This window comes from Desulfobotulus sapovorans DSM 2055, from assembly GCF_059569355.1.
Map to the genome: position 1 here is coordinate 1 of NZ_JCANVJ010000030.1, position 43,376 is coordinate 43,376.

53 protein-coding genes and 1 tRNA gene are annotated in these 43,376 nt (G+C 52.0%); 25 read left to right on the forward strand and 29 right to left on the reverse strand.

The window, feature by feature from the left end; all coding sequences use genetic code 11:
* Window positions 1-282 precede the first annotated feature (282 nt).
* From BR04_RS15160 to BR04_RS15185, 6 genes are all read left to right on the forward strand, one after another.
* Window positions 283-498 carry a hypothetical protein gene (locus BR04_RS15160; RefSeq protein WP_496356868.1) on the forward strand — a complete coding sequence of 72 codons (216 nt, stop codon included), beginning with the start codon at window positions 283-285 and terminating at the stop codon, window positions 496-498.
* Between the two features lie 815 nt (window positions 499-1,313).
* Window positions 1,314-2,093, forward strand: a complete 780-nt coding sequence (locus BR04_RS15165) for a hypothetical protein (RefSeq protein WP_496356869.1) — start codon at window positions 1,314-1,316, stop codon at window positions 2,091-2,093.
* Window positions 2,094-2,181: 88 nt separating this feature from the next.
* Complete coding sequence (locus BR04_RS15170; RefSeq protein WP_496356870.1) at window positions 2,182-3,153, forward strand: DUF2157 domain-containing protein; 972 nt, start codon at window positions 2,182-2,184, stop codon at window positions 3,151-3,153.
* A complete protein-coding gene (locus BR04_RS15175) occupies window positions 3,150-4,208 on the forward strand; it encodes a DUF4401 domain-containing protein (RefSeq protein ID WP_496356871.1) in 1,059 nt (352 codons plus the stop codon). The genes BR04_RS15170 and BR04_RS15175 overlap by 4 nt, the downstream gene beginning before the upstream one ends.
* Window positions 4,201-4,728 (forward strand): GDYXXLXY domain-containing protein, encoded by a 528-nt coding sequence (locus BR04_RS15180; RefSeq protein WP_496356872.1) that lies wholly within the window; start codon window positions 4,201-4,203, stop codon window positions 4,726-4,728. Before BR04_RS15175 ends, BR04_RS15180 begins: the two co-directional genes overlap by 8 nt.
* 87 nt (window positions 4,729-4,815) lie before the next feature.
* The gene (locus BR04_RS15185) at window positions 4,816-5,154 is read left to right on the forward strand and encodes a zinc ribbon domain-containing protein YjdM (protein WP_496356873.1); all 339 of its coding nucleotides are present in this window, start codon (window positions 4,816-4,818) and stop codon (window positions 5,152-5,154) included.
* Between the two features lie 209 nt (window positions 5,155-5,363).
* On the opposite strand, the gene BR04_RS15190 is transcribed toward BR04_RS15185, so the two are convergent.
* On the reverse strand, window positions 5,364-5,972 hold the full coding sequence (locus BR04_RS15190) for a BRO-N domain-containing protein (RefSeq protein WP_496356874.1): 609 nt from the start codon (window positions 5,970-5,972) through the stop codon (window positions 5,364-5,366).
* A 483-nt stretch (window positions 5,973-6,455) separates the two neighbouring features.
* Here BR04_RS15190 and BR04_RS15195 point away from each other — a divergent pair, with 483 nt between their 5' ends.
* On the forward strand, window positions 6,456-6,917 hold the full coding sequence (locus BR04_RS15195; RefSeq protein ID WP_496356875.1) for a DUF6932 family protein: 462 nt from the start codon (window positions 6,456-6,458) through the stop codon (window positions 6,915-6,917).
* The gene (locus BR04_RS15200; RefSeq protein ID WP_496356876.1) at window positions 6,914-7,846 is read left to right on the forward strand and encodes a hypothetical protein; all 933 of its coding nucleotides are present in this window, start codon (window positions 6,914-6,916) and stop codon (window positions 7,844-7,846) included. Before BR04_RS15195 ends, BR04_RS15200 begins: the two co-directional genes overlap by 4 nt.
* 20 nt (window positions 7,847-7,866) lie before the next feature.
* Here the strand turns inward: BR04_RS15200 and BR04_RS15205 are convergent, their stop codons facing one another.
* The 11 genes from BR04_RS15205 to BR04_RS15255 form a co-directional block, all read right to left on the reverse strand.
* Window positions 7,867-8,307 carry a hypothetical protein gene (locus tag BR04_RS15205; RefSeq protein ID WP_496356877.1) on the reverse strand — a complete coding sequence of 147 codons (441 nt, stop codon included), beginning with the start codon at window positions 8,305-8,307 and terminating at the stop codon, window positions 7,867-7,869.
* Between the two features lie 28 nt (window positions 8,308-8,335).
* Complete coding sequence (locus tag BR04_RS15210) at window positions 8,336-8,530, reverse strand: hypothetical protein (protein ID WP_496355189.1); 195 nt, start codon at window positions 8,528-8,530, stop codon at window positions 8,336-8,338.
* A gap of 41 nt (window positions 8,531-8,571) precedes the next feature.
* Window positions 8,572-10,578 carry a terminase gpA endonuclease subunit gene (locus BR04_RS15215; protein WP_496356878.1) on the reverse strand — a complete coding sequence of 669 codons (2,007 nt, stop codon included), beginning with the start codon at window positions 10,576-10,578 and terminating at the stop codon, window positions 8,572-8,574.
* Between the two features lie 4 nt (window positions 10,579-10,582).
* Window positions 10,583-11,164, reverse strand: coding sequence for a hypothetical protein (locus BR04_RS15220; protein WP_496356879.1), 582 nt, complete (start codon window positions 11,162-11,164; stop codon window positions 10,583-10,585).
* A gap of 456 nt (window positions 11,165-11,620) precedes the next feature.
* Complete coding sequence (locus tag BR04_RS15225; protein ID WP_496356880.1) at window positions 11,621-12,061, reverse strand: hypothetical protein; 441 nt, start codon at window positions 12,059-12,061, stop codon at window positions 11,621-11,623.
* 360 nt (window positions 12,062-12,421) lie between these two features.
* Complete coding sequence (locus tag BR04_RS15230; protein WP_496356881.1) at window positions 12,422-14,731, reverse strand: phage/plasmid primase, P4 family; 2,310 nt, start codon at window positions 14,729-14,731, stop codon at window positions 12,422-12,424.
* A 26-nt stretch (window positions 14,732-14,757) separates the two neighbouring features.
* Window positions 14,758-14,928 carry a hypothetical protein gene (locus BR04_RS15235; RefSeq protein WP_496356882.1) on the reverse strand — a complete coding sequence of 57 codons (171 nt, stop codon included), beginning with the start codon at window positions 14,926-14,928 and terminating at the stop codon, window positions 14,758-14,760.
* Window positions 14,929-14,937: 9 nt separating this feature from the next.
* Entirely contained in the window at window positions 14,938-15,444 is a 507-nt protein-coding gene (locus BR04_RS15240) for an AAA family ATPase (protein WP_496356883.1), read from the reverse strand.
* On the reverse strand, window positions 15,432-15,890 hold the full coding sequence (locus BR04_RS15245; RefSeq protein ID WP_496356884.1) for a hypothetical protein: 459 nt from the start codon (window positions 15,888-15,890) through the stop codon (window positions 15,432-15,434). Before BR04_RS15245 ends, BR04_RS15240 begins: the two co-directional genes overlap by 13 nt.
* Before the next feature lie 68 nt (window positions 15,891-15,958).
* Window positions 15,959-16,165, reverse strand: coding sequence for a hypothetical protein (locus tag BR04_RS15250; RefSeq protein WP_496356885.1), 207 nt, complete (start codon window positions 16,163-16,165; stop codon window positions 15,959-15,961).
* Window positions 16,166-16,285: 120 nt separating this feature from the next.
* Complete coding sequence (locus BR04_RS15255; RefSeq protein WP_496356886.1) at window positions 16,286-16,573, reverse strand: hypothetical protein; 288 nt, start codon at window positions 16,571-16,573, stop codon at window positions 16,286-16,288.
* 128 nt (window positions 16,574-16,701) lie between these two features.
* Here BR04_RS15255 and BR04_RS15260 point away from each other — a divergent pair, with 128 nt between their 5' ends.
* Window positions 16,702-17,229, forward strand: coding sequence for a helix-turn-helix domain-containing protein (locus tag BR04_RS15260; protein WP_496356887.1), 528 nt, complete (start codon window positions 16,702-16,704; stop codon window positions 17,227-17,229).
* Between the two features lie 74 nt (window positions 17,230-17,303).
* Window positions 17,304-17,708, forward strand: a complete 405-nt coding sequence (locus tag BR04_RS15265) for a hypothetical protein (RefSeq protein ID WP_496356888.1) — start codon at window positions 17,304-17,306, stop codon at window positions 17,706-17,708.
* A gap of 14 nt (window positions 17,709-17,722) precedes the next feature.
* Here the strand turns inward: BR04_RS15265 and BR04_RS15270 are convergent, their stop codons facing one another.
* Together BR04_RS15270 and BR04_RS15275 are read right to left on the reverse strand one after the other, a co-directional pair.
* Window positions 17,723-18,139, reverse strand: a complete 417-nt coding sequence (locus tag BR04_RS15270; RefSeq protein ID WP_496356889.1) for a type II toxin-antitoxin system VapC family toxin — start codon at window positions 18,137-18,139, stop codon at window positions 17,723-17,725.
* Entirely contained in the window at window positions 18,139-18,405 is a 267-nt protein-coding gene (locus BR04_RS15275; RefSeq protein WP_496356890.1) for a hypothetical protein, read from the reverse strand. Before BR04_RS15275 ends, BR04_RS15270 begins: the two co-directional genes overlap by 1 nt.
* 671 nt (window positions 18,406-19,076) lie before the next feature.
* Here BR04_RS15275 and BR04_RS15280 point away from each other — a divergent pair.
* From BR04_RS15280 to BR04_RS15335, 12 genes are all read left to right on the forward strand, one after another.
* Window positions 19,077-19,628 carry a hypothetical protein gene (locus tag BR04_RS15280; RefSeq protein WP_496356891.1) on the forward strand — a complete coding sequence of 184 codons (552 nt, stop codon included), beginning with the start codon at window positions 19,077-19,079 and terminating at the stop codon, window positions 19,626-19,628.
* 71 nt (window positions 19,629-19,699) lie between these two features.
* Window positions 19,700-19,885: a hypothetical protein gene (locus BR04_RS15285; RefSeq protein ID WP_496356892.1), complete on the forward strand. Its 186-nt coding sequence runs from the start codon at window positions 19,700-19,702 to the stop codon at window positions 19,883-19,885.
* The gene (locus BR04_RS15290; RefSeq protein ID WP_496356893.1) at window positions 19,882-20,121 is read left to right on the forward strand and encodes a hypothetical protein; all 240 of its coding nucleotides are present in this window, start codon (window positions 19,882-19,884) and stop codon (window positions 20,119-20,121) included. Before BR04_RS15285 ends, BR04_RS15290 begins: the two co-directional genes overlap by 4 nt.
* Entirely contained in the window at window positions 20,118-20,264 is a 147-nt protein-coding gene (locus tag BR04_RS15295) for a hypothetical protein (protein ID WP_496356894.1), read from the forward strand. Before BR04_RS15290 ends, BR04_RS15295 begins: the two co-directional genes overlap by 4 nt.
* 9 nt (window positions 20,265-20,273) lie before the next feature.
* Window positions 20,274-20,408: a hypothetical protein gene (locus BR04_RS15300; protein ID WP_496356401.1), complete on the forward strand. Its 135-nt coding sequence runs from the start codon at window positions 20,274-20,276 to the stop codon at window positions 20,406-20,408.
* A 13-nt stretch (window positions 20,409-20,421) separates the two neighbouring features.
* Window positions 20,422-21,036 (forward strand): DUF5906 domain-containing protein, encoded by a 615-nt coding sequence (locus BR04_RS15305; protein WP_496356895.1) that lies wholly within the window; start codon window positions 20,422-20,424, stop codon window positions 21,034-21,036.
* A 37-nt stretch (window positions 21,037-21,073) separates the two neighbouring features.
* Window positions 21,074-21,325 (forward strand): hypothetical protein, encoded by a 252-nt coding sequence (locus BR04_RS15310; RefSeq protein WP_496356896.1) that lies wholly within the window; start codon window positions 21,074-21,076, stop codon window positions 21,323-21,325.
* Window positions 21,326-21,379: 54 nt separating this feature from the next.
* Window positions 21,380-21,562, forward strand: a complete 183-nt coding sequence (locus tag BR04_RS15315) for a hypothetical protein (protein ID WP_496356897.1) — start codon at window positions 21,380-21,382, stop codon at window positions 21,560-21,562.
* Window positions 21,563-21,603: 41 nt separating this feature from the next.
* A complete protein-coding gene (locus BR04_RS15320; protein WP_496356898.1) occupies window positions 21,604-21,945 on the forward strand; it encodes a DUF4258 domain-containing protein in 342 nt (113 codons plus the stop codon).
* A gap of 9 nt (window positions 21,946-21,954) precedes the next feature.
* Window positions 21,955-22,296, forward strand: a complete 342-nt coding sequence (locus tag BR04_RS15325; RefSeq protein WP_496356899.1) for a MerR family transcriptional regulator — start codon at window positions 21,955-21,957, stop codon at window positions 22,294-22,296.
* Between the two features lie 15 nt (window positions 22,297-22,311).
* The gene (locus tag BR04_RS15330) at window positions 22,312-22,665 is read left to right on the forward strand and encodes a DUF4326 domain-containing protein (RefSeq protein ID WP_496356918.1); all 354 of its coding nucleotides are present in this window, start codon (window positions 22,312-22,314) and stop codon (window positions 22,663-22,665) included.
* Between the two features lie 11 nt (window positions 22,666-22,676).
* Window positions 22,677-22,919, forward strand: coding sequence for a helix-turn-helix transcriptional regulator (locus tag BR04_RS15335; protein ID WP_496356900.1), 243 nt, complete (start codon window positions 22,677-22,679; stop codon window positions 22,917-22,919).
* Here the strand turns inward: BR04_RS15335 and BR04_RS15340 are convergent.
* The 6 genes from BR04_RS15340 to hisB form a co-directional block, all read right to left on the reverse strand.
* On the reverse strand, window positions 22,904-24,157 hold the full coding sequence (locus BR04_RS15340) for a tyrosine-type recombinase/integrase (protein ID WP_496356901.1): 1,254 nt from the start codon (window positions 24,155-24,157) through the stop codon (window positions 22,904-22,906). The two genes, BR04_RS15335 and BR04_RS15340, sit on opposite strands and share 16 nt — an antisense overlap.
* 224 nt (window positions 24,158-24,381) lie before the next feature.
* Window positions 24,382-24,458, reverse strand: a tRNA-Ile gene (locus BR04_RS15345).
* 84 nt (window positions 24,459-24,542) lie between these two features.
* Window positions 24,543-26,414, reverse strand: a complete 1,872-nt coding sequence (gene rpoD / locus BR04_RS15350) for an RNA polymerase sigma factor RpoD (RefSeq protein WP_496356902.1) — start codon at window positions 26,412-26,414, stop codon at window positions 24,543-24,545.
* A complete protein-coding gene (dnaG, locus tag BR04_RS15355) occupies window positions 26,411-28,195 on the reverse strand; it encodes a DNA primase (protein WP_496356903.1) in 1,785 nt (594 codons plus the stop codon). Before dnaG ends, rpoD begins: the two co-directional genes overlap by 4 nt.
* 227 nt (window positions 28,196-28,422) lie before the next feature.
* Complete coding sequence (gene hisA / locus BR04_RS15360) at window positions 28,423-29,160, reverse strand: 1-(5-phosphoribosyl)-5-[(5-phosphoribosylamino)methylideneamino]imidazole-4-carboxamide isomerase (RefSeq protein ID WP_496356904.1); 738 nt, start codon at window positions 29,158-29,160, stop codon at window positions 28,423-28,425.
* Window positions 29,161-29,261: 101 nt separating this feature from the next.
* Window positions 29,262-29,849 carry an imidazoleglycerol-phosphate dehydratase HisB gene (gene hisB, locus BR04_RS15365; RefSeq protein WP_496356905.1) on the reverse strand — a complete coding sequence of 196 codons (588 nt, stop codon included), beginning with the start codon at window positions 29,847-29,849 and terminating at the stop codon, window positions 29,262-29,264.
* 200 nt (window positions 29,850-30,049) lie between these two features.
* Between hisB and BR04_RS15370 the strand changes: the two genes are divergently transcribed.
* Entirely contained in the window at window positions 30,050-30,667 is a 618-nt protein-coding gene (locus BR04_RS15370; protein WP_496356906.1) for a putative metalloprotease CJM1_0395 family protein, read from the forward strand.
* A 24-nt stretch (window positions 30,668-30,691) separates the two neighbouring features.
* Here the strand turns inward: BR04_RS15370 and BR04_RS15375 are convergent, their stop codons facing one another.
* The 3 genes from BR04_RS15375 to BR04_RS15385 all read right to left on the reverse strand — a co-directional run bounded on the left by BR04_RS15375 (window position 30,692) and on the right by BR04_RS15385 (window position 35,471).
* Complete coding sequence (locus tag BR04_RS15375) at window positions 30,692-32,983, reverse strand: dynamin family protein (protein WP_496356907.1); 2,292 nt, start codon at window positions 32,981-32,983, stop codon at window positions 30,692-30,694.
* Between the two features lie 188 nt (window positions 32,984-33,171).
* Window positions 33,172-33,732 carry a YqgE/AlgH family protein gene (locus BR04_RS15380; protein ID WP_496356908.1) on the reverse strand — a complete coding sequence of 187 codons (561 nt, stop codon included), beginning with the start codon at window positions 33,730-33,732 and terminating at the stop codon, window positions 33,172-33,174.
* A 20-nt stretch (window positions 33,733-33,752) separates the two neighbouring features.
* Complete coding sequence (locus BR04_RS15385) at window positions 33,753-35,471, reverse strand: methyl-accepting chemotaxis protein (protein WP_496356909.1); 1,719 nt, start codon at window positions 35,469-35,471, stop codon at window positions 33,753-33,755.
* A 239-nt stretch (window positions 35,472-35,710) separates the two neighbouring features.
* Here BR04_RS15385 and gspF point away from each other — a divergent pair, with 239 nt between their 5' ends.
* Window positions 35,711-36,931 carry a type II secretion system inner membrane protein GspF gene (gene gspF, locus BR04_RS15390; RefSeq protein WP_496356910.1) on the forward strand — a complete coding sequence of 407 codons (1,221 nt, stop codon included), beginning with the start codon at window positions 35,711-35,713 and terminating at the stop codon, window positions 36,929-36,931.
* A gap of 40 nt (window positions 36,932-36,971) precedes the next feature.
* Here the strand turns inward: gspF and BR04_RS15395 are convergent, their stop codons facing one another.
* Both BR04_RS15395 and BR04_RS15400 read right to left on the reverse strand, forming a co-directional pair.
* Window positions 36,972-37,634 (reverse strand): potassium channel family protein, encoded by a 663-nt coding sequence (locus BR04_RS15395; protein WP_496356911.1) that lies wholly within the window; start codon window positions 37,632-37,634, stop codon window positions 36,972-36,974.
* A gap of 7 nt (window positions 37,635-37,641) precedes the next feature.
* Window positions 37,642-39,036: a TrkH family potassium uptake protein gene (locus BR04_RS15400; RefSeq protein ID WP_496356912.1), complete on the reverse strand. Its 1,395-nt coding sequence runs from the start codon at window positions 39,034-39,036 to the stop codon at window positions 37,642-37,644.
* A gap of 297 nt (window positions 39,037-39,333) precedes the next feature.
* Between BR04_RS15400 and BR04_RS15405 the strand changes: the two genes are divergently transcribed.
* Window positions 39,334-39,606 (forward strand): hypothetical protein, encoded by a 273-nt coding sequence (locus BR04_RS15405; protein WP_496356913.1) that lies wholly within the window; start codon window positions 39,334-39,336, stop codon window positions 39,604-39,606.
* A 74-nt stretch (window positions 39,607-39,680) separates the two neighbouring features.
* Here BR04_RS15405 and BR04_RS15410 read toward each other — a convergent pair whose 3' ends face one another.
* From BR04_RS15410 to BR04_RS15425, 4 genes are all read right to left on the reverse strand, one after another.
* Complete coding sequence (locus BR04_RS15410) at window positions 39,681-39,983, reverse strand: Dabb family protein (protein WP_496356914.1); 303 nt, start codon at window positions 39,981-39,983, stop codon at window positions 39,681-39,683.
* A 406-nt stretch (window positions 39,984-40,389) separates the two neighbouring features.
* Entirely contained in the window at window positions 40,390-41,844 is a 1,455-nt protein-coding gene (locus BR04_RS15415) for a sigma-54-dependent transcriptional regulator (protein ID WP_496356915.1), read from the reverse strand.
* Between the two features lie 37 nt (window positions 41,845-41,881).
* Window positions 41,882-42,955: an RNA-guided endonuclease InsQ/TnpB family protein gene (locus BR04_RS15420; RefSeq protein ID WP_496356916.1), complete on the reverse strand. Its 1,074-nt coding sequence runs from the start codon at window positions 42,953-42,955 to the stop codon at window positions 41,882-41,884.
* Window positions 42,867-43,376: IS607 family transposase (locus tag BR04_RS15425; protein WP_496356917.1), on the reverse strand; the 510-nt coding region annotated here is incomplete at its 5' end. The genes BR04_RS15425 and BR04_RS15420, both read right to left, overlap by 89 nt.

The window sequence follows — 43,376 nt, forward strand, 5'->3', positions numbered from 1 at the left end:
CCCTTCAGTCGGGCAATTTCATCTTTGAGCCGGGAGATTTCTTCCTGCTGATTGCGAATGATCTCGATCAAAAGCATGATCGTGGGGTTTTCGAGATCAGAGGCCGATAGTGATTTGATTATGGCGTCGTGTGTTAACATGCTTCTTGCTTTATCAGATCAGGCTGAGAATGTTTAGCTTCTTTTACCAATGCCCGGACTTTTGGAGTAGTTACAGTTTCTTGAAGATCCCAAGAACAATATAAAAACAATAACTTCCAACAGCCATGAATCCGCATTTCAAATGCTGCAGGCAGGGCGAGCTCCTTTCATTCTGAATTATAGTGATCCTGCAAGTGAGACTATTTCAAAGCTAAATATCCAAGGCATCAAAAAAGCGACCTTAAAAAATATTGATCTTTATCTCCACATCAGCAAGAAAGTCACAGATGGACAGGAAATAATGAAAAGACTTATGAAAGCTCATGATGAGCTTAAGTCTGAAGGTAAAATAAAATAAGCCAGAGTAAGATGAACTAAGTTAAGACTAAAAGTCCATAAATTTAAGCTACATACTTGATTTCATCCGCGACAGGAAAGGGCTGCCCATCCTTCCCGCCATTTTTTTTATTCTTTGAGGAAGTTCATATTGTATCGATAGGGGCAGTCCTTATTTGAAGTAAAGTCGTTGCGGTAATTCAGGAAACGGGATCAAGCAATAGCAGTCCTCCAGAAAAAATACGCCTGCATTTCTTCTATAGGTGGCCGCTGAACGCGGATAGGGGGGATATGAAAAAGGATCGTTTTTTGAGGGTGCTGTGGGCTGTATAATGTTTTGTCAGCCCTTAGTAAAGATAAATAAAAATGAAAAGTTCAATGAAAACAATGAAGATATCGTGCATATTCGGTTTTATTCTAAGTATTTCATTCTTGCTTTTCTTTCTAACATATTGGCCTGAAACATCAAATACTATTACTACAAAACAACTTTCTAAAGCTATCGAAGAACATACAATCGATGACGATTTAAAAAAAATTGCAGCAAAAGCATATCGGTCAATGAATTATACAAATATTGCAAATATAAGCGTAGCTAAATACGTAATATCCTATACTGTAATAATGAATGTCTTATGGATTTTATGCTATTTTAGGATACGCAAAAGCAAAGATACAAATGGCTAACAATGCCCTTTCACAGCCGACCGGGCTTACGGCGCGACTTTTTTAAAGGATTTTACTTTAACAAACATTTTCGTCCTTTCAGCTTTTTTCGGGCTTTCCGCCCGCCGGGTGAAGGGCGGCGTTATGCAAATGATCAAACAGGAGAATTTAATGAATTTTAGAGATATTGCAAAGATAGATCCAAATTACTGTGAAATTAATAGAGAGGAAAGAAATTATACCGCTATATTGTTTACAGTTCTCTGCAAAGTAGAAAATACCATCAAATTTCTTAATCGATGTGGATTTAATGTTCATACACTTGGCCCAGATTTCGGAATATACTTTGAATATTCATTTCTCAGGGACTTGTGGTTTCAGATTTCTGATAACGAGACTAAAAAGGCAATAATCAGAAACCTTCTTCCAATCAAAGATATTGACGTCATTCTAAACAAACCAATCGTTGATATAAACCGAATTTTTGGAACAAGTGGGAAGCCTTCTACCGAATATATTGAAAGCCCGAGTAACTGGGCAATAACAAAATATTCTGATAACTTTGACGATGAAGATTTCATAAAAGTATGTATGTTCAAATGGTCTTTCAATATAAAGCCGGATATTGTCATTCACATTGATAAAAACACTGCATTATGTATTGAGGCCAAGTATGAATCAGGTGAAGGACAGTATCCTTCATCACAAAAAGATCAAATAATATTTACTGAAAGAAAAATAAACCGGGTTGGGCAAACAAAATTACAAAAGTACATGATGGAAGAGCTATTGGGTATTAAAACAAAATTCATGTTTCTTGTTTCAAAAAGCACCAATAGTGCTTCTCATGAAATTATCAACTGGCGGGAGACATTTGAGATTTTGGATACATCTGGATTACCACCATTTGCAAAGCAGATGATACAAAAAATTTCTGAAACAGTTACATAACAACAACATGAACGCGGACTGGGAAAAGCTGCACCGCTGAACTCCACGTTCGGCTGACAAACAATAACAAAGAGAAAAGGCTCAATTTATGGGTACACCTCGCAGGCAATTCATCGAATTGATAGAGCAGGGAGTCATACCAGAAGAGAAAATCGACATTGCCCTTTCCGTCGTAAAACTCACACCCGAAGGCAAAAACTGGCGGACTTTTATCGATCATCTCCTGCTTTGGCTTGGTGGCCTCGCGCTGGTCTTTGCGGTCATGTTCTTTATCGCATACAACTGGAAAGACTTAGGGCATTTTTCCAAATTCGGTATGGTGGAGGGGGTTATTGTTTTGGCCGTTGTCGCATACTGTAAACTGGCTGAAGACTCCATCGCCAGCAAGGTTTCGATTCTTGTGGCAACACTTTCCCTGGGTGTTTTGTTGGCGTTATATGGTCAGACCTATCAGACCGGTGCCGACCCGTGGCAGCTGTTCTTCAGTTGGGCTCTGCTGATGTTGCCATGGGCTGTTGTCGGGCGCTTTCCTGCGATCTGGATCGTCTGGGTCGCACTCATGAATGTATCCATCATCTTGTATTACCTGACCTTCCGGGGGATATTCGGTTTTGTTTTCAGCTCCGAGTCAGCCATGATGTGGATAGCATTTCTTTTTAACACCCTTGCATTTGTCTCATGGCAGTTATTGGCAACAACCTGGCAATGGCTATCGGAACGGTGGGCCATTCGGCTACTGGCTGTCGGTTCCGGTACCCCCTTGACTTGGCTGGTTTTATTATCAATTTTTGACCATCAGGAGGTAGTCGGTTATCCCGGTCTGGTATGGGTGCTATGGCTGTTTGCAATGTACTATATTTATAGAAAGATAAAACCAGATCTCTTTATGCTTGCTGGCTGCTGTTTATCCACAATAACAGTAACAGTTTCATTCCTGGGTAAACATATGCTGCACCATGGTGACGCAGGGGCTTTTCTGTTTCTTGCTTTCATCGTTATCGGCATGGGCGGTGGTGCGGCATTATGGCTTAAAAATGTTCATCGGGAGTGTCGGTCATGAGCAATCGAATATGGGATCTCCTGCACGAACAAGGGATCGTTCAGGGTGAGCAACCTGAAAATAAAGTTTTAGGATCTCCCTGGTACGTGAAAGTTCTTCTGGCTTTCTCCGGTTGGCTGGCGGCAATCTTTATTCTTGGGTTTATCGGCGCCGCTTTCGAGTTTGTTTTTAGAAATGCTGATGTAGCTGGCATAGTCGGGATGTTAATGATAGCTGGTGCTTTTTACGTGTTACGTATTCCAGCCAATGAATTCTTTGAACATTTGGGCCTGGCGACAAGTCTGGCAGGGCAGGCTCTAATTATCTACGCTATATTCGACCTTGCCGATCATAATGAAGTCCTGACATGGATCCTGATTGCTATGCTGCAAACCGCGCTGGTTGCGTTGATGCCCAGCTTTGTTCATAGCGTAGTTTCTGCTCTGGTTGCGCCAATAGCTTTGTCAATGGCACTCACTGAAATGCATATCCCTTATATTATTGGCGGTATCGTTATGTTTGGTACTTCGTACTGCTGGCTCAACGAATTCCGCTACCCACAACAGATGAAAAAGATAAGAGCCATCGGATACGGACTTGTTCTCGCTCTTATTGCATTGAAAGGGACAACCCTTCTTGGTTATAGCACATCTGGCCGGATCCTCTCTCAAAGACATGAGTTCTTTACCCAGCCATGGCTTGGTGAGCTCATGATCGGCGTTGTTACTCTATACGTTGTCTGGAATTTATTGCAGCGGTATGGACAACCGCTAAAAGGCCGTTTGTCAATCACAACCTTATTGGCCACCCTTCTAATTTGCGTGTTATCCATGAATGTTCAAGGGATAACCGTGGGGATGGTGATCATCTGCCTCGGTTTTTTCTGTGCAAATCGCGTTCTCCTTGGTTTGGGAATTGTATCTCTCCTGTTTTATATCTCTTCGTACTATTACCTGCTTGATACGACATTAATGGAGAAATCCCTGTCTTTACTCATGGTCGGGTTAATTTTGCTCTTTGTTCGGTGGTTACTGATCAGGATTTTCCCAGCACAAAAAGAGGTGCTCCATGCATAAGAAAATCGCTATCGCTTCTCTTCTTGTTATTTTGGCTCTTGTGAACTGGTCTATTGCCGGGAAGGAAAAACATTTATCAGAAGGTAAAGAGGTATATCTTGAACTGGCACCTGTAGATCCTCGCTCACTGATGCAGGGTGACTATATGGCTCTGCGCTTTCGTCTAGCCGATGAAGTTTATAAGATTCTTCCAAAAACAAAAGATCGCCGACGATGGCGGCATGATGTTGCAGCGTCGGACGGTTTCGTGGTGGCCAGCCAGGATGAACGAAACATCGGTACTTTCAAAAGCCTTTATAAAGATCAGCCCCTTTCAGACAATGAAGTCCTTTTACGCTACCGTGTTCGTAACGGTACCGTGAAATTTGCCACCAACGCCTACTTTTTCCAGGAAGGTCATGGCAAATACTATCAGCCTGCAGAGTACGGACAGTTCCGTGTGGATGGCAAAGGAGAGTTATTGCTGGTGGCAATGTACGATAAGGATCTGAACAAACTCGGCCCAAAAGAAAAAGAGTAAAAAGCAGGCCGAACAAGACTACTGCACAGCCGACACAAAAAACCGCGCGGCTGATTTAAACGTTCGCCAAATAAAGGAAAGTAAAAGATGAGTGAATATCCAAATTGCCCAAAATGCAATTCTGCCTATACATATGATGATGGAAATTTATATGTTTGTCCTGAGTGTGGCCATGAATGGTCAAAATCGAACATAGATACAGATGCAGAGGGTATCATAGTTAAAGATGCGCACGGCAATGTTCTGACTGATGGTGATTCTGTAACAGTTATTAAAGACCTGAAGGTTAAAGGCTCTTCATCTGCGGTTAAAGTAGGTACAAAGGTAAAGAATATTCGCATAGTTGAGGGGGATCACAATATTGACTGCAAAATTGATGGCATTGGTGCCATGAAACTAAAATCAGAGTTCGTTAAAAAAACTTAAAATGCAAAACTGATTCATTGCCATCGGTTCGAAAGCAGAAAAGGTCAGGATATCGATCTCCGCCTCAATACCGGAATCAAGAAACCAGACTACAATGTACAGCATAATTTGTGTCCGCTATTGCCAACAGGGGTCAGCCCCAAAGCATTGCTGAACCCCGGACGCAAAAGCCCCCGCACCGAAAAGGATGCAGGGGCTTTGTTGATGGATCAGGGCCGGAGCCGTGCTGCGGAGTCATAATCCCGTAGGGACTGGAGATAGGCTTCGTGGTGGATGTCCGGGCTGAGGACGCAGAGGGTGCGGAGGACATCGTTCATGGAAACCCCCAGATCCTGATACAGGCGGCTGAGGGCAGGCAGATCCCCGAGGATGGCGTTCACCTGCGTCACGAGCTTCCGGGCAAGGCGGATCTGGTCTTCCCTGTCCGGGGCTTCCGTGGCAAGGGCCGGAGGCGTTACGGAAAAGCGGCCTGTTCTGCGGATGGCGGGAAGCACTTCCGAGGCCACCCAGTTGGTGAAATCTTCGGCGGCGGGTTTGTTGGAGCGGAAGGCCAGCTTGTACAGGGCGGGTTCGTTGATGGTGACGAACTCCTGATCCTGTTCGCCGTACACCCCGTGCTGGTTCTGGAGGGGGGTGCGGAAACTCCGCATCCCCCTCCAGTTTTCCGGAATGCTGTCCAGTGTGTTACCCCTCCACGAAATACCCAGGGCATCGCAAACATCTCTGGCAACAAACCAGAGGCTTCCGTCTTCTTCGGTGAGGGTTCTTACAGTGTGATTCTGAAAAGTGAAATCAGTGGTGGGCAGGTTCTGTGTCATGACGGTCTCCTTTGCTGGTGATAGCTGGGAATCCGCCGCCCTTGTGCGAAAAGGGAGACGGAGCTGAGCGGGTTCGCACTACCGGGCAAAGGAGAACCGGCGCTTCCGAAGAAGCCCCGCACAGCTCCGCCATAAGGGTGAGCAAGGGCGCAAAAAATGCGCCTGCATTTCTTTCATGGTGGAGGGCGCTAGCTCCTCTGCTTTCGGGGGTGCGAATCCCGACTGCGGTTTTTTGCCGCAGCATGAAAACTGTACCCAGACCGGAATGGAATGTCAAGACGCTGTTGCGGATGGGGGAAAATGGAAGAAAATTACGGAAAACGAACGCGGGGGCTTGTCAGGGGCGGAGAGGTGGGGTATGGAAAAGGATCGTTTTTTAGAGGGTGCTGTGGGGTTTGTGGAGTGTATTACTTCTTACTCTGCATGTTGTACAAGTCTGTATGATGTTTTTTAGGCAGGCCTTTAGAACCGAGGAGAGAAAAGTTGAAAAAAGAGTATGAGCCCTTGCTTCCAGCAGGGATACATGAAGTGACTTTAGATCAGTTAAGATCAGATTTTGTTGAAAGCTTTCCAATGTCGAATAGAAGAAAAGAAATTTATAATCGATTTCTGGACTTTCTTCGTTTGATAATAATGATAGATGTTATTGAAGAGATTTGGATAGATGGTTCCTGTGTAACAAAAAAAAATGAGCCGGATGATATTGATGCAGTAGCTTTTGCTTCAGCTACCACTGTAAATTCATTATCTAATGATAAACAGAATACTATGGAAATGATATTTAACGATCCCATTACAACAAAAATTAGGTTTATGACCGATATTAGATTTTGTACTATTGAAGATCAAAATTTGCGTAGTTATTGGCGTGGGTGGTATTGTTTTACGCGAGATGAAAAGCCAAAGGGTGCTATTGCTTTGAAAGTCAGAGGGCTAACGCTATGACAAAAAGCATAAAAGAAAAAATATATCTCATAAATAAACACATCATCACTTTAGAACAATCAGAAAACAAAGATACCTTCTCAACAAAATTGATGATTAAAAGCTTAAGTGCTGAAGTGTTACAATTGACAGATCAATTAACAGAGTACCGAAATTTAAGAGGTTGTGAAATATTAGAAGCACGCGTAAAAGGATCTAAGGCAACATTCGGAAAGATGCCACTGCGTCTAGTAAATAGTACTTTGACAACAATTTACAATGCTTTGATTAACGCATCATCACGAATAAATTATGGAATAGAAAAAAGAAGAAAACCAAAAGAGATTGATAATATCATACAATATTCAATGGGTGCATACACTGGTGGTTCAACACGATTTTATTTCACCGCAAACGCTCCTCAGGCTGATATCTTTAATGAAAACCTAGCAGATATGACCCTGAATAGTATATTCGAAACACTTTCGACTGATTCGGTTGAATCTCTGATGGAAAAATATGAAAATATTGGAATAAAAAGCTTGAAGAATTTTCATGATCTTTTTTCAATGATGATTAATAATGGTCTTTCTATTGATTTTAGTTGGACAGATGAAGAAGGCATAAATCATAAATGGGAATCTAATAACGACATTTTGGTATCTTGGAAAAATAGAATAGAGCAAATTAAAACACAAAAATTAAGCCCTCTAAAAATTACCGGCATTATAAGTATGGTCAGTCTTTATAATAAGATTGATATAATAACTAAAGATGGTATTAATATTAAAGCAATTTATCCGGTATCTCTTTTTGAAGAAGTCAGAAAACATACAGTAGGAAGTAGTGTAACGGCTTATTTTTTAAGAAACAAAGTAATCAACATTGCTCGTGGCACAGAACGAACTAATTATTTTTTAGATTGTTTTATTGATAATGATGATGAGTAAAATGGATCAGATCCATATCTTTATACCCTTGAACCACCCCCCAAAGGCACTGTCCAGCGTATACTTTCAAGTTTTTTGAGAAAAAGTTCATCCTCTTTTTCCGAGTTCTCAAAATCAGGAATTTTTGACCCCATAAATATCAGACGGAATCTGGGCGTGAAACTTTTCCCGCTCCCATCCTTCGTTTCTGCTGAATCCACAGCATCCCCTTTCACTTCCACAGGCGCATCCTCCCCAAAAAGCTTCCCCTCATCCAGCGTTTTACCGTAAGCCTCCATCTCAAACTCCCTCACCGCCTCACAGGCGCTTTTATAGTGCGGCATATCCACCACCCGGCTTTTCCTGTCCCCGCACCAGATCACGGGGGTGGCATTCGGCTGCATGGCGATAAAATCCCTGAAATGCACAGCCGCCCAGTACAGCTTTTCGATCATTTCCTCTGAAATATTTTCCGTTTTCATGGTCTTCTCCTTTTTTTCCTGTTTTCCCTCACGCTGCACCCCTTCCAATCCTCTCCCGCCGCCATTCATCCACCAGCTGCATGTCCGACTGCCACTCCGTTCCGATGAGCTGCTTGGCAGGAAAGCCATGTACCTGAATGGCAATCTTCAGCCTCGGCGCACTCATACGCGCATAGGCACAAATTTCTTTTAAGCCCACAAGGGCCGTAGGGCTGGGTTTCATGCTGCCTCCTTTATGTTGTCCGTTGTAAAAAATTCCATGGTTCACATCCTGTCCCGCCATCCGGGAAGCTTGCGCCCCTTCTCCGGCCTTTCCCCCTTCGGTCTCCGGGGCGGAGGCGGCGGGGCGGCTTCTTCCACCACATTCACCCGATCCTGAAGAAGGTTCACGCCGCCGCCGGGCCATTCCCACAGGGCCTGAGCCAGAGCGATGCACTCACAATCCAGAAAATGATTGTCCTTTCGAAGCTGCACCCAGACCTGCCGCCCCGCCTCTTCCCGAAGCTCTTCCGCCGTGATCTGGCGCAGATAGTCCGATCCTTCGGCCACACCCTCATGGAGATAGCCCGCATGGCCACGGCCCTGAATGGCGTTTTCCAGACGCTCGAAAAAGGAGGTCTTGAGCCGGTTGGGGTCCAGCAGCATGAGGCGCGCGCCGGAGCGCAGCTTCTTGCCGGATCGGGTCTGGCGCAGGGGGTTTCCCAGCTTGCTGAAGCTGGGAAGGCTGGTGGATGCGCCCTTGGTCACCCAGACCTGACACCCACGGCAGAGGCCCCAGCGGCTGTCCAACCAGAGATAAGCCTCGTCCCGCATGGTCTGGCCCGTATCGTAGGCGTTGCCCCCGGAATCTCGGGCCGCCCGCCAGATCTTCATCCGTAAGCCCGGTTCTCCGTCGATGGGCCAGCTCCGCTCATACAAAAGATGATCCAGATCCGCCTCGTCCGGCGAGAATCCGCTTTCCACCAGCCAGGAGTTGAAGTGCCTGTCCCAGCCGCGAACCACCCAGAAAAAGCCCCCGTGCTGCTGATCGATGCCGCAGGTGAGGGCCACGGCCCCGTTTGCCACCATGCCGGGGGCAAGGGAGCAGCGGGCCTTGAGGGCTTCGGCCTCGGAGGTGGATTCCAGAACAATCTTCCAGGGTTCGGCCGCGTAGTTGTTCCAGAAATCCCGTAAGGCGGATTTGCTGGTAAGCCCCCGGAGAAAGGAGGCCGCACATTCCGAAAGGGTCACAAAAAGGGAATTCCATCCGGGAAAATGCACGCCCACACGGCTGGGGCGGCAAGATTGCAGGGCAGCGGAAATGGAAAGGCCCTTATCCCGTGAGCGCCATCTGCCGTGGCGCACGGCCATGTCCCGCTTTTCATCGTCCCAGTGGGAGGGGCAGTGGCTGCACTCGTACCATGCCAGATGCTGGGATTCCACACGGGAGGCGTCCGCAGCGCTGCCTTCGGGCCATCGGATGCGGCTGAAGGCCATCTTCTGCTCCCTGCCGCAGTCCGGGCAGCGGACGTGCCAGTCAAAGATCAGCTCCGCCTCCTCTTCCATGAACTTCCAGATGGGGCCGTTCTCCGTGGTGGGCGTGGAGAGCATGAAGATCTTCGCCCGCCCCAGACGGCGGAAGGTGGTGGTGCGCTTTTCCGCAAGCTCGATGGGCCCGGCCTCGGCTTTGTTGGAGGTGAAGGGCATGTACTTGTCCACCTCGTCCAGCACCACGGTGTCTGCCGGATCCGAGGCAAGGCTTGCCGGAGACCCCGACCAGCCGATTTTGATCCAGGTGTGGGCCAGCTGCACCGAAAGCCCCTGCACATCATCCACATACCCCGTGAGGTGCCGGGACAGCTGCCGGGTATGGCGGATCATGGGCACGATGCGCTTTTTCATGACATTGCGGCCCGTGTCCTTGTCCGGATACACAAAAATCACCTTCGCACTCTGCTGATCGATGCGGGAGCCGACCATGTTCAGGGCGGTTTCCGTTCCTGCGGACTGCACGGACTTGCACAGCCCCACCTTCACCACAGAGGGAAAATCCAGAATCTCCATGATGCCCTCGGCCCAGGGCGCGTTCTCGTGCCGCCACGGGCCTTCGATGGCCGAAAGGGAGACGTAGCGGTAGCGTTCCGACCAGTCTGCAATGGACATGGGCGCAGGTCTCCGCATCACCCGCCGTACCCCCGGAAGGGGCTGAAAGCGGATGCTGTGGCCTGAATGGCGGATGACGCTGCGGTAGGTCTCCGGCATCCAGCAGGGGATGGGCTGCTGCATTTCCATGGGGCTATCCTTCTTCCAGAAACTCTTTTTCTTCGTCCGCGTACTTCAGCTCAAAGGCTTCCGTGCGGGACAGCCGGTGCATCATGGCATCCCACTCCTGACGGAGCAGATCCCGGCCAAGGTTGGCTTTTGCGCCGTCTCCGCCCACCATGCGGGCGATGTCCGGCATCAGGCGATCCATGAGCTGCTTGGCCGAGGTGTCGAGGATCTGAAGCAGGCCCACCAGCATCTGATCCACCTCGTTTCTGTCCACCAGCTTTTTTCTTTCCCGTGCCAGCTGAAGGGCCACCATCTCCCTTTTCTGGGCCATCAGCTCCAGCGCCAGAGCACGCTTGGCGGCGTTGTCCTTTTCCAGCTGACGGGCGGCGGTGACAGGGCTGCCGCCATCGGTCTTTTCCAGCTCGGATCTGGCCACATAGGCCAGAACCTCCGTTTCCGTAATGGGCTGGCCCTTTTTGTAGCGGATCAGCCCGGTTTTCTGATCCTGATAGAGCTTGGTCTTTTCGATGGAAAAGCCCTCTCCCTGCAAAAAGCGCAGGACGTCCATCAGGGTCTTGAACTCCCTTTCAGGCGGGGTCTCCTCCATCCCTTCTCCTTCCATGAATCCTCAAGCCAAAACCTGCGCGAGGCCCCTTTAAGCGGGAACCTTTGTGCGCTCCTTCCGGCCTCTTCAGCCGGGTATCCGCCAGCCCGATGGCCGGACTTTTTTTTGCGAACGACAGGCCCCTCCAGCGGGTACCTTTGCGTTCCCGACCGACCCCGATGGGCCGGGGACTGCCAGCCCAATGGCCGGACTTTTTTCTTTGCGAACGACAGGCCCCTTTAAGCGGGTACCTTTGCGTTCCCGACCGACCCCGATGGGCCGGGTACTGACGCCAGCCCGGTGGCTGGACTTTTCTTTGCGAACGACAGGCCCCTCCAGCGGGTACCTTTTTTGCGCACTTTCCGGCGGGTTTTAAGGGTTTGAGCTGCTGGCCCCTAAGGCGGGAACTCTTTTTGCAGCGTCAGTTCCATGACGGAATTCCCCAAAAAACCTCCGGAATTACAGACTTTTCCGTTTTCCGTTCCGTTTTCGGTTTTCACTGTGCATGAAGCTCGCGCCTCCGCGCCCCGTGCAGGGCTGGGGGCCAGGGAGTACCTTGGCCGCTTCGAAGACAGCCACATCGCTGACCGGCAGGGCAAAAGCCCCGTTCTCCAGCAGGGATTCCAGGTCCGGACGCGCCATTGTGACCAGTGCCACGGCGTTCCGGAAAAACTCCCAGCGGGTCGTCTCTATGGGCGAGACGCCTGGCCGGGCCTGGATGCAGAGATTGCCGGAGCTGTCCTGAACCAGTCGGATGCCGGATTCCGGCCAGCTCCGAAGATGGGAGGAAAGGGCCACCACAGGCGGGCTGTCCTGCCAGCGCAGCAACTGGGGTGTTTGAATTTCCCTTTCATGGATTCTCATCTCCGGGAACTTTTCAAGAAGACTGGGTCGCGTCATTTTTCAGCAATCTCCGGTGTTTCTTCTCTTTTGGGTCGCATGGGGGTCGCATAAAATCCATAACTGCTTTTTTTTAAACCAAGTTAAATCAGTAAATTAAGCCAAGTGGGTCGCATGGGCCGCATGGATTTCCATTGAAACAGCTCCGGCGGCTAAACGATACCCGTCCCCACCCTGTCCGCATGCGCGCGTACGCGTAAGGACTTGGATTCCATGCGACCCACGCGACCCACCCCAGATAACATGCTGATTCCCATGCTTTTTCTTGGAGGCCCAAAGTGACCACCATGCGACCCGCACGCGACCCACATGTGACCCATTGGAAGGGTCGTCCTTTTTTCTGAAGGGGGTGCGGGGGAATCAGTTCGGGTCATGGACCACCCCTTTGTACACTCTTTCCCGACTCAGGCCCGATCGGCGGCGTGACACCATGGCAGATGGCACTACTATTTTGAGTTCACGGGTAAAGTGATTGAGATTCATAGGTCCAAAACCGCACTTGCCGCAGAAGTCCCTGTACTTTTCGTAAAGGACACTCTGGCTGACTTCCATGCTTTCCCCTTCGTAAACCGGCACTACCCTGCAACAGTCCGAGACAAAGCCTAAAACGGGGTTGTTCTCGTAGCTGTATTCCATGAGGGTGCGCCGCATGTCCGCAGAATCCGTAAAATCCTTTTGCCTTCGCAAGCGGTCCAGCCCGACAAGCGACCAGGCGAAGATCCCCGGAAGTTCGGCCATGAGTTTTTCCTGCAAGTGTAAATCTCTGTCTGCGCCTTTAAACTGCTTTTTGAACGCGATGGTCAGAAGGCGGCGGATAAAACCATCGGTATTGTCCAAAACCCGTGGCCAGCGGTTACAGGCGAACACCAGCTTGCAGCGGGGTTTGAATTCAAAGGGGTCTTTGTTCTTGAATGCGGCGGAGATCATGTCACCGCTCACAATGGCCTTGAAAGAGCTGGAGGCAAAGGCCTTGCCCTCGGTCTCCGTGGAGGTGTTCAGCAGCTTGCCAAAGAGGGAGGCGCGGTAGAACTGATCTTCCAGATCCGCCATGTTGACGGCGGAGCAGTTTTTCTCCCCCACCAACGCCTGAAGAATGGAGATGAACTTGGATTTTCCGTCCGAGCCCCGGCCATAGAGCAGCAGGGCCTTTTCCATAAAAACTTCCTGAGTCAGGCAATACCCCGCCCACTCCTGGGCCACGCGGATGCTGTGTTCATCCTGAATGGTTTCTTCGAGAAAACGCAGCCAGCGGTCACAGGTGGCTTTGGGGAGAAAGGGCACGCCCAGCATGTGGGTGGCGTAGAACTCCCGCTTGTGGGGCATAAGCTCATAAGTGTTCAGATCCAGCATGCCGTTTTGCAGGCAGAGCACATGGGGAAAGGGGTCCATACCGCTGCCCTGGGGCAGGGTGGAGAGATCCCGGATCTGGGAGACCACGTCCGTCACCCGGCTGGTGGTGGCTTCTTCCCCCAGCAGCAGAAGCGCCCTGCGGCGGATGTAGGCCATATTGATTTCTTCCCAGAACTGGCCGTTCCACTTATAGATGAGGCCGGACAAAGGATCGGAGATCAGCTCCATTTCCTCCATCATTTCACGGGCCAGAAGGGCGGATTTGAAATTGCCGTCCGTACCCATGAAGCGTTCCAGAGACTCCAGCCTGCCCCGTGTGGATTTGACCCGGGTGGCTTCGATGAGCAGCTCTTCCAGCTCCTGAAGACCCCGGCGGTGCTTTGCAAACCAGTCTGTCAGATCCTGACCATGATCTTCCGGCCATGATCCGTTCTGCCTGCCCATGAAATCCGGCCAGCGCAGAATACGAACGGATTTGGCTACTTTAGAAAGATGTCCCGCCACCATCTCGGCACCCCGGATGCCCTTGCCATCGGCATCGTAGGCCACCACCACGTCCCGGTCTTCGAAAAACCTGGAAAAGCTCCGCTTCCAGAAACCCGCTCCTGCGGTCTGGGTCACGGCATTCAGACCATGGGCCCAGCCGCAGACCACGTCCGGCTCGCCTTCCAAAAGCCAGACAGGCCCTTCCTTCCATTTGCTGGGTTCGGGCCACAAACGGCTCTGGCCCAGCCCCCGCGCAGCGGAGATGAGCTTGAATTCTCTGGCACCGGGAAGATAGGAACGGATGTTGCGGATCTGGCCTTTCGCATCCCGCACCACCATGGCGATGCGGCAGGGAGTGCTTTCGGGCATGAAGGCCCCGACACGGCGGTTCCAGCGCAAAGTCTGGAGGCGCAGATCCAGACTGCGGATGGCATCCTCCGACCAGCTTCGCTCCCGGATCAGCCTGTCCACCATGTTTTGGGGAAGGGCGGGAAAGCGATCCCAGGCCTCTTCCAGTTCGCCCGATGTGGGAAGGGCTTCGGTTTCGGTCTCATCGGGTTTGAATTTTTTGCAGAAGGCGCTGAAGCCTTCCTTGCTGTCCGTTATGCCCTGGGCATTGGCCCAGAGTCTGATGAGATCGCCGGACTCTCCGCAGGCAAGGCAGTGGAAAAGGTCTTTTTCAGGGGCATAGGAAAAGGAGGGGTTCTTTTCATTGTGAAAAGGACAAAGCCCCCGGATTTCACCGGGAGACGAGGCCCTGCGATCCACGGCAAAGCATTCGGAGGCAATGCGGCCCCGCTCTTCGGGATTTAAGAATTCAACGGCTTTTCCCATAGCGTTCTCCCAGCTTTGCTAAAAAGTCAAACCGGCGTCCCGTATCTTTTCTCAAGCCTGTCTGCATCCAGATCTGCCAGTCTGGCCCTGAGGTGCATCACGCGCTTTTCAGGGCCTTCAAGGTTCAGGGCTTTTCGTTTCATAAGCTGAGACAAAAGCCTTTTTCTCTTTATTGTCAAAGCAATGAAATCTTCCATGTTTCCCCCTTACTCCAGCACAAAGCCCGGAGATCCCTTACCAAGTCCCAGACGGGCATAAATGTCCAGCATGGTGCGCTCCACCCGCAGCCGAAAATCGCGGCACCCGTCCCGAACCCCATCGGCAAAGTGAAAGTCATTTTTGCCGCTCATGCGGAAGTGAATGCGCTCGTACAGGGGCAGATGGCTTTCCACCAGGCCCATCATGCCCTTGGCCAGCCGAAAAAAACCTGCGGCATGGGTGTAGGCAATGGCATCCACCGCGCTGCGGTCCGAGATCACCAGATCATAGCGGCAGAGCATTTCCAGCTCCTGGGCAAGCTGGGTGGCAAAAATCCAGCGCTGGGCCTCGGGCGTTGTGTGCTGGTTCACGGGCATGGGGCAGCAGGCGGCCAGCTCCTGAATGAGGCCCACCGCAGCGCCGGGATGCTGCATCTTCATTTCTTCGGCCAGCTCCAGAACGCGGACAGACTTGCCCACGCCGTGGGTGCCGGATACGGCGATCAGCTTTCCCATGTTCCCCCCTTTCGGATGAGGTCTTCAAAAAGCCTGCGGACTTCCATCACCTCCCGCTCCAGATTGCCGATGAGCCGCGAGGTTTTCATCACGGTGGCGGTTTCTCTGGACATCAGCCCGTCCCGGAGGTGCTGCATGAGCGCACCGGTCTGGATGACCACATCTTCGATTTCATGGCTGAGGCTGTTCGTTCCGGGTGTGGCCAGATCAGAAACCGGCATCAGCCGCCATCCCGGCGGTTCCAGCAGCATTTTGATGGTGGGGCTGCCGGTCACGGCAAAGGCCGCACGGATGGCCCGGATGTCCGGAGTGCGGCGGGGGTCGGAGCAGTATTCGTAGACGGTTCGTGCCGCCATGCCTGCCATGGTGGCCACCTGCGGCACCAGCACCTGATCTTCACGGTTCTGGATCAGGGCTTCATACAAAATGGCGTTGATGTCGTTCATGGATGCTCCTTTGGGCAGACCTGTCGCTGAAAAAGGGCGAAAGGGAATCTCCTCCCGCCCGTCTGGGATCAGGCAAAGGCGGCCACGGTTTCCGGCGGCGCTGTCTGCACAAGCTGCGGAGATCCCATCCAGACCACTTCCTGGATCTTGCCGTCCTTCAGCTCCTTTGGAAGAATTTTGTATTGTACACCCCCGTCGTGGTGTTCCATCCGGGCTACGACAAACCCTTCAAAACCTGTGAACCTGTCCTTTACCATGCTTCCGAGTTCAATCATGATTTCACCTCATCAGAAGAATATTGAAAATGCCGGAACCTTTCCGGCTGGAACCGCCAGTGGCTACTGTATCCGCAAAAACCCGATGAATTTTTGCGTTTAATCTGTTCAGGGTCGCGCTTATTCTGTCTCCGGCTGATGACCAAAGGTCGCGAGGCAGCGGGGAAGATCCGGGCTTTCTCCGGAAATACGGGCCTTGAGATAGGCTTCCACTTCCGGCCAGTGGGCCTCGATGACGGGCCAGGGATTGCCGTAGCGTTCGGGCCACATGAAATGAAAGGGCTGTATCCCCAGAGAATCCGCAAGCAACAGGGCCTTGTCCGGCCTTGGGAGGCATACGCCAATTCTCAGGCGGCGAATATGGAGGGGATGCTGTCCCAGGATTTCTGCCAATAATGTGTTGTTCATTCTCTTTTTCATGGACACACTATATTTTGCATTAAAAGCATCGTCAAGAAGTTATATTGCATTTAAAGCTTTTTTTACGGATTGTAAAGAACAAGATTTTTTTTTACGTTTTTTGTATATTGGGGACTATGAATACGAGAGACCACATATGCGGCATCATTAACAGGCAAATGCAGAAGTTGAATGTTTCCCCTCAGGAACTTGCAGCTGTCACAGGGGACACCCCCACATCTGCATACAGGTGGAGCCGCAATGCTCTTCCGAGGCCCGATAAGATTCCTGCTATCTGTGATTTCTTGAAAATATCCCCCAATGAACTTTTCGGATTTCAAGAGAGCGCCGACACAATACCCGTGCAGGAACAGCAGCAGACATGCAAAGATGTTGTGGCGGCGGGGGGGATAATGGACGAATCTATCAAGCAGATGTATGAAGAGAGAATAGAAGATTTACGCAGGCAGGTTGAGCTTCTTGCAAAAACCGTAGAGCGGGAAACCCTTCGATCAGAAAAACAGGAACTCCAGATTGAAAAACTCCAGCTCATGCTGGAAAAGCAACAGGAAAAAGTTTCGTTTCTCCTTCAGGAAAACACACTTCTCAAAGCCAATGCCCTTCAAATAGAATCTGACTCCAGGAAAAAAGCCTCGGGGGAATAGTAGCGGCTCGCAGAGGCCTTACGCTCTCTCTGGAACGCCGAAGTGGTCTCGACCGCAGGCAGTCTCAGGAGGATGTGGGCACGGAGCGCCGCTCCGGTGAGGATCGCAGACAGGTTCAGAGGGAAATCTCTGTCCTCGTTTTTGCGAGCCGCAATATCCGGCGGGCCTTCGAGGACTGGGTATTGGAGCACGGCAGTACAGACGTGATCCGCCTGGTCTCGGACAGGTACCGCATCCTTGCCTGTCAATGGGAGCTGTGGTCGGCATTGTTGGATTACAATCTTAAAGATATTGATTTTGCAAGAGATATTTATCTGAAGCCTGAGCAGAGGGATGAAGTTTTCGAGGAGGTGGAAAAGGTGGGGTATGCCCGCCGCATTGTCCATATTACCCGTTCGGATGGGCGCGTGGTGGATATGGACATTATCTATTACAGGCATGACAACGGGTATTACTATACGTTTGTAAAAATACTCTGAAGCAGAGGAGGAAATCAGATTCTGGTTTCCTCTTCTGCTTTGGGGCAGGGATATGGGAGCAGGTTCAGCCCTGGAATAAATCGGTAATCTTTCTGGTTTTTGGTAATGAAGGGAAGATTGGCAGCCAGGGCCGTGGCTCTAATCAGGGCATCCGGAATCATAAGGCCATGACTGAGGCGGTATTTCTTCAGGAGATCCAGGGCTGTATTGCAAACAGAGACATCCAGAGGAAATACCTTGAATTTTTTCATAAAACGGTCTGTTTTTCGTAATTCTGTCTTGTCTCTACACCCAACAACCAGCTCCATGAATGTCACGATACTGATACCAATACCTGTCTTTTTTTCAAAAAAAAGCAAGCACTGCACTGCGTCCTCAACTCCCTTTGCAGCATCAATGAGAATATCTGTATCCAGAATCGTTGTTTCCATTAAGAATCCCCCCATTCCTTCCGCCGCATGCTCCGAACCCATTCTGAGCTGTCCTGCATATCCTTTCTGTCCTGCCACATCCCAATAAATGATTCTTTTTCCATGCAAAAAACTGTCTTCTTATTTTTTTTCTGTTCTTCCGGGTATCGGGTTTTAAGAAAAGCAACAAAATCCACTACCTGACGCAGTGCTTCCGGCGGCAAGGATACAATTTCACGAAACAGTGCCGAATCTTTCATGTTTCCCCCTATCCTTAAAAATTCCAACAGTCTTTTCTTGTTCACAAAATACCATACAGCGCCAATCAACTGGAAGAGTCGGAAAAAAATTTCAGAGAAGACGGATAGAAAATTTTTACATAAAACGCAATTTAGTTCTTGACAATGTTAAATTTAAACCTCAAAGTCTAATAAAATTTCTTTTAAAGCATTAACCCCTGCACGGCGGCCACCGTACAAGGGCTGAAAACAGCACAAAGCGAGAGGTATTGATCCATGATAAAATTCCCCTATGACGATGAATTTCCGTGTCTCTCTGGTTGGGTTACAGTCTTCTTTTTTTGGGGATTGGTTGGCTTTATCAAAAAACTGTATCTTGTTTTTTTCGGTTAAAATTCAAAAGCATACCAGACATCTTAATGTATTTGCGGCAGGATTTTCCGGATTCTCAGCAGGAAGCCTTACGAAATCAATCCGTTCCGATAAACGGACAAAGCCCCTGCACGGCGGCCACCGTACAAGGGCTGAAAACAGCACAAAGCGAGAGGTATTGATCCATGATTAAATTTCCCTATGACAATCAACATCCATGTTTCTCTGGCCTGCTTACCGGCCTTGTTCTTTACGAAGTGCTTAGCTTGCTGAGGAAGTTGTATCTTGCCTTTTTTGGTTAAAATTCAATAGCAAATAGAAATACTCATTAAGGAGCTGAATCCACCATGCATATCCCCCTGCTTATCTGTTCAATGACTGCTTTTTTCGTGCTCATCGCTTGCATTGCGGTTGTCATCATCCGCAACCGCTATTTCCGGGCCTTCCGCGCTGAACAAAGCGCAGACATCCTGCATCGGCCCTACAACATCGAAAACATGGCCTTGTCCAGAGATCCCGTGGTGCTGCATCTTCAGAAGCACACCCATTACGCCATCTGCCACATGGGAATCCAGGCTTTTACCCAAGTCTGGGAGAAAGGCATGGTTCCTGTTCCGGAGGATTTTTTCACGGAGCTTGTCCGGCAGCACGACAGTCAGGCCCTTGTCATACCAGTGGCAGACAGAGGAAAGCTTCCGGCCAGCATGACAGCGACCCAGATTCGCAAAACCGGGGATCTTGCCACAGCAATCCTGGGCAGGGATGTCGTGGAAGGCCTTAAACGTAAAAATATCACCATTGTATCCAGAATTTTTTTCCTTGAGCTTCTGAAAAAACGGCACAGCAGGGCCTTCCGGATTCTCAGCAGGAAGCCTTACGAAATCAATCCGCTCCGATAAACGGGCAAAGCCCCTGCACGGCGGCCACCGTACAAGGGCTGAAAACAACACAAAGCGAAGGGAGTATAGCCATGATGAAAGAAGAGTGCAATTCCCAAAACATCCGCCTGGGCTTCACGGGCAGGGGCAACCGACAGCAGACCCGCGCCCTCCTCAGCCGTGCGGCGAAAGAGCATCGCACCGTGGGCGACCTTGCCCGGCATCTGGCCAATGTGAAAGCCATGGAGCAGACGCTTCTGGAAGGAGGCAAACCATGAGGATCTATTACGAACAGAGAGACTGCTTCCTGGAGGCCACGCCCCAGGCCCTTATTCTCCGGGAGGCCCGCATGGGCCTCACCATCCACGCCTTTCCGCCAACATGGACACCGGATCTCGTCTGGGAAGCCCTGTCCCTCGCAAATCAGGCATATGACCATGGCTTTAACGTCGGCCAGAGAGCGCTGGCTCTGCATATAAAATCTGAGGAACAGAGACAAAGGGAGACATCATGAACGAACTGACGCAACAGGAGATCCGGGCCATTGATATGTTTCTGGCCGAAAACTGGGAGAGCTTTGAGGAAACCGCCAGTCAGTATCTCTCCCCCGGTGAGATTGAAGCCCTGGGGGAAAAACTACAAAAACTGACAGAGTGAGGGGGAGGTATGAAAACAGACGCGCTTGAAATGCTGTCCCGCAGCTATGAGCAGTGTGGCAAGGCCCTGGAGAGGGCCAGACAGGATGCTGAAAAGAGAAAACTGATCCGGGAGCAGGTTTTCCGGAAAACACACCAGAAATAAGGAGGCCATCATCATGATTCAACAGGCTCAGACCGCACCCCAGACCGCCCTTTTCCCTCCAGAAACCGGATGCCCCACATGGCTGCGTTTTCTCGAAGACGGCATTCAGGATGCCGCCGTCATTCAAACCCTTCGGGAATGGATGTCCGCATGTCTGGGAAATGGCCCCAATGGAAAAGCCCTGTACCTCCATGGCCCTTCACGCAGCGGCAAAAGCACTCTGATTTCCATACTGATGGAACTCGCCGGAACCGAAAATGCCGTATTCATAGATTTTCATCGCATCCACAGCCGGTTTGAGCGCACCCGTATCCGGGGCAAAAAGCTGGCCATCAGTATCGGCGGACTGTCTTTTTTGGGCACCTTTTATTTTAAGTCCATTCTGAACGGAGAAACCATTTTCGGAGCTTTCAAACATCAGAAGCCCTTTGAGTTCAGGCCGATATGCAGTCTGGTTTTTTGCCACGACAAAGAACCGAATTTTGAAAGACTCGGCGAGGGCTGCCGCAGGCGGATGCTGGTCGTGCCGTTCCGGGGATCCTTCACCGGAGACCGGAAAGAGACACACCTCAAAAACGCTCTGATGAAAGAACTTCCTGCAATCCGGGCCTGGGTGGAAACGGCTTAGGGCAAAAGTTCACAATCATCACAGAGGAGAAGTGCACATGAGTCCGATATCCGATGTCTATCTTTCAGCCACCTGGAGAAATACAACCACTTTCAACTCCGAAACCGGGCATATCGGGCTTGGCTTTGATCTGGCTGACGGCGATGTTTTCAGAATTTCCATCGATGAAAACCATGCCCGCCATTTGGTTAAAACAATTCTGGATCAACTGCCACTCCCATCTGTCGATGTTCTTCGGGAGGCCCTCACTGAAATCCGGGCTTTATGGATGGAGATCCCAGAAAGATAAATCCCCTGGAACGGAGAATTTCTTCTGACTGTCCCATCCAGGATAACCCGTTGAATGACAGAACACATCATCCGCAGCCAGTTCAGGCCGATGATAAAAACCCAGCCTGTTATTGCCCAGCCACAGAGAAAAACCGTCTCTGTCCGGTTTGATGTAAAAAATGCCAATGCGGGTTTTACAGCTCCAGTACATGGCAGGCACCTTTGTTGTGATGGTTATTGTTTGCTGCAAAAATAAAAATACAGCTTCATAAAAAAACCAAGCCCGAAGGAGGTCCCATGCTCGTCTCCCTCACCGAACACGCCGAACGCCGTATGCGGGAACGCAACCTCGGCCTGCCCCATCTCCTGGCCGTCCTGTCCTCAGGCGTGACCATGCCCAACCGGGAAGGCCGGATACTGCACAGGCTGGATGATTTCTGCGTAATCTCCTGCCCCGGCAGCCGCGCCCTGCACATCATCACCTTTTACCAGCTGCGGAACCGCAAGGCAGAAAAACCCCGGCGAGCCATGGCCATGGCCCGCACCAAAACGGAGGCCAGAAAAAGCGGACTCCGGGATCCCAATCTGAAACGCCGCCTTAAAGCCGGACACATCGACAGCCTCTGGCGGGCGGCATAGGAGGCACTCATGCAAAGCATCAGGGAGGTGTCCCGCAGCCTTAAAATCGCGGCAGAGGATGCGGCGGATATCCACGAGGCCACAACCCTTACGGGATGGCATCCGGCCACGCTGAACAAAAAAGCGGCCCGGAAAGAACTTCAGAGCTGCCGGACAGCCGGAGGCCACAGACTTTTTTCACGCAAGGAACTTCTGAAGATCAAAGAGACGAACGACAGGGCCAGATTCCGGACAACAGTCCGGCGCCAGGGCCGGAAAAAATGCGCCTGCTGCGGCAGACAACCCGTGGGGCCGGGCCTCAGAATGCTGTGCCTTAGCTGCTATACGGGGGCAGATGACAGAAAGGAGTGAGGTGTGAAATGTGGAATGGGATGGAATCATGGAAACTCTGGACTGGATGCGCCTCGCCGTATCCAGCGGCAAAGATCAAAAGGATGGAGAATGCCACCAAATACAGTGAGTGTCTGCCGTCCTGGGAAATTCGGCAACCCCTTTAAGGTGACAGAAAACCGCAGCCATGCCCAGGCCGTGGCCGCTTTCCGAACCTGGCTGACTATTGAGAACTGTACGGCTGGCATGTCTGAACAAAAGCAGCGTATCCTGGAAAGCCTGCACGAACTGCGTGGGAAGAACCTGGCATGCTATTGCAAGGAAGGCTCGCCATGCCATGCGGATGTGCTGCTTGAACTGGCAAACGACCAGACCGATAACCGCTATTAAGGAGAGGAAGCATGTACCTGACAAAAAAAGAACTGGCTTCCCGGCTGGGTGTATCCATCGGCACAATATATACCATGCGCAAAAAGGGAATCCTCCCCCAGCCAGTCCAGTGGGGCCCCAACACCCTCCGATGGTCGGAGAAGGAGATAGAGCAGTTTGAGGAACAGATGCTGGCAGCCCGGCCCAAAGTCATCCCTCAGCCCTGCCTCCCTCCGGGAAGACCCCGGAAAGACAGGCTTCAGGCCCTCCACTGACTCCAGGGATCGTCCGCCCCCTGCTCCGGAGCGGATGCCGCCACAGGCGCATCCAGCTTCCGGAGGCCCTCCAGCCAGTCTGCCCACGCCTGCATCATCTCCCGCCGCTGATCCATAAAGGTCGTCCGGTTGTAAGCCCTGCCCAGCGCATCCTTTACCCGATGCCCCAGCTGCATTTCCACAATCTCCACAGGATAATTCAGCGTCTCCACAAGATGGGTTCGTGCCACAGCCCGCCACCCGTGGGATGTCATCCGCCCCCTGTACCCAAGGGAATCCAGCGCCCCCTTGATGGCAGTATTGGACAGGCTCCTGCCCTTCCCCCTCAGACCCGGAAACACATATTCACTCTCATCCGTGAGCGGCCGGACCTCGGCCAGAATCTGCATGGCCTGCCTGGAAAGCGGCGTGATCATCTGGGTTTCCGTCTTGCTGGATGTCCAGACCCACTGCGCCCGCACCGGGTCGATATCAGACCAGCGCATCCCCAGCATCTCACCGGGCCGACTGAATATCAGAGGCAGCAGCAGGGCTGCGGATCTCACAATCACTGTGCCGGAGTACCCGTCCAGCGACCGCAGCAGCGCCCCCAGCTCGTGCATATCTATGATGGCGGGAAAATGCTCTGTCCTGTATGCCGGGAGCATGCCGGATAAATCCCGGGTGGGATCACGCTCCGCCCTGCCCAGGGATATCCCGTACCTGAAAATCAGAGAAATAACGGATTTAACCCGGTGGCCGGTTTCCACATTCCCCATGTCACATATTTTTTTAAGGAGATCCAGAATGACAGGCGGTGTGATGTCATCGGGCCTGAGCCTGCCGATATGGGGAAAAACCATCCGCTTCAGGCGGGAGAGGTTCCGGGCGGCATGGGCCTCCACCACCTGAGCGGCATGCACTCCGTTGTACCAGTCCATGGCCAGCGCCTCAAAGGTCTGCCTGCTGCCCACGGTACCTCCGGGTGTTTTTTTATGATCGACAGGGAGTGTGCCTCTGGCCACCTGTCCCCTCACCTCACCCGCCATCAGCCGGGCATCTTTCAGAGACAGAACCGGAAACCGCCCAAGGGTGTGCATGAGCTGCTTCCCCTGATATGTATACCGCAGCTTCCATGCCTTCACGCCGCTGGGTTCCACCTGAAGAAACAATCCGTCACCGTCGGACAGGCGGTACCGCTTCTGCTCCGGCGCAGCCTTCTCGCAGTCCAGTGTGCTCAGTCGCTTTTTTACGGCCATGGCAGCCTCCGGCTTAATTTAGTACCCGAGTTGGATTTGAATTAGTACCAGTACCCGAGATGAAATTCGGATACTAACTGGGTACTAAAAAAAACCCTGCTTTGCAATGTTTGCCCTTGTTTTGCTTTGTACGGGTTTAAACACCATTTTTTGCCGAAAGCCGCTTCGTTACTGGAAAATCAGGCACAAAAAAAGCTCCCTTTCGGGAGCTTTTTCTTAAATTCTGGTGGGCCCACCTGGATTCGAACCAGGGACCGACCGGTTATGAGCCGGTGGCTCTACCAAGCTGAGCTATAGGCCCTCAAAAACAACCTGTACTTCCTAGCCCCTTGCCCTTTTTTTGTCAAGAAAAGGCTTTATAGAAAATCATAAAACAGATCTTCAATCAATATTCAATAAAACTTTTAAGCTTTTTACTACGGGTGGGATGCCGGAGTTTCCGCAAAGCCTTGGCTTCGATCTGCCGAATACGCTCACGGGTAACCGCAAAGTCCTTCCCCACTTCCTCCAGGGTATGATCCGCCTTTTCTCCGATGCCAAAACGCATCCGAAGCACCTTTTCTTCTCTGGGAGTCAGAGTGGCGAGAACCTTTCTTGTCTGCTCTGAAAGGTTGAGGTTAATCGCTGCATCCGAAGGCAGCATAAATTTTTTGTCCTCAATAAAATCACCAAGATGACTATCTTCCTCTTCACCAATGGGCGTTTCAAGGGAAATAGGCTCCCTTGCAATTTTCAATACACGCCGCACCTTGTCCAGAGGGATCTCCATCTTCTCTGCTATCTCTTCAGGACTGGGTTCACGACCCAGCTCCTGTACCAGATAGCGGGAAGTCCGGATCAGCTTGTTGATGGTCTCAATCATATGCACAGGAATACGGATGGTTCTTGCCTGATCGGCAATGGCCCGGGTAATGGCCTGACGGATCCACCAGGTGGCATAGGTGCTGAATTTATACCCTCTGCGATATTCAAATTTGTCCACAGCCTTCATGAGGCCGATATTGCCTTCCTGAATCAGATCCAGGAACTGCAACCCCCGGTTGGTATATTTTTTGGCAATACTCACCACAAGACGCAGGTTGGCACGAACCAGCTCACTTTTGGCTTTCTTGGCACACTCCCGGCCTTCGTCCACACTGGCAATCACCTTTTTCAGGGAACGAATATTGGCCTTCAGATCGTATTCACGGGACTCGATCTGTTCCTGAAGATGCCTCAAATCCGCAAAAACCCGCTTCATGGTTGCCAGAGGATAGTCCGTACGTTCACGAAACCAGGCCAGAAACACCTCTTCATCCTGAAGACGCGCCCGCAGATCCGTGATGGTGGTATCAAAGGTCTCCGCACTTTGTACCATGAGTTTACCCATAACCTCAAACCAACTGATATGATAGCGTATTTTCTTTTCGATACGATCTGTGACACTGCTCTCCAGACGCCAATCCTTGATATATTCAAAAATTTTTTCATTGCGTTTGGCAATAACCCTGCGGTGTTTTCTTTTTTCCTCATAATCCATGGCAGGATCAAAAATTCGTTCCCGAAGCTCGGCATTCTCCGCATGAAGAACTTTCATTTCCTGTACGACAGACAAAAATTCACTGATCTGTCGATTTTCATCCATGAGGGTATCCCCCTCATCAATATCCCGCAGCACATGCTTGGGCCTTAAATTGCCCGCAGCAATACTGTCCGCAAGATCAATCAGGGTATCTACGGCGATCCCCATCTCCAGCATAGCCTTGAGAATTTCCTGCTCGCCATGCTCAATTTTTTTAGCAATGTCAATCTCTCCCTCCCGACTCAGGAGGGTTACCATCCCCATCTCCCGCAGATACATTTTCACAGGATCGGTTACGGAACCAAAATCAACCTCCGACTCTTCCGAATTAAAGGCCTTGACAGGACTTTTGCTTTCCCCTTCAGTCTCTTCTTCGGAAACAATCTCATCCTCATCTCCCGGCTCATCCTCTTCTTCCTCATCATCCGGACGATCCAGAAGATCCTCGGCGTCTGCGGCGTCTTCTTCCCTGACCTTGACCTTGGGAAGCTCCGAAGCCTTCACCATCCTGACGCCCAATTCCCCCAGCGTCACAAAAACCGCATCCATCTGCTCGCCTGTCACGGTATCGGACAAGACATCATGTACTTCCTCATAGGTAAGATAGCCTCGCACCTTACCCAGCTCAAGGAGAGCCTTGAACTCTTTTTTCTGTGCAGCACGGTTTTTTTTATCGCCATTGGACGATTGGGTCATTGGGTATGCCTCCTAGGGGTCGCCAAGCGGGACAGCCCGATTTTTGCCGCTTCCCGGGCTTGCTCTTGTTTCTGTTCAAGCAAAGCCATGAGGCGGGCCTGATCCTTACCCGCTTCCGCAGCTTTGATGCGGTCCATAAGACCGGAATTTCCCTGGGCCTGCTGCCGCAGGCGCAGAAATTGTGATATCAGAAGATCCGCGTTCTCCGCATTCCATGCGGATTCCTGAAAACGAAGTCCGGAAAGCCTGCGCTGCACCTCCAGATCTTCCAGAATATCCGGATCATTGAGACAAAAATCCTTTGCATTTCCATGTTTAAAAATCGACTGGACAATGCGTTTTAAAACAGGATCGGAAAAAAACTCTTCCGGATTCAAAGCTCCCAGCGGCTCCCGGCTTTGGGGGACGGACAGCAGCAGGGATACAAGGGCTTCCTCCATACGGAGATTTTCCGGAACGCTCACCACGCCTCCCCTGCTTTCCTTCTGGGGTAGAGGACGCTTTTCCAAACGATCCCGCACAGCCTTTGCATCCATATCCAGACCATCGGCCAGCTCCCGCAGATAGACATCCCGGGTAATAGCGTCTCCCATGCCATCGAAAAGGGGAAGAAGGGATTCCAGGGTTTTAATCCGACCCGCAGGATCCCTTCCCCAGCGTTGCAGGGAAGCACGGATAAGAAAGGAAAAAAGAGGTTCCGCCTGTGAAACCCCTTCCAGAAAAAATTCCCGGCCTGAACTCCGTACCAGGGTATCCGGATCCTCTCCCTGAGGCAGCAGAAAAACCCGAACATCCATGTTCATGGATAAAAGCAGAGGTGCTGCCCGTTCAGCGGCCCGAAAACCCGCAGCATCTCCGTCAAAAACGAGAACAACACGATCCGCATAGCCTCTGAGCAACTGCACCTGCTCACGGGTCAGAGCCGTCCCCAGACCTGCAACCGTATCTTCTATTCCCTGCTGGTGCAGGGAAATTACATCAAAATACCCTTCCACCACATGTACAACCCGGCTTTTCCGAATTGCGTGGCGGGCCTGATGCAGGCCATAGAGAGACCGGGCCTTGTGATACACAGCCGTTTCCGGAGAATTCAGGTATTTGGGATTTTCATCTCCAAGAATCCTGCCCCCAAAACCAATGATCCTTCCCTGAATATCCTGGATAGGAAACATGATACGGTTTCGGAAGCGATCATAGCATCGGCCCTGCTGGCTTCGGACAGCAAGTCCAGCCCTTTCAAGAGCTGCGGAATGAAAGCCTTTTTTTCCCATGTAGTCCGCAAGATGCGACCAGCCTTCAGGAATGAATCCAAGGCCAAAATGATCAATGGAATCCTTCGAAATCCCCCTTTTTTCAAGATATTGCCGTGCAGGCTCTCCCAGAGGACTCTTCAGCAGACCATGGCGGAAAACCCCCAAGGCCACCCGGTTGGCTTCCAGAATTTCATCCCTTTCCCTGGTTTTGTTCCCATCATCGTCCTGATTTTCAGCCAGAACAAGTCCGTAACGATCCGCCAGACTCTTCACAGCCTCTGGAAAGGAAAGGGCTTCACTCTGCATGACAAAGGAAAAAACATCCCCTCCCGCACCACAACCGAAACAATGGTACATCTGTCTTTCGGGATCGACTGAAAAGGAAGGGGATTTTTCCGTATGAAAGGGACAAAGCCCAACCAGACGCCTTCCGGAACGCTTCAGGGTGATGCGTTCGGAAACAATCTGAGCAATGTCCGCGAGACTTCGGAGTGTCGCAATATTTTCTTCCGTAATCCTTGTGCCCAAGACGGCCCTCTTCCGTATAATGCGTCAAAAGCCGGACTTTACCCAACGGACGAAAAGCACACCCCCTGACAGAAGGGTAACCCGCAAAAGTTAACCTGTTTTGTCTTTCTGTCAAGAAAAAGAACACGATAAAAAATAGAAAGCCCCACACCCGTCCGGATCTTCCGGAAGCGGAAGCCCCGTTTAGCCCTATAAATCCGAAAAATTTCTGTCCAATTAAAAAAACATCATACAGCAGACATACCGGCAAAAAGGGTATTGGCTTCAGCAATCGTGAGTGTTCCTTCATAAAGAGCACGCCCACTGATCACAGCCTCTACCCCGCAGGCTTCCAGGGGGAGGAGCACTTCAAGATCTTTCAGGGTGGAAACCCCTCCCGATGCGATAACGGGAATGGAAACAGCCTCCGCCAGGGCACGGGTGGCCTCTGTATTGACTCCCCCATGGGTACCATCCCGTGCAATGTCCGTAAAAATGATGGCCGCCACTCCTGCGCCCTCAAAACGGCGGGCAAGCTCCACGGTGGTTGTTTCCGTGGTTTCTGTCCAGCCATCCACAGCCACCCTGCCCTCCCTGGCATCAATTCCCACAACAATGCGACCGGGCCAGGCCGCACAGGCAGACCGCACAAGATCCGGATCCCGAAGCGCCGCTGTGCCCAGAATGACCCGATCCACCCCAATGCTGAGGTAATGGGAAATGGTCTCCATGGAACGGATTCCCCCTCCCACCTGAACCGGAACGGAAACCGCTGCCACAATGCTTTCAATCAAAGCAAGATTTCTCGGTTTCTGTTCCACAGCCCCGTCAAGATCGACAAGATGAATCCTCAAGGCACCTTCCGCCTCCCACTGGCGGGCCTGGGCCACAGGATCCTGAGAAAAAACCGTTTCCGCATCCATCTGCCCCTGAAAAAGACGCACACAGCGTCCGTTTTTAATATCTACTGCGGGAATGAGTATCATGCACACCCTTTCTGAAAGCATGGCAAAAACATTACAAAACCTTTTTTACAAATCGGCAGGAGAGTGCCATTTCCACGTACCTGTCTGCCACCGCTTATTCATTACAGCAGGCCCTTTGTGGAAGGTACACCCGACACCCTGGGATCCAGACGCACAGCCCTGTCCAGTGCCCTGCCAAGGGCTTTGAACATGGCCTCCACAATATGATGACTGTTTTCTCCATAGGGCACATCAATGTGCAGGGTCATCCCCGAACGCACGGCAAAGGCCCGGAAAAATTCCTTGGCAAGGTAGGGGTCAAAGGGACCGGGGGAACGAATGGGATCCGGCAGAAGGCAGACCAGAAAAGGACGGTTAGAAAGATCCAGAGACAATCGGCACAGGGTCTCATCCATGGGCAGCACAAAATCGCCATACCGTACCAGCCCCTTACGGTCTCCCAGAGCCATGGCAAGGGTATCTCCCAACACAATTCCCACATCCTCCACGGTATGATGCCAATCAATCTCTATATCTCCCCTGCAGTGCACTTCCAGATCAAAACAACCATGCACGGCAAAAAGAGTCAGCATATGATCAAAAAAAGGGATACCCGTCACAATATCCGCCCTGCCCTGCCCATCCAGATTCCAGGAGATACGGATTTCCGTCTCTCCGGTCTTTCTTCCCACTACAGCCTTCCGTTCCATACCGCTTCCTCCATCATCGCCAAAAGGAGCCGAGTCTTATAACAAAAAGCCCCGTACAGGTCAATTTTTATACCCAAAAGCATCCCAGATCCGCAGCATCAAGGATTTACAAAAGCGTAAAACATCCTTATGATTTATGCGGTATATCTTAGAGTTTGAAGGTTATGCAAACCTTCCCCATCCCGACACCGGAGACGGTCATGGAAATCAACACCGCCATCCACATACAACCGGGCAGCTATACCGGGCCGCGGATTCAAAAAGGGGAAACCACACCAGGACAGACTCAACCCGCAGCACCGGTTGCCCCCCCCCCGGAAACCGCAGGTACGGAAGACGAGGACACACGCGCCTCATCTGCCAGGGTTCGTCTCAATCCTTCCCAGCTGCGCATGATTTCCGAACTCAAAAGCCGGGATCAGGAAGTGCGCACCCATGAGCAGGCCCATGTGGCCGCAGGCGGTGGGCATGTTAACGGTGGTATCCGCTATGTTTATCAGAAGGGACCGGATGGACAGATGTACGCCATTGGCGGTGAGGTTTCCATTGATGTCTCTCCCGTTCCCGGAGATCCGGAAGCCACGGCACATAAAATGGATCAGGTACGGCGTGCCGCTCTGGCTCCTGCCGATCCCTCCCCTCAGGATCGCAATGTGGCATCCAGGGCCACCATGCTTCGCAGTGACGCCCTTCAGGAAATCGCCCTCATGCAGATGGAAGCCCGAAGGGAAACTATGGGCGTTTCCGCCTCCGACGGAGAAGGCCCCTATGCCCCTCCAAAAGCCGAAAAGGGAAACCTTTTCAGCGTTCGGGCTTAAATCTCACCCTGCCCCTGAGTAAGGCTATCCCATCGCACTACGCATTTTTCCCATGTCCTCCTGAAGCCTCACCAGTTCTCTATCCAGCACCAGAAGACCTTCCAGCATGTCACGGATAAGCGTCAGCCTTTCTTCCCTGAAGCCCCCCCTGCGAGCCGCTGTCTGATCCAAAAATGCCATTTCAGTTACGCAGGTACTGAAGCGGGCATTCAGCTCGGCCTGCACCGCCAGAGCCATCACGGAAGAAAGTTTCAGGATATACTGAAACTTGATATTTTCCCGGTAGTCCACCATATGCGTCAAGACCTGCTTTTCCGTCTCCCTGCAAATCCGCCTCAGACTGGCTGCAAGGGCCTTCGCCCCCTCTCTGCCCGGCAGGACGCCCCCCTCATCCTCTTGTTTTTTCTTGAAAAAAAGACCCTTCACCCAGCTTTTAAAGCTGTAAAAACCAAAGCGCATGTGGCCTTCCGTACGCACCTTGATATTGTACCGGGTGATGGCATGGGCCGGGGGCAGATGCAGGCCTGCGCGCTCGGCCTGAACCCGTGGCTGCACCTGGGAAAGACCCGTATCCAGAGAAGAGGGAAGATCCAGAGAAACGCCCATCCCCTTCAGGCCATGGCAGTATTCTTCCAGCACCTCCTCCACCATGGCGGCATAGGGCCGCGCCACCTCCGCATAATGGATCTGCATATAGTCTTCAAGTTCCCGAACAAAACGCACAATTTCAGGATTCACCCGATCCGTCATATGGGTGTCCAGTGCCTGCCTGAAATCCTGAAAAGCATGGTACAGCGCCATGGAAAAGCCTGATTTTTCAATCATTTCTACATAGCCATCCATATCAGGCCTGTATTCCCGGATAAAAGCCAGAATACCGGGCAGAATCTCCCCTGTTCCACCATCAAAAAAGCGATCTGTTCTGCTTTTCAGTTCCTTTTCCAGAGCCGCATAGGAACCGTCCAGGGTGTTCCGGATAAGCCCCTGAACCTGGGAGACCCGCTGATGCCGGGAGCGTACCTCTTCGAGAATAGACCTTGCCTGTTCCTGATCTCCGCCAAGAAGATCCCTGTCCATGCGAAAACGGTTGGCCATGGAAGCAGCGATCTGACGCAGTCTGGCCGTCTGGTTGAAAAGCAGCAGCCTGGCCCGATCCTGGGTCATGCGAAGATTCAGGGCCTCGTCAAAAGCACCAAAGGCTCTGCGACTCTCCGCTGTCATGGCAGGATCGGCTTCCCACTGGGCAAGACGCAGACGTTCCTTTTCCGGCAGGGTTCCTTCCACTCCCAGGGTTTGCAGAAGCCGGTACAGAGCCGAAAATACATGGACACGGGCTCCCGGACACAAAAGCCCCAGCTCGGATTCCACTTTACGGGTAACCCGCAGTACATCCGCATCGTTCTCATGCTCGCCAAAATCCGTATTCAGCACAAAAATCACAGAATCGAGAATCCCCATCTTGCGGATCATGTTCAGAAAACGGAGATCCGCCTGCCGCAGTCCCGTACGGCTGCTGACCACGTATATGATGAGGTGGGTCTTGAAAAGATACTCCTGAACCTGGGCAATATGCAGAGGATTGGGGGCATCACTGCCCTGGCAGTCGGCAAGCTCAATGCCATCGGGCATACGGGCCGTATCCATGGTGATGAGAATGTCCCGGACATAGGCCGCCCGAATTTCATCGGCCACAAAAAGCTGGTAATCCGCAAAGCAGGTACCCGTAAAAACGGCTTCCGGCGTATCACTTGTGATATAGGATCTTACGGATTCATACCCTTCTAGGTAGGAATACAGATAAACGCTGTGGATATTCCGGGCGTCTTCGGTGACGAGCTGGTCTGTACCCAGGGTTTTCAGGGCAGCGGCAAGGTCTTCCCTGTCCCTGTCTCTCCGGATGTCAAAACGGGCATCGACCTGACGCCACCCCGACGCAGGAAAAAGCGCCAGAGCCCCCTCAATGTCCGCATTGACCTCATCCCAGTTTTTAAAACGGACACGGGCAGCCTGGCTCTCTCCCCTGCGCACACGGGTCACGATGGATGTGACCACGCCCGCCCCTCTTTTCAGAAGATCTCCCCCCATCCAGGCATTAATCAGGGTGCTTTTTCCTGACTTGATGGCACCCACAACGGCAACACGGAGGGTTTCCTCCCTGAGCTGCCGGAGAATTTCACGAATATCGCCAGACCAGAGACTTCCGTTTTCCGCAGGGTTTTCCTCCCTGCCGCCATTTTCCGCATACTGTTTTCCAAGATCCAGGAGCTTTTCTCCCAGAACCGAAAGCCCCTCTTTCCAGATCCGATAATTTTCCATTTTCCGCTACACCTTAAAATTCCTGATACAAATCCTGAAAACTCTGACAAACGCTGCTGTCGTAATCCCAGAATCCGGGGGGCTGCCCCGCCCCCCCTGGCAAGCCCTTGCGATTTTTCCAGAGCGTGTGAATACAAGTAAGTCCCAACACCTCCCCTTCGAAAGGAGGCCAGTACCATCTCATGCCCTCAGGCGTTACCGCCTTCAAAGGCCAGAAATTCCGGACGGATTCCCATGTGTAAAAGAGCCTCCTCCCAACACCGTTCCGCAGGACAGGAAAGCAGAAGCTCCGCAGGCAGCGCATTCACCAGCCAGGTGTTCTCACAGATCTCATTTTCAAGCTGACCGGGACTCCAGCCGGAACACCCCAGCATCATCCTGTAAGCCTCAGGCCCTTGCCCGCCAGCGATGGCTTCCACGATATCCCGTGAAAAACTCAACCCCACAGAAGGCGTAATGACAAGGCAGCTCTTCCAGTCAAAGGGAGGCCCGTGAAGAACGAAAAGGCCATCTTCCCGCACCGGGCCACCGCAAAAAATGGGATTGTCTGATCTTCCATGACCTGAGGGAAGTCCGATGGAACGCAGAACATCGCCTTCGGAAACGGAAGGGAAGGGATTGTTTACCACAAGCCCGAAACTCCCTGCCCCATCATGGACAGCCATGCAGACCACAGCCCTGGAGAACCAGGGGTCTTCCAGTCTGGGCATGGCAATCAGACATTTTCCGACAAAAGGGTTGCTGCTCACAGAAAACCACCTCTCCCGCATCAGGTACGGAATTTCTGAACCTGCTCCTGAACCTCTCCCATCTGCTTCTGCATGGCTGCCGCCTGCGCATTCAGGCTGCGCGAACTCTGTACCACATCATCCGTCGATTTGTGTACTTCAGCGATATCCTTTGCAATCTCCGCAGCAGCAATGGAAGCCTCGGAGACATTGTGATTCATCTCCTGTATCCCCTGGGAGGCCTGGAGTACATTGTCCGCGATCTCCTTTGTGGTGTTGCTCTGCTCTTCCACAGCTGTGGCAATGGACACCACAATGGCATTGACATCCTGTATCACAGAAAGAATGGCACCGATACGTTCCACCGTTGCATTGGTGGACTGCTGGATACCATCAATCCTGTCCCGGATCTCATTCGTCGCCGTTCCCGTCTGGCGGGCAAGCTCCTTGATCTCGTTGGCCACAACGGCAAAGCCCTTCCCCGCATCCCCCGCCCTGGCGGCTTCGATGGTGGCGTTCAAGGCCAGAAGATTGGTCTGCTCTGAAATATTGTTAATTGTTTCAGTCACCTGCCCCACTTCTCTTGCTGCTTTACCCAGGGCCGTCATCTGGTGGGATGCCTGCTCTGCCTGGGCTACGGCATCTTCCGTAATGAAACGGGCTCTTTCGGAATTTCGGGCAATCTCATTGATGGTTTCCGTCATCTGCTCCGCAGCCTGAGCGACCATGGAAACATTGGTGGTTGTCTCCTCCACGGCTGCGGCAACGGAATGCATGTTGCTGCTCATTTCCTCACTGGCGGCAGCCACGGAATTGGCCCTGGAAGCATTTTCCTCCGCATTGTCATAAAGCACTCCGGCAATGCGCCCCAGATCCCGGGTACTGGCCGTCAACTGCTGTCCGGCCTTTCCGATATTGCCCATCATGGCCCTCAGTTCTCCGGACATACCGTTCATGGCCTGGATCATACGACCAAACTCATCGCCGGAGGCATAGGGTACATGGCGGGTCAGATCACCGGAAGCCACCGTCTGAATCAGAGATTCGGAAAGGGAAAGGGGGTGCAGCACATTGCGCCGTATCTGCCACCATCCGAGGCCAATCACCACAATGAGAATGCCCAGTACCCAGAGAGCTACGGAAATCTTGGCTTGGGCCACAGCCCTGTGTGCACCTTCCAGGGAAGAAATAATTTCAAAAGCACCATGCACCTCTCCCACACGCCAGCCCTCCCGGATACCGCCCACGGGATCCCGGCTGCCCCTGGGATCACCATGACAGGGCATACATTCCGCCGTCAGGGTAATGGCTTTGAAATACCGCACCTGATCCTCTTCAAAAACCACCTTTTCCCTGAGACTGCCCGAAGCCAGTTCCCGCAGCACCGCCTCCTCCACGGCATCGGGAGTATTGGCCGGATTTCTGGGACTGATCTTGGGCGCACGGAACCGGTATCCCGCCTCATGCGCATTGAGGGCCGCCATATTGAGGGCCGTAATGACAGGGACGGCCTCCATGATCTGACTGCGATCCAGCTCTTCATAGGGCTGGAGCACTTTCATTTCAAGCTTTTTGGCCATTTCGCTACGGGCCGCCTCTGCCATGAGCACAATGGCCCGGCTTTTTTCCAGAATGCTGTCCTCCGCACCCTGACGAATGTCCTCGACCCGCATCATGGCAAGGATCATGGCGACCACCAGCGGCCCGCAGGCCACAATGGCCAGAATTTTCCAGCGCACACTCAGATCCTGAAATTTCATGGGCCGTTCTCCTTTTATAAGGAATCTTTTGGGAAGGAAAAGTGGGGTCTAGCGACAAGAAAGAAGCGAAACGGATTTTTTTTTCAGCTCTGCAAATCTTGAAACTTTATACGTCAAAGCACTTCTCTTGCAAAGCAGGAAAACAAAAAAACAACGGCTTTCTTGACAAGCCCCTGCACAGATGTTTTCTACTGTGAGGAACAAAAAACGCCCTCTTCCATCAGAACTGTGAGAACCCCATGCCTGTTTTTGAATACACAGCCCTGGATCCCAGGGGTAAACGCTGCAAGGGCGTCATTGATGCCGACAATATGCAGATGGCCCGTGCCAGACTGCGGGAACGCAAACTTTTTCCCACACATCTGGGAGAAGCGCGAACCCAGGATCAGAGCCGCAAGGAAAGCCTCTCCTTCCTTAGCACGCGCCGTCTCCGGCCAAAGGACGTCAGCCTCATCACCCGGCAGCTGGCCACACTGATGGGTGCGGGCTTTCCCCTGGTGGGTGCCTTGGGGTCGGTCATCAGCCAGACCCGTTCTACCCCGATCAAACGCACCCTTTCCAGAATCAAGGATGCGGTGGAGGGGGGGGCGGGGTTTGCCGACGCCCTGGCCGCAGAATCCGGCACCTTTTCACCCATCTACATCAATATGGTGCGTTCCGGAGAAAGTTCCGGAACCCTGGAACTGGTGCTGGAAAGGCTCGCTGATCTTCTCGAAAATCAGGAAAACCTCAAATCCCGCATCCGTTCCGCCCTGGCCTATCCCATTGTCATGGCCATCTTTGGCGGGCTGGTTCTCTTTGGGCTCATGACCTTCATTGTTCCGGGGCTTGTAGCCATTTTTTCCGACATGCAGCAGGAACTCCCGCTGCCGACACGCATCCTGCTTGCTGGCAGCGATTTTCTGAAAAGCACCTGGTGGATTCTGCTTCCTGCTCTGTTTTCCCTGCCCTTTCTTTACCGTCGGGCCAAGCAGTCTCCAGGTCTTGGCCTTCGGATTGACGCATGCATCATGCACCTTCCCATTGCAGGCAGCCTCAGCACAAAGCTGGCCGTCACCCGCTGCTGCCGTACTCTGGCGTCTCTTCTGGCCAACGGCGTTCCCATCCTCTCAGCCCTGGCCATTGTGGAAAATGTGGTGGACAACAAGGTTCTGGCAAAAAGTATTGCCCAGGCGGCAAAGGCTGTGGAGCGGGGCGATGGGCTGGCAGCTTCCCTCGCTGCCGGGAAGGGGTTTCCGGATATGGCCCTGCAGATGATACAGATCGGGGAACGCAGTGGCAGTCTGGAGGCCATGCTGGAGAAGGTGGCGGACATCTACCAGAACGAGAGTCAGAACGCGGTGACAGCGCTGACTTCCATGCTGGAACCGCTTGTCATTCTGGTGATGGGGATCAGCGTGGGCCTCATTGTACTGGCCATCTGCCTGCCTATCTTTGAAATGAACCAGCTGATCCGCTGAGCCGTGCAGAAACACAGACCTTGTCCGAATTGCCCTGCCCTTATTCGGGATGACTCTTACGAAGTTTCTCAATGGCCCGGTTAGGGCCAAGAATGATGAGAACATCTTCCTTCTTCAGTGTATAATCCGCTTTTGGAATCATATTGAGCCGTCCGGGAAAAATCTCCTGAATCGCCACAACCTGTATGCCAAAACGGTTGATCAGGTTGATGTCCTTTAAGGATTTTCCAACAAAAGCCATGGGGGTTGTGAGCTGAACAATGGCGTGATCCTCGGCGAAGGGCAAAAAATCCAGCATATTGGGTGCATGGAGACGCTCTGCCAGATGGATTGCCTGATCTTTTTCCGGAAACAGAACCTCGGTGGCACCGATTTTTTCCAGAACACGGCCATGGGGTTCACTGTGAGCCTTTGCGTAAACGGTCTTGCATCCGATTTCCTTAAGGTTGAGGGTGGCAAGAATGGACTCGCTGAGAACGGATCCCATGCAGACAATGGCCGCATCCACGGTACGCAGCCCCATGGACTCAAGGGCCCGTGGATCCGTGGCATCCGCAATGATGGCCTGACTGACCAGATCCCGTATTTCCTGAATCAGGGCAGGATCCCTGTCAATGGCAATGACCTCATGGCCCTTGCTGTAAAGACGGGTGGCAAGGTAAAAACCAAAACTTCCCAGTCCGATAATGGCAAACTGTTTCATGGGATTCCTATCCGATCATGATGGGTTCTTCAGCATGGCGGAAACGACTGTCACTTTTACGGCTGATGGCAACGGCAAGGACAAGGGGACCGACCCTTCCTATGAACATGAGAAAGATGAGAATCCATTTTCCGGCTATGGAAAGGGTGGGGGTGAGACCTGTGGAAAGGCCTACGGTGCCAAAGGCGCTGGTGGCTTCAAAGGCGATTTCAAGAAAAATCCCCTTGCTCTGGGGATGGGGCAGGGCATGGGTTTCTGTGATCAAAAGCCCCATGATGGCAAGACTGATGATCAGAAGACTGAGAAGAAAAACGCTCATGGCGCGGGTGATGCTGGTTTCGGGAATGGTGCGGGAAAAAATATGGGGTCTTTCCCGGCCCTGAAGACGGGCCAGCCCCAGAAGAAAAAGCGTGCTGGCTGTGGTGGTCTTGACCCCTCCCCCGCAGGAACCGGGACTGGCACCGATAAACATGAAAATGAGGCAGGCAAAGAGGGTGACGGAGGTCATCTGTTCAAAGGCAAGGGTGTTAAAGCCTGCTGTACGCAGGGTTACGGATTGAAAAAACGCGGCCATAAGGCGCTGTCCCCAGCCCATACCCGCAAGGGTGTTCCGGGACTCCATCATAAGAAAAAGCAGGGTTCCGGATACCAGAAGAATCAGGGTTGCACTGAACACCAGCCGGGTATGCAGGCTGAGGCGTGAAAAAAGTCTGCGTTTGCTCCGGCCATGCTCCCCGATTTCCGCAAGAGCCAGAAAGCCAAAACCACCGGCAATAATGAGAACTGCCACAATGAGGTTTACGGCAACATCACTCCTGTAGGAAACAAGGTTATCCGGAAACAGGGCAAAACCGGCATTGCAGAAAGCACTGATGCTATGGAAAACGGCCTGCCCCAGGGCTTCGGAAGGGGGCATATCCCAGAGAAAACGGATAAAAAGCCCCAGGGCACCCAGGGCTTCCACGACAAAGGTAAGCCGCATTACATCGCTAACAATACGGCCAGGACTTTTGTCCGTTCCGTGGGTAAAGGTATCCTGAAGAAGATTGCGATCCCGCATACCGGGTTTACGGCCTGCTGCCATCAGAATAAGGGTGGAGAGGGTCATGGTGCCCACACCGCCGATCTGAATGAGAACCAGAATGATTCCCCTCCCCAGAGGCGTAAAGGTTCCCGCCGTATCCAGAACCGTAAGCCCTGTGACACAGGTTGCCGATGTGGCTGTAAAAAAAACATCTGTCCAGGAAAGACAGTCTGAAAAGCTGGCCCCGGGCAGTTTAAGCAGCAGGGTACCCGCAAGGATGGTGAACAAGAAGCTGACTACCGGGATACGGGAGGGAGTCTGAAAAAAAATTCGAACGTGCGTCTGCAAGGATTTTTGCTGATGGTGCAGTAAAAACATTGGTATCCCTGGCCTGTTATGGATGCAAAAGGGGGACAGCTTCCAAGCGCAGCAAGACCTTTTTGCGCAATTTCGGGGGGATTGTCACGGGAGGATCAGCAATTGTCAAGTACAGAATGGGAAAAGTACAAGGAACACACTTGACGCAGAAAATAAAGAGGGTATAAATTTTTTGCCCATGACACTGCTGAATGAAAACGAAACCATTTTACTCTTTAAGACATAAATGGGTCACTTACTTTTTTGTTCAGCTCCTGTTCACCATCACGTTCCAGAAACAATCACGGAGGCTTACCCATGAAGTACCTGTTTTATGTCACCCTTGCCGCATCCGCCCTGATGTTCACCGCCTGCACCCCAGAAAAAACCACACCGGAAAGCGTCGCCCAGAAACATGTGGCGGCTCAGGTTGTTGCAGGGGAAGGTCTGAAGACCGACACCACCGGTCTGACCTTTACCGTTATCGAAACCATCGACAACACAGCGATTGTGGAAGTCGGAGGCACCGTTGCCGTACAGGGCCAGGTCAAGGCCGTTAAAAATGCCAAAGGCCAGTGGGAAATCCAGTAAAAACACAACAGGGCAGAACGGCATTGCATCCGTTTTGCCCTGTACCCCTGCCTCCTGATCCAACGCCAGACATTCTACAGCGTATAGTCCACCACCCGCCGTTCTTCAAGAATTCCCTGCAAAAAAGCCACCACTTTCTGATGTTCCGGATGCTGCACATACCGGGTAAAAGCCGCCTCATCATCAAATGCCGTGAGAAGGGAAAGATGACTGCTGTGTGCCGTTTGCAGCAGATCCACCCCCACTTCCAGAACCCGAAGTTCTTCGATTTTATCCGGCAGGGCTTCCAGCATTTGTTTCAGATCCGCAATGTTTTCCTCAAGACCAAGACCCCTGGCATTTTCCTTTAAGCGGAACAGCACAATATGTTTGAACATGAAAGTCTCCTTTTTTTAAGGATCGTTACGGATAATAAGGTCTGGTAAGAAAGACCAGCACCGGGCAGAAAATGGATGTTTTCAGTGGAAGAGAATTTCCGACGGATCGGAAAGAGGACGGTGGAGGGCTGTGGTGGAAAGAACGTACGGCTAGGGAAGGCTGCCCGGTTCGCTGGTTTTCCGCCGCCCCTGAAGGCGGCGTCCCTCTGGGACACAGGCAATTATTGCAACATACATGCCAAAGAATCCAAAAACCCGAAATCCCACCATACAGGCACTCTTCTCCCCTTTCTCCGGACATCTCCTGAAAAAATCTGTCCGTTTTCCGGAAAAAAAACGGACAGTCCGGAAAAATGGATGACAAATCCGTATCTCTTTTGCACGGCCTGCTTCAAAATTGCACAGCCTATTTCAAAGAACGCCCGTACTTTTTCAAAAGCGCGTAAAAATGGGATTTGGAAAGTCCCGAAATCAGCATCATGTCCTGGGGACTGCCCCCGGTTTTCTCCATGAGGGCATCCAGATAACGGGCTTCCATCTCCGCCTTGAAATCCTTGAGGCTGGGAAAATCCTCCATCCGATGCGGCAAGGGAGACGGCAGGGCTGCCCCCCCCTCTCTCCCGGAAGCCACGGAAAGACTCTGAGCAGAAAAATCCTCTTCCGGCTCCATACGCCCTTCCTTCAAACTGGCCCGCATCACCCGAATCCTCACCTCCCTCGGCAGATCCATGGCATACAGGGTCTGGTTCTCACCTGAGGTCACAAAAGCCACTTCCAGGACATTGAAAAGTTCCCGCACATTGCCCGGCCAGGAGTCGGCACAGAGAACCTCCAGAAAATCCTGGGCCAGCTCCTTGGGGTGAAGTCCATTCTGATCACAGAATTTCCGGATCTGCTGACAGGCCAGAGCCCTGATATCCTCCGCCCCCCTTTCCCGCAGGGCCGGAAGCCGTAGGGAAATGGTCCAGAGCCGGAACAGCAGATCCTGACGAAAAGTCCCCCTGTCCACCATATCCTGGAGATTGCGGTGGGTAGCCGCGATAAGCCGGAAATCCGAGGTCACTTCCTTTGTCTCCCCCACGGGACGGAAACGTCTTTCCTGCAAGACCCGTAAAAAGGATTTCTGGATGGAAAGGGGCATGTCCCCCACCTCATCGAGAAAAAGGGTACCGCCATCGGCCAGCTTCACAAGCCCCGTGCGGTCACTGTCCGCACCAGTAAAGGCGCCCTTTTTATGACCGAACAGGGTGGATTCCAGAAGGGTTTCCGTGATGGAGGCACAGTCCACCACCACAAACTCCCCCTTTGACCGGCGGCTGTTCTGGTGAATGGTTCTGGCAAAAAGCTCCTTACCCGTGCCGGTCTCTCCCGTAATCAGTACCCGGGAATCACTGCGCGCCGCCTGCGCCAGAAGCCCGTAACATTCCTTCATGGCCGGGCCTTCACCCACCACAGCGGAAAGATTCAGAGGTTCCGGCTCCCTTGCCTGCTGCTTTTCCGCTCTGTAGCGGAGAACCCTGTCCAGACTGAGGCGGGTCTGCTTCACGGAAAAGGGCTTGACCAGATAATCCCAGACCCCTGCGGCGATGGCCAGCTCCGCCCCGTCCGGATCTCCGAGACCCGTGAGAATGATCACCTCAGGACTGCCCTCCGATGCCCGGATGCGGGGAATGGCATCCAGACCGTTACCATCGGGAAGACGCACATCCAGAAACACAACTTCCACAGACCTCTGCCCCAAAAAGGCCAGCCCCTCCCGCAGCGTATGGGCCGCATGGCAGTCATAGTCCATTCTCCGGATCAGACTCGCCATGGTGTCACAGAAATCCACATCATCATCAATCACAAGAATACTGACCATGGACTGTCCGATCCTTTTTTCTTAATGTTCGCTAACATTAACTGTACACCGTTACCGGTGTGGACGAATCTGTCAAAGCTTTCAGCAGAACATTGAAAGCGCCTGTTACGTCCCGGTCTGCCCAAGACCCGTTGAGCAGCGGAATACGTTTTGCGCCACCTATATTCCGGATTTCTCCGGTTTGCGGGTGGGTTTTGCTGGTGTACTCTTCCGTGACATCCAGAACCGTCTTTCCGCGCTGGGATGCTTTCCATTTCAGGAACAACTTGAAGCGGTAATGGGCAAAGGTCAGCATGGAACGTACGGTTTTGGAGCGGATTTTTCGCCTGGCCTTTGAAGCCATGTCCTTTGTTTCAAAGGTCGGGAGAAGGATGCAGTCGAAATTGTCCGTCAGGAAACGGGCTGTTTTGTGATGCAGCTCGTCAATGAGGTTTTTGATTTTCTGCTGCATCCTGCGGATGGCCTTTGTCAGACTGCGTTTCTTCTGGCTGTTGTTTGAGAGGCTGCGTTTTGAGAACAGCTTGTCCAGGTGAAAGCACAGCCTCTGGATTCTGCCAAGGTCTCCTTCTCCGATTTTTCCGGAGAAATCGGGAGAGTAAAAGGCCATGAAGGTTCGGACTCCGGGGTCTAGGGCAACAACACGTCCTTGGTTCTCGGATTGCGCTGTGCTGCACTTGTGCGGAGTCGAAAGCCACCAGGCGTTGAACCGCCAGATCAGGCGGGAGTCCATGGGGTTTTCTGGAAGGGGTTCTGTGAAACGAAGTCCTTTTCCGGAGATTTTTGGGTAAATACCCTTGCCGGAAAGAGCGGATTTCGGAATGAAGCAGGATTGTTCCGGTGCTTTCCGGAAGCGGAATTTCGGCTCCCGGTTGGCTGCTGCCCAGAAGGCTCCGCAGGCTTCTTTCACGGCCATGCCCTTGATCTGAAAGGGGACGACATCGCACCAGACTGGGAGTTGTTTGAGCAGGTCTTTTTTGACATCCATCCAGGAGGGCGTGAAGTTCACGCAGGACTTCAGGTAGTCAAAGGTCTTGTTGAAGACATAGCGGCTCGCATCCGTCCAGCTCTTGAAGAGCTTCTTCTGTTCCGGGGATGGCTGGATCTTCTGCAATCTGGCTTCGGTATTTTCGGAGTCCGGGCATCCGGCAGGCGAAAACGTGCAGGATGGCAAGAAGATCCTGAGTAAGTTCCTGCTCGGGTGAGAGCTGAGTTTCGTCAAGAACCACGACTTCACCGCCGCCCGAACGGATAATCCACTCGATGAGATCGAATCCAAATCGGCATAGTCGGTCACGGTGGGCAGATACAACTGTGAGCTTATCTCCCCGCATTGCGCGTTCCAGAAGGGAACGCAGACCTTTTCGTTTGAAATTGATTCCGCTTCCGATGTCTTTGATGATTTCCGCTTCGGGGTATTTTTTCTGCATGAACTCGACCTGTCTTTGCAGATCGTCTTTTTGTTTCGGGCTGGAGACCCGGCAGTAACAGATGGTTTCATGCTTTTCTCCTTCCCCGACAAAACCCCTGACATC

Bases quoted from the DNA above. Each gene is read 5' to 3' on its own strand.
- BR04_RS15160 (WP_496356868.1), top strand. From the start codon at position 283: ATGCTGCAGGCAGGGCGAGCTCCTTTCATTCTGAATTATAGTGATCCT.
- BR04_RS15165 (WP_496356869.1), top strand. From the start codon at position 1,314: ATGAATTTTAGAGATATTGCAAAGATAGATCCAAATTACTGTGAAATT.
- BR04_RS15170 (WP_496356870.1), top strand. From the start codon at position 2,182: ATGGGTACACCTCGCAGGCAATTCATCGAATTGATAGAGCAGGGAGTC.
- BR04_RS15175 (WP_496356871.1), top strand. From the start codon at position 3,150: ATGAGCAATCGAATATGGGATCTCCTGCACGAACAAGGGATCGTTCAG.
- BR04_RS15180 (WP_496356872.1), top strand. From the start codon at position 4,201: ATGCATAAGAAAATCGCTATCGCTTCTCTTCTTGTTATTTTGGCTCTT.
- BR04_RS15185 (WP_496356873.1), top strand. From the start codon at position 4,816: ATGAGTGAATATCCAAATTGCCCAAAATGCAATTCTGCCTATACATAT.
- BR04_RS15190 (WP_496356874.1), bottom strand. From the start codon at position 5,972: ATGACACAGAACCTGCCCACCACTGATTTCACTTTTCAGAATCACACT.
- BR04_RS15200 (WP_496356876.1), top strand. From the start codon at position 6,914: ATGACAAAAAGCATAAAAGAAAAAATATATCTCATAAATAAACACATC.
- BR04_RS15205 (WP_496356877.1), bottom strand. From the start codon at position 8,307: ATGAAAACGGAAAATATTTCAGAGGAAATGATCGAAAAGCTGTACTGG.
- BR04_RS15210 (WP_496355189.1), bottom strand. From the start codon at position 8,530: ATGAAACCCAGCCCTACGGCCCTTGTGGGCTTAAAAGAAATTTGTGCC.
- BR04_RS15215 (WP_496356878.1), bottom strand. From the start codon at position 10,578: ATGGAAATGCAGCAGCCCATCCCCTGCTGGATGCCGGAGACCTACCGC.
- BR04_RS15220 (WP_496356879.1), bottom strand. From the start codon at position 11,164: ATGGAGGAGACCCCGCCTGAAAGGGAGTTCAAGACCCTGATGGACGTC.
- BR04_RS15225 (WP_496356880.1), bottom strand. From the start codon at position 12,061: ATGACGCGACCCAGTCTTCTTGAAAAGTTCCCGGAGATGAGAATCCAT.
- BR04_RS15230 (WP_496356881.1), bottom strand. From the start codon at position 14,731: ATGGGAAAAGCCGTTGAATTCTTAAATCCCGAAGAGCGGGGCCGCATT.
- BR04_RS15235 (WP_496356882.1), bottom strand. From the start codon at position 14,928: ATGGAAGATTTCATTGCTTTGACAATAAAGAGAAAAAGGCTTTTGTCT.
- BR04_RS15240 (WP_496356883.1), bottom strand. From the start codon at position 15,444: ATGGGAAAGCTGATCGCCGTATCCGGCACCCACGGCGTGGGCAAGTCT.
- BR04_RS15245 (WP_496356884.1), bottom strand. From the start codon at position 15,890: ATGAACGACATCAACGCCATTTTGTATGAAGCCCTGATCCAGAACCGT.
- BR04_RS15250 (WP_496356885.1), bottom strand. From the start codon at position 16,165: ATGATTGAACTCGGAAGCATGGTAAAGGACAGGTTCACAGGTTTTGAA.
- BR04_RS15255 (WP_496356886.1), bottom strand. From the start codon at position 16,573: ATGAACAACACATTATTGGCAGAAATCCTGGGACAGCATCCCCTCCAT.
- BR04_RS15260 (WP_496356887.1), top strand. From the start codon at position 16,702: ATGAATACGAGAGACCACATATGCGGCATCATTAACAGGCAAATGCAG.
- BR04_RS15270 (WP_496356889.1), bottom strand. From the start codon at position 18,139: ATGGAAACAACGATTCTGGATACAGATATTCTCATTGATGCTGCAAAG.
- BR04_RS15280 (WP_496356891.1), top strand. From the start codon at position 19,077: ATGCATATCCCCCTGCTTATCTGTTCAATGACTGCTTTTTTCGTGCTC.
- BR04_RS15285 (WP_496356892.1), top strand. From the start codon at position 19,700: ATGATGAAAGAAGAGTGCAATTCCCAAAACATCCGCCTGGGCTTCACG.
- BR04_RS15290 (WP_496356893.1), top strand. From the start codon at position 19,882: ATGAGGATCTATTACGAACAGAGAGACTGCTTCCTGGAGGCCACGCCC.
- BR04_RS15295 (WP_496356894.1), top strand. From the start codon at position 20,118: ATGAACGAACTGACGCAACAGGAGATCCGGGCCATTGATATGTTTCTG.
- BR04_RS15300 (WP_496356401.1), top strand. From the start codon at position 20,274: ATGAAAACAGACGCGCTTGAAATGCTGTCCCGCAGCTATGAGCAGTGT.
- BR04_RS15305 (WP_496356895.1), top strand. From the start codon at position 20,422: ATGATTCAACAGGCTCAGACCGCACCCCAGACCGCCCTTTTCCCTCCA.
- BR04_RS15310 (WP_496356896.1), top strand. From the start codon at position 21,074: ATGAGTCCGATATCCGATGTCTATCTTTCAGCCACCTGGAGAAATACA.
- BR04_RS15315 (WP_496356897.1), top strand. From the start codon at position 21,380: ATGACAGAACACATCATCCGCAGCCAGTTCAGGCCGATGATAAAAACC.
- BR04_RS15320 (WP_496356898.1), top strand. From the start codon at position 21,604: ATGCTCGTCTCCCTCACCGAACACGCCGAACGCCGTATGCGGGAACGC.
- BR04_RS15325 (WP_496356899.1), top strand. From the start codon at position 21,955: ATGCAAAGCATCAGGGAGGTGTCCCGCAGCCTTAAAATCGCGGCAGAG.
- BR04_RS15330 (WP_496356918.1), top strand. From the start codon at position 22,312: ATGGGATGGAATCATGGAAACTCTGGACTGGATGCGCCTCGCCGTATC.
- BR04_RS15335 (WP_496356900.1), top strand. From the start codon at position 22,677: ATGTACCTGACAAAAAAAGAACTGGCTTCCCGGCTGGGTGTATCCATC.
- BR04_RS15340 (WP_496356901.1), bottom strand. From the start codon at position 24,157: ATGGCCGTAAAAAAGCGACTGAGCACACTGGACTGCGAGAAGGCTGCG.
- rpoD (WP_496356902.1), bottom strand. From the start codon at position 26,414: ATGACCCAATCGTCCAATGGCGATAAAAAAAACCGTGCTGCACAGAAA.
- hisA (WP_496356904.1), bottom strand. From the start codon at position 29,160: ATGATACTCATTCCCGCAGTAGATATTAAAAACGGACGCTGTGTGCGT.
- hisB (WP_496356905.1), bottom strand. From the start codon at position 29,849: ATGGAACGGAAGGCTGTAGTGGGAAGAAAGACCGGAGAGACGGAAATC.
- BR04_RS15370 (WP_496356906.1), top strand. From the start codon at position 30,050: ATGGAAATCAACACCGCCATCCACATACAACCGGGCAGCTATACCGGG.
- BR04_RS15375 (WP_496356907.1), bottom strand. From the start codon at position 32,983: ATGGAAAATTATCGGATCTGGAAAGAGGGGCTTTCGGTTCTGGGAGAA.
- BR04_RS15385 (WP_496356909.1), bottom strand. From the start codon at position 35,471: ATGAAATTTCAGGATCTGAGTGTGCGCTGGAAAATTCTGGCCATTGTG.
- gspF (WP_496356910.1), top strand. From the start codon at position 35,711: ATGCCTGTTTTTGAATACACAGCCCTGGATCCCAGGGGTAAACGCTGC.
- BR04_RS15395 (WP_496356911.1), bottom strand. From the start codon at position 37,634: ATGAAACAGTTTGCCATTATCGGACTGGGAAGTTTTGGTTTTTACCTT.
- BR04_RS15400 (WP_496356912.1), bottom strand. From the start codon at position 39,036: ATGTTTTTACTGCACCATCAGCAAAAATCCTTGCAGACGCACGTTCGA.
- BR04_RS15405 (WP_496356913.1), top strand. From the start codon at position 39,334: ATGAAGTACCTGTTTTATGTCACCCTTGCCGCATCCGCCCTGATGTTC.
- BR04_RS15410 (WP_496356914.1), bottom strand. From the start codon at position 39,983: ATGTTCAAACATATTGTGCTGTTCCGCTTAAAGGAAAATGCCAGGGGT.
- BR04_RS15415 (WP_496356915.1), bottom strand. From the start codon at position 41,844: ATGGTCAGTATTCTTGTGATTGATGATGATGTGGATTTCTGTGACACC.